Raw genomic sequence first — 57,671 nt, forward strand, 5'->3', positions numbered from 1 at the left:
CGCAACCGGGTGCATCTGGCCAAGCTCCTGCGCTCAGGCGGCAATCTGTTGCTGCTGGACGAGCCGACGAACGACCTCGATGTCAACACCATGCGAGTGCTGGAAGAGGCGCTTATTGAATTTCCGGGCTGCGCGATGGTCATCAGCCACGATCGCTTTTTCCTCAACCGCATTTGCACCCATCTGCTGATTTTCACTGGCGATGGCAAGCTCAGCTGGTTCGAGGGCAACTTCGAGTCCTACGAGGAACGCGTGTTGGCGCAAGATGGCGAACGGCTGTTGCATCGCCGCAGCCGCTACCGGGCATTGCCGCTCTAATGGCGGGGACGGGCGCCGTCGTTTGAGTACAAAGCCGCGCGTTGGCATGACGAGCATGCCGCGCGCGGCTTTGTCGTTGTTCAGTCTTCCGCGGGGCGGTTGTGGCGGCTGATGATTTGGTAGGCGAGGATGGCTAGGAAGGTGATGGCCAGGAGGATGGTGGACAGGGCATTGATCAGCGGCATGGACCCGCGCTTGATCATGCTGTAGATGTGGATGGGCAGGGTGGTGGAACCCGGGCCGGCGACGAAGAAGGAGATGACGAAGTCGTCAATGGACAGGGTGAAGGCCAGCAGCGCGCCGGCCATGATGCCTGGGAAGATCACGGGGATGAGGATGCTCCAGGTCGTGGTCCAGGAATTGGCGCCCAGATCGCGGGCGGCTTCGATGATGGTGACGTCGAAATCTTGCAGGCGCGATAGCACGGCCATGGCTACATAGCTGATGCAGAAGGTGATGTGCGCCAGGATGACGGTGGTCAGGCCGAGATTGACCTTCAAGGCGACGAAAAAGAGCAGCATGCTGATGCCTAGCAGGATCTCTGGGACGACCAGCGGCGTGTAGACCAAGAAGTAATGGGCGTTCTGGAGGCGGCCGCGGTAGCGGTGGAGGGCGATGGCGGCGGTCGTGCCGATAATTGTCGAGGCCGCCGTGGCAATGACGGCGACGACGAGGGTGTTGCGCAGGGCGTGCCAGATCTCACGGGCGCTGAAGAGCTGCTCGTACCACTTGAGGGTGAAGCCGCCCCAGGAGCCGCCGGTGCGCGACGCATTGAAGGAGTTGATCACCAGCAGGATGATCGGCAGATAAAAGAACAGCAGGGTGCCCAAGGTCAGCAGGCCCGGCAGTTTGCTTTGCTTGATCATCAGACGACCTCCTTGGCGGGGGTGGGGCCGCTGTCGGCGCTTTTTTTGATGCGGAGGAAGTAAATGAGGGGGATGATCATGACCAGGGTGAGCACCGCCGCCAGCGCGCTGGCGGCCGGTAGATTGCGGTCCACGAAGGTCCGCTGGGCAATGACGTTGCCGATCATCTGTGAGCCGATGCCACCGACGACGTCGGGAATGACATAGCTGCCGATGCTGGGAATGAGCACCATCAGGCAGGCCGAGAGGAGGCCGTTGTAGATGCCGGGGATGAAGACGCTGAAGAAGGCGCGTAGGCGGCCGGCGCCGAGGTCCATGGCGGCTTCGATCAGCGAGAAGTCGAATTTTTCGGCGGCGGCGTAGAGGGGCAGGATGGCGAAGGGTAGTTCGGTGTAAACCATCACCAGCAGGACGGCCTCGGGGCGGTAGAGCAGCAGGGTGCCTGGCGAGGCCAGGTGGCAGAAGACCAGGATGCTCTTGAGGATGCCGTCGGGATGCAGCACGGCCTTCCAGGCGAAGATGCGGATGAGGAAGCTGGTCCAGAAGGGAATGATGGTGAGGAAGAGCACAAGATCGCGCTTCCAGGGTTTGCAGCGCGCGATGTAATAGGCGATGGGAATGGCTACAGCCAGGGTGATGGTGGTCGTGACCGCGCTGAGCCAGACCGTGCGGAAGATGATCTCCGGGTAGTTGGGATTGCGCAGACTGAACAGGGTGTGCCAGGTCCAGCCATCGGCGATGCCGCCGCTGGGGTCGGCCGGCTTGAGGGCGATCGCCAGGATGATCAAGGTGGGCAGCAGAAAAAAGACCAGCAACCACAGCATGGACGGCGCGGTCAAACTGCATTCGCCCCAAAAACGACGGCGGGTAGGTGTCATGTGGGATCCTCAACCACGAATTAACTCAATGTAGAACCACGAATGGGCACGAATAAGAGAGAACCACGAATGGGCACGAATGGATACGAATAAGAGAGTTTTGAAAAAGGGTGGACACCAATGGGGGGAGGATGACCAAAGTGCTTGTCCGTTGTCGGCTCGCTTCTGGAAGGTGACGATGCCTCGTTGATGTTCGGCTCGCTTCAGGGTCGGGATGAGGCTTGTCCTTATATGGGTTCGCCAGTAGTGTCGTTGGTGTCGACCTGGGCGGAGTCGGTGGACTCGTCATCCTTGTCGCTGTCGTCATTTTCGCCGACGCTTTGGGGCGGCATTTCGAGCAGTTCTTCGTCTTTTTCACTGTAGCGTTCGAGCATGAAGCCGTCATCGGCAAACCACGAGATGAAGACCTGGTCGCGCCATTGGATGGGCTTTTCGTCCAGCATGAAGCGGGTATGCTGGCGGGAGATGGATATGCGCCAGTCGTCGCCGATCGACACCCAGTAGCGCGTGTGGTCGCCCTGGTAAATCACGTCCTCGACCACGCCGGGCAACACATTGTACTTCGGATTCGCCGCCGGCTGCTCCAGCGCTATTTGAAATTTTTCTGGTCTGATACTGAGGTGGACGAGGTCGCCCTTGGCGAGTTTTTTATCGTTGAAGCAGAGCATGCGCGGGAGTCCTGGCACATCGATGCGGCAATATTCGGCGTCGACGACGTCGCTGATGCGCCCGTCGAAAAAGTTCGTATCGCCGATGAACGCGGCGACGAAGCTGCTTTTTGGCGCCTCGTAGATTTCGGCGGGGGTGCCGATTTGTTCGACGCGGCCGTTGTTCATGACGGCGATGCGGTCGCTGATGCTCATGGCCTCGCCCTGGTCGTGGGTGACGTAGATGAAAGTGATGCCGACTTCATCGTGGATGAGGCTGAGTTCGAGGAGCATACGCTGGCGGAGCTTGAGGTCGAGAGCGGCGAGGGGCTCGTCCAGCAACAGCACGCTGGGTTTGAGGATGAGTGCGCGGGCGATGGCCGTGCGCTGTTTCTGGCCGCCGCTGATTTGCGCGGGCTTTTTGTCCGCATGGTCCTGCATTTGGATCAGGGTGAGCATGCGGTCGACCTCGTCGCGAATTTCGGCTTTGGGGCGTTTGGCGACTTTGAGGCCGAAAGCGATGTTTTCACGCACGGTCATGTGCGGGAACAGCGCGTAGTTCTGGAAGACCGTGTTGACCTTGCGCATGTTGGGGGGCAAGTCGGTGATGTCGCTATTGTCCAGGATGATACGGCCTGAGTCCGGCGCTTCAAAGCCCGCCAGCATGCGCAGTAGCGTGGTCTTGCCGCAACCGCTGGGACCGAGGATGGAGAAGATCTCGCCGCGCTGGATGGCCAGGGAGACGTTGTCGACCGCGCGCGTCGTTGCAAAAGTCTTCGATATCTCCTTAAACCAGAGAAAATCCTCCAATTTACGGTCCCCCTATGCCAATCGCAGAGTGGCGGTTTGTGGTCAGCTTGCAGTGCAGGGAGGCGGGAAGGTGGGGAACCCGCATCCACATAAAAAAAGAATCATTTCAGGCGACGCTCTCACGCCCTGAAATGACGGCGAGAAATATAATCCCCCTGCCGCGTTCCCGCCACCGCCGCAAGAAGGAGGCGATGGATTTGCCGCAATCGGTCAGTGTACACCCCGGCGCTTCGCTGGGACAATTTGCAGGAAACCCACGGCCAGTCGCCACCCAGCCATTACACATAGGTGGCTAACCAGGCAGCGGATTTCATAGGAGCAATGCTCTTCACATAGCATGCGGCAATCGCCGGCCATGAGTTGATTGGTAACCATGCACAAGATCATTCGCCGAGGTTTTGAGCACCGAAGGTGCTTCTGCCGCTTCGCGGCGGAAATGCACGACGAGAAAAGGCTGCTTGGTTGAAACAACAAGTGCCATGGATACCGTTAAATGCAGAGCATCGGTTTCATAGGAGTGATTGAGAAATAGCCGGCTGCCAGTGTCGCCTCTTGACTGGCGGGACACTGGGCGTTTTCATGGACACCATGGACGCTATGGACACCATGGACGCTATGGACACCATGGACGCTATGGACACCATGGACGCTATGGACACCATGGACGCTATGGACACCATGGACACCATGGACGCTATGGACACCATGGACGCTATGGACACCATGGACGCTATGGACACCATGGACACCATGGACACCATGGACACCATGGACGCTATGGACACCATGGACGCCATGGACACCATGGACGCTATGGACACCATGGACACCATGGACGCTATGGATACCATGCACGCTATGGACACCATGGACGCTATGGATACCATGGACGCTATGGATACCATGCACGCTATGGACACCATGGACACCATGGACGCTATGGATACCGCCGGTCAGTCCCCGGCGTCCAAGCAGTCCACAACCGGTCCTCTGAGTCCAAGGCGTCCTTCCCCATGGTCCAGAAAGTCCCCACGGTCCAATTCATGGGACCATGCCTCATGAGTCCGTGAGTCCTCGTCCCAGTGCGCGCAGTCGCCAAGTCGTCCCCATGGTCCCAGTTGTCCTCTGAGATCGGCCATTCTCAATCACTCACTGATTACGGTAAGCAGTAGTTTGGGTGGTGCTGTTGTTTGCTTTGCGGCGATTAGCCTTTATATTCTGACGCTTTATTTACGGGCGCAAGCATCACCTGAAGCCACCATGAATAAGATAGCCGGGAGTCACTGAGCATGATGTCGACCATTTTGAATGTATTGCTGAGCATTGTATCCATTGTTAGCGCCTTTTTGCTGATAGGTATCATTTTGATTCAGCAGAGCAAGAGTGGCGGCGGTCTTGGCGCGGTTAGCGGCGGCATGACTGAGTCAATGTTCGGGGCTTCTGCCGGCAATGTCCTTACCAAGGCTACGACGTGGATTGCGGCGATATTCCTAGTGTCAACGCTGTTTCTGGCAACGGTGATCGGCCGTCTGCGCGATGACACCAGCGCCGCCGAACTCATTCCGCAGGCAGCGACGATTGACACGACCAGCGTGCCCGCTGCCGCCGCTGCCGAAAAGGTAGACGCCGCTGCCGAAAAGGTAGACGCCGCTGCCGAGAAGACGGAAACCGCTGCTCCTGCTCCTGCTGCTCCTGCTGCTCCTGCTGCTCCTGCTGCTCCTGCTGCTCCGGCTGCTCCGGCTGAGTAAAACAGCGTTATCATTTTCGGCTGCCTTGTCGGTTTCTTTGGTTGCCGGGATGTTTTAGCTATAAAAAACAAGGCGATCCGCGTGGGTCGCCTTGTTTTTTTTTATTCCGGTGACACCTTTAGACCGGCGACGTCTTTCAAGCCATCACTGGCCCCAGTTCGGTACGTGGAGAAATCATGCGATGATATGCAAAAAGACGACGATCCAGAATGCCTACGGGATTCATTGTCGGCCTTCTGGGATCATATCACAAGCAGTCAGGGGATATCAGGGCAGGATAATTGTGCGGGGGCCGGATGGTAGTGAAGCGTCTCCTGAAAGTGTTTTATCCTTGCTGAGTTTGGCATTGGCCAATGGTGACGACGTTGAGATAGCCGTTGAAGGACCTGACGAAGAGCAGAAGTGCGACGAACTGCTGGCGTTGTTCAGCAAGAACTACGACTTCCGGTGATGGCCTGTCTTGCCAGCGGGTGGTCATGAATGCAGCGGGTTGTTTTTTGGCAAGGAGGAACTATGCCCCAGAGTCAGATACTTCCGGAACAAATCAGCGGGAAGTGGATATGGCTGAATGGGCCTGAGCAGGCCGGCGGTGCGCATGTCTTCTTCCGGCGTAATCTGCCTTTGTACGAAACCCCTGGTCTGGCCGAACTGTGGGTGGCCGCCCATGCGTATTACCAGGTTTTTGTGAACGGTCGTTTCTGTGCTAGCGGGCCGACGCCGCATCCGCGCGCGGAACGGGCGGCCTATGCCAAGCACGTGGATATCAGCCACTTGCTGGAAGTGGGTACCAACCACATCGCCGTGCATGTCTTCAATCCGCACCTGCCACTGGCGGGAATGTGCCAGGCGCCGGACGGGCTGTGGCTGCAACTGGATATTGATGGCGAGCCGACGCTGTGGACGGATGAGAAGTGGCTCTGTCACCGGGCCATCTGCTTCCCGGATACGGGCTTGCGGGTATCATCGGTCGATGTCTTTTGCGAGCACTTGGACTTTCGGCTTTATCCCTTCGATTGGTCAACGCGGGAAAAGTGGGGCCCGACCAGTCAGGACGGGCAGGGCACCGTTCAGGGCATGGATCCCGCAAGCAATCTGAACCGCACGGCCTGGCAGACACCGAACATCATGTACGCGCCAGACTTCCAGTTCGGCGCCCTGGATTCGGACAACAGTGTGCAGCGGATTTTGGATTCCAATCCGTACACCGCCATTGCGGACATTGGCACCTACCAGCAGCGCAAGGAGGCCCTGTGGATCAGTTATGGCGCGGCGCCTGGACGGCAGCGGGCGGGCGTCTATGCCGCTGAAACTTACGTGTATTGCCCGCCGGGTGACCAGCAGGTCGGCTATTGCATCTGCGATGAGCCCTACCGGCTTTATATCAACGACGTTCTGATCAGCGAGCAGGCGGTGCCGCCGCCGCCCATTCGTTGCAGCAGCCGCCGCGTGGCCATTGAGCCCCTGCGGCCGCAGGATCTCGTCAACCAGGAATTCGAGGCCGTGCTCAAGCCCGGCTGGAACCACATCGTTATTGCGCAGGAAACCCTCACCGAAAACAGCGGTGTTCTCATTTTGTGGCCGGATCTGCCCGTGGGCGCCCTGGCGGTCTTCCAGAAGCCGGACTTCAGTTCCACGCCGGGCTGGAGCGTCACCGGGCCGCTGCGCACGCCGTTGAGTCTCTTCCACCCCGGCTTTCCCTTCGACCAGCTCACCAAAACGAATTTCAACCCGGGGGAAACGTGGCCGCAGGACATCAGCGCCTTCTACTTGAGTTGCGTGTACGAACCATCGCCGGGGAAACCGGCCAGCGCGCTCAATCTGCCTTACAAGATGAAGGAAAAAGACTACCTCATTTTTGATTTTGGGCAGACCATCCTAGCTTATCCCTGCTTGAAGGCCATCGGCAATGACGGGGACATTCTTGACGTCATCTGCGGCGAACATTACTTGAACGACGAAGTGATCGCCTATGAAAACCGCCAGCGCCGGAATACCAGCACCCTGACCTTTGCCACCGGCTATCCCTGTGAGTGGATATCCAGTGTACCCAAAGGCTTCCGTTACATCATGGTGGTGGCCAGGCGGGTCAAACAGCGCATCACGCTGGTGCAACTTGGGTCGTGGATGCCGGCCATTGAACCGCTCTCACAGGGCTCTTTTGACTCGCCGGACAAGACTCTCAACGCGATTTGGCAAGTCGGCTGCAACACCCTGGCGACGACTATCCAAGGAGTGTACATCGATTCCCCCACCAAGGACCAGACGCAGTGCATACCGGATGCGATGATCCAGTCATGGGCGGGCTACTACGCCTATGGCATTGCCGATCAAGCCGCGCAGGCTCTCGAGTCTTTTGCCCATACGCAGCTGGAAACGGGCGAATTCAACGCTCTGAGCCCTTCCGGGCTTTTCCAGGCCGTGCCAGATTACTCGCTGCTTTGGCCGGTGTGGCTGTACCGCCATATCATGTACACCGGCGACACGGCTTTTCTCAAGAAGATGATGCCGGTGTTGGCCAATCTCTTGGCGTATTATGACCGGATGGCCGAGTATCCTGATGGCCCGCTGGGCGACATGCACGACTATCTTGGCACCTACTGTTTCCTTGACCACGGCGTCATTGACCGCGAGGGCATCTGCACTGGCCTCAACGCGATCTACTGCCGGGCGCTGTTCTGCGCGTCATGGCTGGCGGCGCAGGCCGAACTGCCGGATCAGGCGCAGATTTACAAACACCGCGTCGCCAAGGTATCCCAGGAGATTCATGAGCTGACTTGGGTGCCTGATGACGGCCTCTACGCCGATGGCTTCCATGACGGCGCCGTATCGCCGTACAAGTCCTGGCAGAGCAACGTTCTGGCCATCTACGGCGGCATTGCCCAGCCGGAACAGTACGAGACCATCTGGCAGCATTTTTTCAGCGACGACGAGCCCTATGAGCTTTTCAGCGCCGGCGAAGCGAATAACCCCTATTTCAAGCATTTTCTGCTGGAAGCGGCCTTTGCTTTGGGCAAGAACGCATGGGCGATGCGCCTGATCAAGCATTATTGGGGCAAGATGGTCGAAGCTGGCGCCACGACCTGGTGGGAGCTCTTTGATCCTGACAACCCGGCGTCAAAACTGCGCATGTGCAGTAAATGCCATGGCTATGGTGTGTCGCCGAATGTTTTTCTGATCTCGGAGCTGGTGGGCATTCGGCCGGCGGCACCGGGCATGCGCATGGTCTTTTTCAATCCCATGCCGCTAGCAGTGCCGTGGGTCAAGGCGGGCATACCGACGCCGCACGGCCACATCAATGTCGAGTGGCAGATGCGGGCGGACGGCGTTTTCGAGGCCGCCATTTCGGCGACCTACCCGCTGGAAGTCATTCCCATCCTCAATCCGAAAATCGCCGAGACGGCCATCCTTTCGGTGAGCGAAAAAGTGGCCATCCTGGCTCAGGACGAAAGCTGACCGCTCGTCCCCCACTGGGGGGCAACAGAGGAAACAACATGACGGGCCGTGGCGCGAGCCACGGCCCCGTTTTTTTTGGGGGGGAGGCGTGGTGTTGTTGTCGTGCAACTGCCGCGGCAGTCCTTGGCCGCTGCACTGTCGGGTAGGTCAGTAATGGTGTTTGGCGCGGTCGCGGAGGGGGTGGATCAGCCCGAGCTCGAGGGCCAGGCCAATGGCGATGATGATCAATGTCCAGGCGAAAAGTCCGGCCATGTCCATCAATCGGAATGCGCGCTGGATTTGTGCGCCGATGCCCGTGGCGGCGCCGAAGAATTCGGCGGTGGCGGTGACCTTCCAGGTGATGCCGAGGGCGAAGGTGAAAGCCGCCAGACTCGACTGAGCGATGCCTGGCAGGATCAGTTGGCTGAGAAAGCGGCGGCGGGGCACGCGGTAGAATCGCGCCATGGCGAAGAGATTGCGGTCCAAGTGTGCCGTGCCTTGGGCGATATTGATGAACAGCACCGGGAAGACCGAGGCGAAGACGACGATGATGGGCACCGTTGAGCCCGTGCTGACCCAGACCAGGACGAGGGAAATCCAGACGATGGGCGGGCAGCTTTGCGCGGCGGTCACCAGGGGCGAGAAGAATTCCAGCAGGCGCGGGTCGAGGCCGCAGGGAATGCCCAGCACATAGGCGGCAACGGCGGCCAGGGCAAGCCCGCCAAGTCCGCGCAGCAGGGTCGCCGCCACGTGACTCCAGGTCGCCTGGCTGGCAAGAAGCGCCAGCAGCTTCAGCGCGGTTGTGCCGGGGGCGGGTACCAGTGCCGGGCCGCAAAGCATGCTGGCCAGAGCCCAGCACAGGAGTAGGATGACAAAGGGCGAGGCTTTGCGGATGATGGTCAGTGGCGACATGGTTGTTCAGGGCCTCCACAACAAGGCCGGGTCGTAAGGCAAGTCGGGATTGACGATGGCCAGGAATGTCTTGATTTCCTCCTCGACATCGCAGGCCCGCTCGACCAGGATGAGTTCGCGCGGCAGCGCGGTCAGCAGCATATCCCGGGGGACAAAATCGCAGAGTTCGTCTGGCCAGACGGCGGCGATCTGCTCGGGCGGCAGCGTCGCCAGGCGCGCGGCGGCGGCGGTGAGGACCGCGACGAGTTTGGCGGGCAGGTCGGGTTGGGAGCGGATCAAGTCCTCGTGGATGGCGAAGCCGGCCCAGGGCACGCGCTGCTGGCCGCCATGGCGTTTGCTGTAGAGGTCTTCGAGGCTGGCAACGATGCTCAGCGACGGGTCTTTGGCGAGCATGGTGCTGACCATGGGCTCGGGGAGCAGCGCCATGTTCACGCGACCGCTCAGCAGCTTGAGCATCAGCTGTTTGGGTTCATTGGGCTCTGCGCGCAGGACGATGCCGTCTGCCGCCAGAAGATGTTCAAGCAGCATTTCGCCGGGGCTGGCCGGCGGTGCCGCCGGGAGTGCAAATGGCTGGCTGCTGCGCAGCAATTCGGGCCAGGCCAGGCCTTTGCTGCGCGCGATGACCGACCACTTGCGCCAGCCGCTGATGGCGAGGATGCGGATGGGCGCGCCGGCATTGCGCGCACGGGCAAAGCCCTCGCAGTGTCCCAGCCACACATCGCCCTTGCCCGACAGGAGCGAACTCAGCAGTTGTTGCTGATTCTGCCAGTCCTGCCGTTCGTGGGTAGTGATGGCGCCGAGACTGCCGTCGGCAACCGCCGCCAGCCAGGGCAGCTGCGGCGATGTCGCCGCGGGACTGGACGAAAAAATGAGCAGCGGACGCGTCGGCCTGGAAGTCGCCGCGGGGTCTTCACCCACTGGTGCCTCCCGGCGGCAGGAGACGACCATGGCCAACAGCAGGAGAAGAGTCAACGCCTGCTGGCAGAGGTTGCGGTGGCTGGTCTGCTGGAGATTGCGTGGCGACCGTAAAGATTGCATGCATGTCATGAGTGAACAACGCTCCTGCGTGGCGTGACTGCCGCCGGACGACGGCGATGAACGGAAAAACTACTATAGCACCGACCGTGCAGGCAGGAGGTCGCCAGCACACGTTTTCGCCCGAATGTCCAAACATGACATTGGTCAGTAACCACCCCGGGGGGGAAACACCGGGGACAATTTGCAGAAAACCCACGGCCAATCGCCGCCCAACCATTCGACCTTGATTCCCGCTGACCTTTGCGGCTGCGGGTTTCATAGGATTAATGCTCTTCACGTAGTGTACTGGCAATGGTTGGCGAGGAGTTGATTTGTGACCATGCACAAGATCATTCGCCGAGGTTTTGAGCACCGAAGGTGCGCCCTAAGATAGCCCAGGGCAAGCGCCCGCAGGGCGCGTCGCCCTGGGTAAGGTGCCCCATCCCAAAAGAGCCCTGAAGGGGCGGCCAAAAAGACCTGCGACGATGGGTCACAGCACAAAATTGCCGCCGCAATCAATGAGTTCCATTGCCTCTTTGGCCCCAGTCAGCTGCGCCGACTGGGGCCAAAGAGGCTGAGGAACACGGACCAATATGGCGCGCTACCCAGGGCGGCGCGCGCCTTCGGCGTCGCTTGCCCTGGGCTACGATGACAGCGCCCTTCCAGGGCGCTTGCCGCTTCGCGGCCAGGGGTGCCGGGCGCGCGAATGGACGCTTGCTGGCCTCTTGCGACGGCGCGGGCTGAAAGCCCGCACCACGGCTGGGAGACGGGCGCGCGAATGGACGCTTGCTGGCCTCTTGCGACGGCGCGGGCTGAAAGCCCGCACCACGGCTGGGAGACGGGCGCGCGAATGGACGCTTGCTGGCCTCTTGCGACGGCGCGGGCTGAAAGCCCGCACCATGGCTGGAAGACGGGCGCGCGAGACCTCGGCTGGGAGACGGGCGCGCGGGACTACGGCTGGGAGACGGGCGCGCGTGACTACGGTTGGGAGACGGACGCGCCTGGGGCATCCTGATGCGCTCCGTCTGGTATCAATGGCCGACCGATTACCCAAACATGTCATCCTGCTGACAAAATAAGTTGTTATTGTGCCCTACAGCGCTATATTGTTATGCACGACGCAGACGGATCACGGAGCGGGGTAGTCCCGTTGGTGACATGGCCGTAGTGGGCTATGACAGGACAATTTTGCAATCACGGTCACTTCCCTCGTGTGTAAGAATGCGTGGGAAGTTTTTTGTATCGGCAGAAATGCTTCAGCGAATGAGGCACAACGCGGGCAATTGTGCCAGGGGTGGTAGTTATGAATAATGATTTTTTAGTCAATTTAGAGTCTTTGGAGCGCGAGCGCGGTATTGATCACGAGACTCTTATCGCCCTGGTGGAAGAGTCCTTGGAGTCCGCCGCCCGCAAGGCAGTGTGCGCCACCCGGGATTTGCACGTGCAGATTGATCGCAAAACGGGCGCGATTCAGTGCTTGGCGAAGCTTTTTGTGGTGGACATTGTTGAGCACCCCGAAGAGGAAATTGCCATCAGCGAGGCGCGGGTGAAGTATCCCGAAGTGCGTTGCGGTGACGAAATTGAGTGGGAAGTCACGCCGGAGAATTTTGGTCGCATTGCGGCTCAGACTGCGAAGCAGGTGATCATGCAGCGGTTGCGGCAGGTCGAGAAGCGCAACATTTGCGATGTGTTCAAGGATCAGCTCATGCAGTTGGTCAATGGTGAAGTGCGGCGCGTGGAACGCGGCGAAGTGATTATCAGCATCGGCACTGCCGAGGGCATGATGCGGCACAGCGATCGCATACCTGGTGAGGACTACGAGCCCGGCGACCTGATCACTGCCTTGCTGGTCGAGATCAATGCTGACAAACCTGGCCCGAGCCTCTACGTGTCGCGCTCCCACCCGGAATTTGTGGCGCGGCTCTTTGAGCGGGAAGTGTCGGAAATCAGCGAAGGCCTGGTGCAGATCAAAGCGGTTTCCCGCGAAGCAGGTTATCGCAGCAAGATCGCGGTGTCGTCCAAGGAGCCGCGAGTGGACCCCGTTGGCGCCTGTGTGGGCCTGCGTGGGACCCGGGTGAAGACCATCGTTCGCGAGCTGGGTGGTGAAAAAGTGGACATTTTGCAGTGGGATTCAGACGTCCGGGTTTTCGTGACCAACGCTCTGAAGCCGGCGAAGATTGCCCGCATGGAGGTCAATACCGAGCGCAAGTCCATTCGCATTGAAGTTCAGGAAGACCAGTTGTCGCTGGCTATCGGCAAGAAGGGCCAGAATGCCCGTTTGGCCTCCAAGCTGACCGGCTGGCGCATTGATATCCAGCGGGCGGCGGAACTGGCCGACAACAAGGTGGACGACTTTGAGGAGCGGGTGCGCCGTGCGATTGACAGCTTGGCGAAGGTTGCTGGGATTGGTCCGGAAGCCGCTGCCGTTTTGGTGGCCAATGGTTTTGCCAGTCTGGAAGGCATTGTTGCCGGTGAAGAGACCGACATTGCTGAACTGCCCGGTCTCAATGCCGATCGGGCGACGGAAATTATGAAAGCTGCTCAAGATGCACTCGGCGTGTAATCGGCCGGCGGCGTGGCCGCGGCTGACGCTCGCTTCCGGTTCTGAAGATACCGGGACACAATGATCTGGTGACAGGGCGTTGGCGGGGCCGTGAAGACGATGATTGCTTTTGCGTAAACATAGAAGTGGAGGCCCAAAGCCAATGAGTGACCGTGTGAGAGTATATGAACTGGCCCGCGAACTCGGCCTGACCAACAAGGAGCTCATGGCCCTGCTGGAAAATGAAGGCTGTGCCGTCCGGAGCCATTCGAGCACCCTCGAGGCCGATACTGCGGACTTAATTCGCGATTTGGTCATCGCCGAACGGCAAAAAGAGCAGCAGAAAAAGGCCGACAACAAGCCGCCGGCACCGCCGGCACCGCCGGTTCCGGTGGCGAAAACCGGCGCCGATAAGCCTGTGGCCAAGCCCGCGGCTAAGCCTGTTGAGAAGGCTGTGATTGACAAAGATGCGGCAGGTAAAAAAGCCCATGTTGCCGTTCCCCCGAGAAAAGTTGACGCGGACGCCACGGATGAGTCTGGGGACGACGAGGAGGCCGCCGCTGTCGTCGAGGAAGCCGGCGCCAAGGAATTGCATTTGAAGGCGCCGATTACGGTGCGTGATCTTGCCGAAGGCCTGGGGAAGAAGCCCAACGAGCTCATTGGTCTGTTGATGACCATGAACATCTTTGCGGCTATCAACCAGGTGCTTGATGTCGAGCTCGTGGAGAAGATTTGTGAGCGTCATGGTGTTGTCTTTGTGCGTGAGCGGCGGGAGAAGGGTCGCGATCGCGACAGGGGCGGCCAGCCTGGCCAGGAAAATCGGATTCCTCTGTCGGTGCGGCCGCACCGCAAAGTTGGCCGGCCGCCGGTGGTGGTTTTCATGGGCCACGTCGACCACGGCAAAACATCGTTGCAGGACTACATCCGCCATAGCCATGTGACGTCTGGCGAAGCTGGCGGCATTACACAGCACATTGGTGCGAGTGTGGCGACGGTTGGTGATCAGACCATCACCTTCCTTGATACGCCCGGCCATGAGGCTTTCACGGCCATGCGTGCGCGTGGCGCCAATGCGACGGATATCGCCGTGCTGGTGGTGGCCGCTGACGACGGCGTCATGCCTCAGACCGTCGAAGCCATCAACCACGCCAAGGCCGCCAATTTGCCGATTGTCGTGGCTATGAACAAAATGGACTTGCCGGCAGCCAATCCGGACAAAGTTTTGCTGGGGCTACAGCAGCACGGCATTACCCCGCGTGATTGGGGTGGTGAAACGGAAGTGCTACCGGTGTCGGCGCATACCGGTGTGGGCATCAACGAGCTGCTTGAACAGATTTTGCTTGAAGCGGAAATGCTGGAGCTCAATGCCGATCCCGACGCGCCGTTTGAAGGCTTGGTCATCGAAGCCCAGATGGAAACCGGCATGGGGCCGACGGCGCACGTCCTGGTGCGCAATGGCACGTTGAAACTCAATGACGCGGTTATCTGTGGTCAGTGCTATGGCCGGGTGCGCGCGCTAATAGACTCGCAGGGGCGGCGTGTGCAGAAGGCATCGCCCTCGATGCCGGTGAAAGTCATGGGCTTGTCTAGCGTGCCCAATGCTGGGGACAAGATACTTGCCTGCGCCAACGAGCGCGAAGCCCGGGTGCTGGCGGAAGAGGCTATGCAGGCCGCTCGCCAGGGCAATCTCAGTGTCGAACGCATGGTTACGCTTGACGACATGTTCAGCTTGTTGGCCAAGGAAGAGAAGCCCGAACTGCCGATCATCCTCAAAACCGATGTGCGTGGCAGTCTAGAGGCCATAACGGACTGCATTGCCAAGCTCAAATCTGACCGCATCAGTGCCCACATCCTCCACAGCGGCGTCGGCGAAATCAGTGAAAACGACGTGGTGTTGGCTGCGGCGTCGAAGGCGGTCATTCTTGGTTTCCATGTGCGCGTGATGCCTGGCGTGAACCGTTTTGCCAAACAGAAAGGCGTGGACGTTCGCCTGTATTCGATCATCTACGAGCTGCTCCAGGAAGTGGAGAAGGCCATGCGTGGCCGTCTGCAGCCCGATATCAAGGAAACGCCGTTGGGCGAGGCCGAGATCATTCAGGTCTTCGAGGTCAGCAAGGCCGGCAAGATCTGCGGTTCCCGCGTCAATTCCGGCGTGATGCGCGTGAATGCGAAGGCGAAAGTGTATCGCGACAAGGAACTGATCTACCACGGTCAGGTGCAGTCGTTGAAGCGCTACAAGGATGACGTGCGCGAGGTGCACGCCGGTTTGGAATGTGGTATTCGTTTGGACAATTTTGAGGACTTCGAGGTCGGCGACAAGATTGAGCTGTTCGAGGTTGTTGAAATCGCTCCTGAGTTATAAGATTGCTGTGAACACAGGGGTGTTGTAGTGGCTGTAGATCGGTTAAAGCGAGTGAATGAGTTGTTGCGTCGGGAATTGGGCCAGGTCTTCGAGGTGCTGGTCAGTCCTGAGATCAAGACCTTGGTGACAGTCACCGACGTGCGGATTGCGCCGGACCTGCGGGAGGCGCTGGTCTTTGTCAGCGTGTACGGTGACGAGCACGCTGGCAAGGCCGTGTTGACCTTTCTGGCCAAGAAGCGTGCGCACATCCAGCACGATTTGTCGCGCAAAGTGATCCTCAAGTACACACCGCGGTTGCATTTCAAACTGGACCAGACTGCCGCCAAGGCGGACCGGGTGATGTCCATCCTGGATACGCTGCAGGTCGACGAGAGTAAAGGCCCAGACCAAGAGTCCGAGGCGGCGGCTGACGAAACGCAGGCCTAAGGGATTGCCGCGCCGCGGTGTTTTTTCTCGCCGGTCGCCGCCGCCCATTACCGCCACTGCGGGGCGGGACGGTAGCCTGCGGCCATTTACTCACGTTGAGCCTCTTTGGAGGGCAAGGACTTCATGCCACGAAGGACCATGAACGAGATCGACGGCCTGTTGCTGGTCGACAAGCCGATGGACTGGACCAGCCACGACGTGGTGAATTGCATCCGGTCGCGTTTCAATTTGAGCAAGACGGGCCACTGTGGCACGCTTGATCCCATCGCCACTGGACTGCTGGTGCTTTTGCTGGGTCATGCGACCAAGCTCCAGGACCGCTTGATGAGCGAGGACAAGGTTTACACTGGCACGATGCGTCTTGGCGTGGAGACCGACTCCGAAGATCGCACTGGCGTGGTCACGGCCACGGCTGATGCCAGTGGCGTGACCCCGGAGCAGGTCCGGACCATCGCCGCGCGCTTCCTTGGCCCGCAGCAGCAGACCCCGCCCATGGTGTCAGCTATTAAAAAGGACGGCAAGCCGCTCTACAAGCTGGCGCGGAAGGGTGAGGTCATCGAACGCGAAAGCCGGCCCATTGTCATTCACGCGCTGGAGTTGTCGCGCATTGCCTTGCCTGACGTGGATTTTTGCGTCCATTGCAGCAAAGGCACTTATATTCGCACGCTTTGCGCCGATATGGGGCGCGCACTGGGCTGTGGTGCGCACATGCTGGAGCTGCGGCGCGAGAGCAGCGGTAGTTTCCAGGTGGCCGACGCCGTGAACATGGACGCCATCAAAAGCTGGGAGCTGCCCGAATTCGTGCAACATGTACAGCCGCTGGGTGATGTGATCGCCAAGTTGCTCGCTGACAAGGAGCACGCGTAGCGGTCGTCGCGCCACCGAGAGAAATCCAGTTCATCAGCCATGAATGACACGACCTGCAGAATAGTATCCTATCCCAGTGAGCTGGCGGCGGCCTGCCCGCGTATCGCGGTGGCCATTGGCGTTTTTGACGGTGTGCACATCGGCCATCAAGCCATTTTGGGCGAACTGCGGCGATTGGCTGTGGACAGCGCCGCCGTGCCGGTGGTGCTCTTTTTTGATCCCCATCCCCGCGCGGTACTGACGCCTGAGCAGGCGCCGCCGCGGCTCAGCTCGTTGGACACGAAGGTCCGTCTGCTTCAGGATCTTGGCCTGCGGCACTTGGTGTGTTTTCCGTTTACGCGCGAGCTTGCCGAGTTGTCGCCGGCGGAGTTTCTTGAGCGTTATTTTTTCATCCCGGGTCTGACGGTGACGGCTTTTTGTGTGGGTCAGAACTGGCGTTTTGGTAAAGGTAACAGCGGCAACGGCGCGTTGCTGGCGGAGTTGGGGCGGGCGCGTGACGTGGCCACCAGCGTGGTGCCGTCGGTGCGCTATGGCAGCGACGTGGTCAGCAGTACGCGCATCCGCCAGGCCGTCGCCGCCGGCGAGCTGGATTTGGCCCGGGCCATGCTGGGGCGGCCATACAGCATCAATGGCGTGGTTAGCCATGGCCGTGGCGTTGGTGGCAAGGTGCTCAAATGTCCGACGGCCAACATAGTCGATCATGGCCTGCTGTTGCCGCCCTTCGGCATCTACGCGGCGCGTGGGCGCGTCGGCCAGCGGCTGCTGGACGGCGTGGTCTATATTGGCGATGCTCCGACCATCCGGCACGACGGCAACCCCGAAGTGATCGTCGAACTGCACCTGTTTTCCTTCGCCGCGGATTTGTATGGCAAGCAAATCGAGGTACTGTTTTATCGTTTTCTGCGGCCGAGTATGATCTTTGCGGACACGGAATCGCTGTCGGCACAGATCCAACGGGACATCAAGGCCGCGCGCCTAGCCCTGCTCGACGAGTGAGCGCGATGGACTGCGGCGCAGTGAGCAAGGTTTCGCGGTATACGGCGTTGGGTAAAGCCACGGCGTTACGACGAAAGGCCTGGTCATGGATAGCGTCCTGAAACGATCTGGGATTGTCGGTGGGCGGCAGCGTCGCGGTTTTCGCGGGTGTCTTTTCTGGGGTTGCGCTGGCGTTTGTCTGCTCGTGGGGGTGATTATGGGCTTGCTGCTACTGGCGACACTGGCGTTGCCCACTGCGAGTGGCGGCAAAGACGACTCGCAGCTTCGTGCTGTCGTTGACTTGGCGGGGGCGTTGCGGCCCTGGTCGGGCGTTACCGGTGATAGCTCATCTGAGGCTTTGGCGGCCTATCGTGCCGCCTATGGCATACAGATTCCGGCGGCGTGCGTACATCGCGCGGGTCTGTGTGACATTGGCTCTTGGCGCATTGCGGTGCAGCGTTTCACGCCGCCCCGGCCGCGCGCGCGGGTGCTGCTGATCCATGGCTACTTGGACCACGCGGCAGTCTGGCGCTACGTGGTCGCGGCGCTGCTGGCGAAAGACTGCGAGGTTGTCCTCTGTGACTTGCCTGGGCACGGCCTGTCCTCCGGCCAGCGCGCCGCCATTGATGACTTCGTCGAGTACCGCCGGGTTATCCGCGCGGTGCTGGAGTTCTGCCAGGACGAGTGTGAGCCGCCCTTGCCGCTGAGCGCTGTCGGCCACAGCACGGGCGCTGGTGTGCTGGCGGACCTCCTCCTGGGCGGGCCGGGCGCGCCGGCCCTGCCGGAGCTCGCGCATGTGGTCCTGCTGGCGCCCCTGTGCCGTTCGGCGCACTGGGAGCTCGGGCAATGGGGGGCGAAAGTGGCGGGGCGCTTCGTCGACAGCTTGCCGCGGCGCTATGTGGACAATTCGTCCCTGTCGGGCTACGCCGAGTGGGTGCGCCGCGATCCGCTGCAGTACGGCCAGCTGCCCTTGTGCTGGCCATTGGCCATGGGGCGATGGTATGACGATCTGCACCAGCGCGACCCAGCACCCGCCAGCCTGCACCCGCTGCTTATCCAGGGCGATGCCGACAGCGTGGTGGACTGGGAATACAACCTGCCGTTCTTCATGGGAAAATTCCCTGGTCTGGAGACACGCATGGTGTCGGGCGCCAAACACCAGCTGATGAATGAGCAGGACGCATTGCGCGCAGACGTCATCGCGGCCCTGTTGGCGCAACTGGCGCGGTGAAGAAGGCTACGGCATGGGCTGGCTGGTTAGCGGCAGCACTTGACGGTGCCAATACGTCTTGTTCAGGTCACTGCCGTTGCCGGTTCAAGGCAGCGAATGCGTGACAGTTCAACGCTGAGTTCATCTCGCGCGGCAGCCAGGTCGTAGCTTTGCTGCAGATTCATCCAGAAGTCCGGTGAGGTTCCGAAGAAACGCGCCAGTCGCAAAGCCGTGTCGGCGCTGATGCCTCGTCGACCACGAACTATTTCGTTGATGCGGTGGCATGGCACCCGTAATTCCATGGCCAGTCTGTTCTGACTTATAGCGAGCGGTTTGAGAAATTCCTCCAGTAGGATCTCTCCTGGGTGCGGATTGATGATGCTTATTATGTTCATGGCTTTCGCTCCTGGGTTTTAGTGGTAGTCGACGACCTCAACGTCTCTTGCCCCCTCTGGCGTCCAGACGAAACAAACTCGGTACTGATCATTGATGCGAATGGAACATTGGCCATGTCGTCGCCCAGTCAGCGCCTCAAGCCGGTTTCCCGGTGGTGAGTGTAGATCAGCAAGCGTGACCGCCGCATCAAGCATGCGGAGTTTCCGCATCGCGCAACGGGCAATGCATGCAAAGGGGCCAGGTTGCCTGCCGTCGCTCATCCAGAATATTTCACTGGCCTTATTCCGGAAACTCAGTATCACGCGCGCCCTCCTGATTCCAAGACCATCATCTATAAGATTTGACCATATTGGTTAAATTCAAGTTGTCATGCTCTGCGGGAGTGAAAAAAAAGTCTTTTTTCGGTAATGTGCGAAATCTTGTGATAGAATGAGAGACTTGACACAGTAGTTCCGAACCCTTTGTCTGCGCCGTGGGCGCTATCCCTGGGCTTGGTATGCGTCGCGCGCCCGTCTCCCGGCCGTGGTGCGGGCGTCCCGCCCGCACCGTCGCCTGGGATCATGACCTTACCCGACCTCCAAACAGCCACACGCAAACGTGCCCGCCGCAGCAATCAATGAGTTCCATTGCCTCTTTGGCCCCAGTCAGCTGCGCCGACTGGGGCCAAAGAGGCCGAGGAACACGGACCAATATGGCGCGCCACCCAGGGCGGCGCGCGCCTTCGGCGCCGCTTGCCCTGGGCTGGTATGCGTCGCGCTTTCAGCGCTTCAGCCGCTTCGCGGCGGAAATGCGCGACGAGAAAAGGCTGCTTGGCTGAACAAGTGCCATGGATACCGTAAAGTGAAGAGCATCGGTTTCATGGGAGCAGGTTGGTGTAAAAAGTTTTCTCCATAAGAAGTGAATAGTTCTTATTTACACCTGGAGTCATTGGTTGGCAACTACAAGTGTTCATCACAAGATTAAGCACATTAACCATTTTTCCATGCATTTGCCAGGTCGTAGGGATTCACAAAAAAGGGCGCCCCGCGCTGCGGTCCGTTGGTGGGGCGGCAGCGCGGGGCTGGTGGGTTGCTGGCGTTACTAGCGCCGTAGTGTTTTAGGCGTAGATAGGACCGAGGAAGGCGCAGGCGCGGTAGTCATCGCCGGCGAAGCGGTCCCACATGGTTGGGCGGAAAATATCGTTGGCGGGCACGTTGTGCATATCGACGGGGATGCGCAGCATAGCGTTGAAGGTGATGAAGTCGGCGCCGATGAGGCCGAAGCTGTTGGCGTCGTGATTCGGGCCGATTTTGGACATGTACTCGTATGAGGTCATGTCGCGCGGGGCCCAGTAGGTTTCCGGCCAGGTGGCGTCAGTGACCTTGCTGATGTGGTTGGAGACCTTAGCGGGGAGATTGACGGTTTCGCCTTCGACGACCGAGCAGGTGAGCAGATCGCCGACCATGTTGTAGCGGTAGGCGGTCATGGGTACGTTGCCGGGGGTGGTGAAATGGCTGGAGAGGCCGTCGCCGGGGAAGTAGGTCAGGGCGGCATTCATGTAGGTTGTGCCGGCAATGGCCTTCTTGATCAGTTCCTTCTGGAGTTTTGGTGAGGCGCAGATGGCCTTCCAGGCGTCCTGGACGCTGGCTTTGGCGGGGTCGAGGCCGGCAATGGCGAAGATGTCCAGCGCGTAATCGAGGGCGCCGGCGCCGGAGTTGCGTTTGTCGATGATGCCGCGGGGGCAGACCTTGTCGACGTTGACGCCCGTGGCCTTTTTGATGGACGCTGGCGTCCAGTTGGTGCGGATGTCGGCGAAGAGCTGGGGCACGCCGCCGGTGAGGAGATTGGCGATGAGCATACCGACGCCGTTTTTGGAGTCATTTTCGGTGGCGACGACGCGTGAGCCGGTGAAGCCGTTCCAGTCGAAGGAGCTGTTGAGGAGCGACTCGGTGACGTCGAAGTTCGGGTTGTAATCGGTCCACTGGCGCTGGCCCTGGGTGCCGGCGGCGATGGCGTTGGTGCCCTGGGCGTATTCGACGTCGGCGGTGAAGCCGTATTTCTTGCCGTAGGCGGCGTCAGCCAGTTTGGGATTGCCGATCATGAGATCGCGGACAATGGTGGTCATCTTGATGCAGGTTTCGATGAGCTCGTCGTCGGACAGGCCGTTGCGGCGTTGTGCGGGCTTGTTGGTCATGGCCATTTTGAACTGCTTGAGGAATTTGACGCCTTTGGCGACTTCCTCGTGGTCGTAGAATTTCGACTGCATGCGGCCGGTGAGGATGCTCATATCGACGGACACCGTGCCCATGCCGAGGTAGTTCATCATGGTGTTGCGGCGGACATCGGAGCCGATGATGCCCATGGAAACGCCACCGACGGACAGGTAATTCTTGCCGCGCATGAAGGCGACGGCGGCGGCGCAGCGCGAGAAGCGCATGAGTTTGCCGGCGACAAAATCAGAGAGCGGGCCGTCTTCGTCTTCGAGGTCGGGCGAGTAGACGCAGAAGATGGGGTGTTTCTTTTCGTCCATGGCGGCGGTGAAGGCTTTGAGCCAGACGGCGCCGGGGCGGTCGGTCTGGTTGAGGCCGTAGGCGCACTGCTGCCATTCGCTGGAGCCGACGCCCATCATGGCGCCCATGAGCTCATCGGAGTAGGACCAGCTGCGGCCGATCCAGATATTGGCGCTGACGCCCTGGGTGGCGTAGTAGGCCTGGGCGCGCGCGGCACTGCGGGCGCCGTAGACGATTTCGGGGGCGACGACCACGCGGATGGGCTTGCCGTCGGGCTGGAAGACATTGTTGGTGAGCAGGTCATAGACCTTCTCGACCATGCCCCAAGTCTTGACAGTGTTGTCTTCGTAGGCGCCGCGGCGGCCGTCGGAGACGGGCGTCAGAGCGATGGTCGGGATTTGGCCGATGATGGTCTGGTCGGCGTCCTGGAAGGAACGGATGCTTTTGGCCAGGGCGCTGAAGTTCGGGCGGTCACTGCTGCGTGCCATGTCTTTTACCTCCAAATGAGTTGATGGGGTGGATCGGAATAGCTTTTTGGGGACGAAACGACAACATGGGTTTAACCATAGTGTCTGTTGTGCTTAAGGCAATGCCCAAACGGGCAAAAAACATCAGCATTGAGACCGGAGGGACGCCGGGGACCGAGGGTGCCGGTTGGCGGCTGCGCTGGGGCGAGGACTCACGACTCATAAGGCATGGTCCCATGGATTGGACCATTGGGACGCTTGGGACTGTGGGGAATGGTGTCTTGGACGCTAGGGACTGATTAGCCGACGCCGGTTATCCTGCGAGCGCCGCCGGCGCAGTCGGTAGATCAAAAAGAACATTTTTCAGAGTCCTTGGCGAAAGCCAGGCAAAGTTGTGCCTCTACGAGGCACGGATTCCGGGAGGGAGCCATTTCCCCAGGCTAAAGCCTGGGGTTAAGCATGGTTAAGCGCCTACGGCGCAATGTCGAGTTTTGCCAAACTCCAGGCCGCCGTCCCGGCGGCATTGAACCTGTGAGCGCCGCCGTCCCGGCGGCATTTTGCCACCGTTGTTGCTGTTGTCATGGCTCATGTGGCAGACTGGCATTTTTTTACGCGGAAAAGCATTTTTGTCCTGCGTCATTTTGGTCGTGTCGGGTATAGTATCACTTTCGTGGCGAGGACTGATGGGGCGGGGCAGACTTTTCAGGTACAACCCAAGGTCGTAACGATGAAGCGCATAGGTTTGATGGGCTGTGGCACCGTGGCGGATTACGGGCACATCCCGGTGATACTCAATACGCCAGGTCTGACCCTCCACGCAGTGTTTGATCCTGATCCCCAACGCCTCAGGTTTGTCCAGGAAAAATTTGGCCTGGCGAATACGTATCAGGACGAGGCGTCTTTTTTTGCCAGCGGGATCGACGCTGTGACGGTGACGTCGCCGGCGCCCTGCCATCTGGCGAACATTCGCGCGGCGAGTCGCGCGGGCAAGCATGTGCTTTGCGAGAAGCCTCTGGGCATGACGGAGGACGAGTGCCGGGAGATGATCGACTGCACGGCGCGGGCTGGGGTGATGCTGTTCACGGGTTTCGACTATCGCTTCAGCCCAGCCGCGTTGCAGATCCGCCAATGGCTGCGAGACGGCGCGATTGGTGACCTGCGTTCGCTACGTCTGATTTACATCTGGAATTGCCACGGCAAACGCCAGCGCAATGACCAGGGCCTGCTGGTGGAAAATGCCCGCCGGCAGGGACGGATGGACGAAGGCGGCCCGATGGTGGACTGCGGCGTGCATCAGATCGATCTGGCGCGATTTTGGACGGGCAGCGAGGTCCAGTCCTGGACGGCTGCCGGTGCCTGGGTGGACGAATATGACGCTCCGGATCATATGTATCTGCACATGCAGCACGACAGCGGCGCGCATAGCATGGTGGAGATCAGCTACTCCTACTGCCATACCTGCCAGCAGCCGGTGAATGTCTTTACCTACGACCTCATCGGCACGAAAGGCCTGATCCGTTACGACCGTAATGCGAAGATTCTGGACATGCGCAACCAGGACGGCGTGTTCACCATGCCTTTTGCGCCCGAAAAGAATTTTGCGGCGTTGTACGAGCATTTCCGGGATGCGTTGGCGCAGGGCGGTTCAGATGTCCTGCCCACGGGGCTGGATGGGCTGATGGCCGCCAAGATATCCCGCGAAGCCACGGATGCGCTGGTGGCGCAATGCCCTCGCGGCAGCAAGTGATGCTCACTCCGGTAGCGCTGGCAGCGCCGGCGAGGCGTGCTGGTGCCGCGCTGCGCAATTGGCTGGTCTGTGATGGCCTTTATCAAGTCGCCCTTGAACCGCATGGTGGTATGCGATGACAATTCAGGCATCCTCAATAGTGAAAAGTCGCCGCTGCGGCAATGGTTGTGGCTGCCGATGGCTGATTCTGTTAATGCTGGCTCTCGTCAGTCGCGGTGACGATGCTACCCAGGGCAGGCGCGAGCTTACGACCTTGCTGCTCAATAGCTACCATTACACCTATCTGTGGACGAAAGAGTTCATGGATGGCTTTCTCAGTCATCCCGGCACCTCGCCCGCGAATGCCCAGGTCGATCCGGTGTCGATGGATTATTTGCGGGCTCCCGATGGCGTGCAGCAGATTCGCGAGCGGGTGCTGACGGCCATCGGCAATGACCAGTACGACATTGTCGTTGGCATCAACACGCCGGCGCTGGACACGTTGGCTCAGCACGCCGACGAACTGCCGGCGCATGTCCAGTACATCTTTGGCGGTTTTTACGCTGACAGCGAGGCCTTGCGAGCGAAGCTGCCGCGCTCCACGGCGCTCTGGTTGGAGTTCCCGGTGGAGGAGAACATCGCCCTGGGCCTAAAGATGTACCCAAAAACAAAAAAGGTCGCCGTGATTACGCACAGTAATCGGACGGGCAAGCAGATACATCGGCGACTGCTGGCGGAGTTGCCTAGTGACGGCCCGGTGGAGTACGTCTTGTTGAACGGCGCCGACACGTCCACCGACGAAATGCTCGCCGTGCTCTACGGTATGCCCCAGCAGTCTTTCGTGGTGATTGCGGCCTGGCATGGCAGTAGCGATGGTGATTATGGCTACTACAGGAATGTCTATGAGCTGATGGTGCGAGTCAGCCAGGGGCCGGTATTTTCTTGTTCGTATATTGGCTGTGGACTCCTGGGCGGCGTGCAGGTGCCAGCGGCGGAATTCGGCAAGCGCATGGCGCAGCTGCTGGACAAGGTCCGGCTGGGCACTCTTGCCGAGCAGATCGTGCCGGAGCTCATGCCCTGCACCGTGCGTTTTGATTACGACGTGCTGCAGCGTTTTCCGCCGGCGCCAGGGAGTATTCCTGAAAGCGCCGAGATCGTCAATCGCCCCAAACGCTTTTTTGAGGAGTATCCGCATCTGGTGTTGGTGACTGTTCTGGCACTGGTCGCCCTGTCGGCATTTTTTCTGATGGTCGGCCTGTTCTTCATCAGCTACCTGCGTTTGCGGCAGTTGAAGCAGAGCATGTCGGCGCTGGCCAACAACCTCCGGACCACCCTGGAGTCCATTGGTGAGGCCGTGATTGTGACCGATCCGCATGGACGTATTACCATCTTCAACCGCAAGGCCGAGTCGCTCACCGGCTTTTCCCGTGACGAGGCTGTTGGGGCCATGCAGGGGCAAATCTACAAAACGACTGCGGAAAGCAGGTCGGTTGCCGAGGACGAGGGCGGCCAGGACCTCGGCCGGCATTACGTGCGGCTGCAGCAGAAGGACGGTAGCCCCCGGCATATTGCGGAGAACATCGCCATCATTCGTGACAAGGAATGGCATTTTCTGGGTAAGATCGTGGTATTTCGGGACATGACGCGCGAGTACCGCTACGAAGAACGGCTGCGGCTCAGTCACTCGTTGATGCGCAAGGCCGCGGAAATGGCCGGCCTGGGCTATTGCAGCGTCGATCTGGCCAGTGAGACGATCATCAAAGCGTCGGCGGAGCTGCCCTGCTGCTGGCCGGAGGAGGCCGGCCGGCCGGTGCCCGCGAAGCGCTGGCTGTCGGCGGCGGACTATCAGCATTTTCATCAGGCGATCGCCAGGATGCGCGAGGGGCGGCAGCACGACTGCAACTTGCCTTTCAGCTCCGACTATGGCGGTGCGCGGCGGCATTACCTCTTTGTGGCGCGAGAAGTCAGTGAGGACAACGGCAATGGCCATGACGGTCGTACGGCCTTCGCAGTCATCCAGGACGTCACGCAGCTGCGTTCGGCAGACGAAGAGAAGCGCAAGACGAATTTGATTCTGGACGTGATACTGGAGAACCTGCCGGCGTTGGTCTTTATCCGCGATGTGCATGACGATTACCGCAACATCCGGGTCAACAAGATGTACTGCGAGTTGCACCAGGCGTCGGAAGAACAGCTTCTGGGCAAGAACGTGTTTGAGCAGTATCCGCCAGAGGTTGCGCGGCGGCAGCGCGAGATGGACGAGTCGTGCCGGCGGGCGCCTGGGCGGGTCCAGCAGTGCATTGAGGAGCTGAAATTCCATGGCCGCGACTACGTCTTCAATACCCAGAAGATTGTGGTGAGCAGCGGCGAGCGAGAACTGCTAATCGGCATCAGCTTTGACATCACTGAACAGGAGCAGAACCGCCGTGACCTGTTGGAGACCAGCATGATGTTGCAGACGCTGCTGGACGAGATTCCGGTAGGCGTGGTGGTGAAGGACCCGGCCAATGATTTCCGTTACACCAGGTGGAATCGGCGCGCCGAGATGGACCTGGGACTCTCTGCGAGCGAGGCGGTTGGTCGTCGTTGCGACGAGGTGCCGTCGCTGCAGAGCGTGGCCAAGGCCTTGCGGGAGGAAGACGAACTGGTTTTTAGGGACAATATCAACCTGACCTCCCAGCACAGCGGCGAGTTCAACGACCAGAAACGTCATTTCACCATCTTCAAGAAGATGGTTCACCTTGCCGAGGGCAAGCGCGCGTTGCTATGTGTGTTTGTGGACGTGACGCAGCAGAAGGAAGATGAACAGGCTCTGCGGATGGCGATGGTCGCCGCCCAGAGCGCCGAACGCGCCAAGAGTTATTTCCTGGCGACCATGAGCCATGAGATCCGTACGCCGCTGAACACCATCATTGGCTTCTCGGAACTGCTGCAGGACAAGGATCTCGGTGCACAGGAGCGACAGGACTACGTCTGCTCCGTGAATCAGGCCGGTTGCGTCTTGCTCAATCTCATCAATGACATTCTAGACCTGTCGAAGATTGAGGCCGAACAGCTCGCATTGACGCCACAGCGTACTGATTTGCGCGCGCTATGCACGGAAATCCTGTCGGTTTTTCGGGCGCAAGCAGAGGCCAAGGAACTGGCGTTGACTCTGGCATATCACCCTGCCGCCGATTACTACCTGCTTGACCAGACCCATTTGCGGCAAATCCTCTTCAATCTGCTGGGCAATGCCTTGAAGTTCACCACGCGCGGCGGCATCACGCTCGACGTTGATTACGTGGCCGGAGCCAGGGATCTAGGCGAGTTGCGCCTGCAGGTCATTGACAGCGGCTGTGGCATACCCGAAGACAGCCAGGATAAGATCTTCCGGCCCTTTGTCCAGCTCATTCATCGCCTGGCGAAGGAGGCGACGCCGAATCGCCAGCACGGCACGGGCTTGGGCCTGGCCATCTCCCAACGGCTGGTGGAAAAGATGGGCGGCGCGCTGTCTCTGAGCAGTGTTGTAGATGAAGGCAGCACCTTCACAGTAACGCTGCGCGACGTCCGACGTCTGGAGGCACCCGCCACCGCTGACGGCGCCAACGCTGTTACCGACAAGCCAGCGGTAGCCGCACCGACGCACAACACGGCGCCGGCGCCCCGGGAGCTCAACCTGTTGCTGGTGGACGACGTGCCCATGAATCTGCAGGTGCTCAAGTCGATGTTGGGGCGGCTGGGCGTAAAGTGCCAGACCGCCGCGTCCGGCGCAGAAGCCCTCAGCGTCTTGTCTGAAGATCATTTTGACGGCGTGCTGACGGACCTGTGGATGCCGGAAATGAGCGGCGCGGACCTGTCGGCGCGCATCCGCCAGAATCCGGCCTTCAAGCAGCCGCTGATCATCGCCGTCACTGCCGATGTCGAGGCCGAACACAATTTTTACCTGGAATATTTTGATGACATCCTGCACAAGCCGGTGACACTGGCGAAATTGCGGGAATTGCTCGGGCGTCTTGGCGACTATCATCCGGGGGTGCCGTCAGAGTAAGAAGCATGAGGGCGTGGGTGGCGCCCTCAGTCAAATCAATGGTGGGTCATAGCATGCGCATTCTCTTCATGTCCGATGTCCACGGTTCGACGGATAGTCTTGAGCAGCTGCGGGGTCATGCCGAGCGGCTGCAGCCGGATTATTTCGTATTGCTTGGCGACGCCCTGTATCATGGTCCGCGCAACCCGCTGAGGACGGATTACAGTCCGCCGGCGGCCGTGGAGCTGCTCAATGCCTGGCAGGAGCGCATGATCGCCATTCGCGGTAACTGCGACAGCGAGGTGGATCAGATGCTGTTGAACTTTCCCATGATGGGCGACTACGCGCATTTGCTGGTGGGCGGCCAGCGCTTTTTCCTCACCCACGGCCATCTCTGGCAGCCGGAGCAACCGCCGCCGCTGAGTGCCGGCACCGTCTTCGCCTACGGCCATACGCATCTGCCGCACCTGGAGCGGCTGTCGTCGCGCCTGGTGGCCTTTAATCCCGGCTCGATATCCTTGCCCAAGGGCGGCAACCCGCCCAGCTTCGGTTTCTATGACCACGGCCGGCTCAGCATTCTCAATCTGCTCAGCGGCGACAGCATGGCCGATATGACGCTGGAGTGAAGACCGCGACTCCCGAGCTAGAGACGCAGGGGACGCAGGGGACGTATGGGCAGGGGACGCAGGGGACGTATGGGCAGGGGACGCAGGGGACGCAGGGGACGGAGGGGACGTGCCAATCAATAAATCCGCGTTAATCGGCGAAATCTGCGGATAAAAAAGGCCACGCCGCGCAGTTTGTGGCTGCGCGGCGTGGCGTTTCGGGTGAGTGTTACTCGTCCCCGGCAGGCTGTGGTTCCGGCCGACCGGGGCGTTCTTCCGGTGCTCTTAACCAAGCATTTCGCCGAATTTCTTGTAGAATTCGAGGCGGTTCTTGGCGTCTTCTTCGCACTGCTTGAAGAGGTCGTCCGCTTCGGCGCCGGCGGCGGTGTTCCGCAAGGAGCTGTAGCGGCGTTGGCCGGCGAGGAAGTCCTGGAAGCTGCCATCGGCTTCTTTGCTGTCCCAGCTGAAGCGTTTTTCGGCGGCAGCGGGGTTGAAGCGGTAGAGGGGCAGGTAGCCGCTTTCGACAGCCTTCTTCTGCTCATTCTGGTGGAACATCATGTTGATGCCGTGGTTGATGCAGGGCGAGTAGGCCATGATCAGCGACGGTCCCTTGTAGGTCTCGGCTTCGAGGAAGGCATTGATGGTCTGCTGGCGGTTGGCGCCCATGGACACACTGGCGGTGTAGACGTAGCCGTAGCTCATGGCCATGATGCCGAGGTTCTTTTTGCCGAAGCGCTTGCCGTTGGCGGCAAACTGGGCGACGGCGCCGATCTGGGTGGCCTTCGATGCCTGACCGCCGGTGTTGGAGTACACTTCGGTATCCAGCACCAGGATGTTGACATTGCGGCCGGAGGCGATCACGTGGTCAAGACCGCCAAAGCCGATGTCGTAGGCCCAGCCGTCACCACCGATGATCCACACCGACTTGTCAACAAAGTAGTCCGACAATTCGGCGGCTTTGGCGACGATCGGGCAGCTGCAGGAAGCGGCGGCGGCTTTGAGGACCGCAGCGGCTTTTTCCTGAGCGGCGAAGGCTTCGGGCGTGGCCTCGTTCCACAGTTCCAGGCATTTGCCGACGGCGTCCTTCATGTCGGCCGGGGCCTTGTCGGATTCCATGAGCAGCTTGGCGTTCATCATGAGCTGCTCGCGGTTGGTGTCGATGGCCATGCGCATGCCAAGACCGAATTCGGCGTTGTCTTCGAAGAGGCTGTTGGCCCAGGCGGGGCCGCGGCCGTTCTTGGCCTTGGTGTAGGGAATGGTCGGGAATGTGCCGCCGTAGATGGACGAGCAGCCCGTGGCGTTGGCCACGATCATGCGCTCGCCGAAGAGCTGGGTGACAAGCTTGACGTAGGGCGTCTCGCCGCAGCCGGCGCAGGCGCCAGAGAACTCAAACAGCGGTTTTCGGAACTGGCTGCCCTTGATGGAGTTAAGCTTGTTGTTGCCGAGAATGTTGTCCGTCGTGCTCTCAAAGAACGTGACGTTGTCGTTTTCGCCGGCTTCCCGGGCGGCCTCGAGGGTTGTCCAGGTCAGGGCCTTCTTGTCGTCTTCCTTGTTGGCCAGCGGGCAGGAGCTGACGCAGACGCCGCAGCCCTGGCAGTCTTCAGTGAAGACCTGTACCTTGAACTTCAGGGCCGGGTCAGCTTTGGGGCGGACATCAACGGCGTTGAAGCTCTTGGGCGCATTGGCCATTTCTGCGGTCGGGACCAGCTTGGCGCGAATGGCGGCGTGCGGGCAGACCATGCTGCAGATGTTGCACTGGATGCAGTTTTCGGCGTGCCACTTGGGAATGCGCGGAGCAATGCCGCGTTTCTCCAGACAGGCCGTGCCGGAGGGCAGCGTGCCGTCGTAGGACATCTTGGAGACGGGAATGCTGTCGCCCTGCTGATGCATGGTCGGGAGGATGACGGACTTGGCAAAGTCGTCGGCGTCCTTGTCCAGCAGCGGTGCGGGCACGTAGCAGTCGACGCCGTCGAGGGAGGCGGGGACTTTGACTTCTTCAAGGGCGGCTGCCGTGTTGTCCACGCAGACCCAGTTCTGCTTGACGATGTCCTCGCCCTTCTTCTTGAAGCGTTTTTCGATGGACTTCTTGATCATCTTGACGGCTTCGTCCTTGTCGATGACGCCGGAGATGATGAAGAAGGCGGTCTGCATGACGGAGTTGATGCGCTTGCCGAGGCCGGCCGCATTGGAGATCTTCATCGCGTCAATGTTATAGAAGCGGATTTTCTTCTTGAGGATCAGCTCCTGCATGTCCCGGGTGAGCTTGCTGAACACTTCGTCGTTGGCAAACTCGGAGTTTAGGAGGAACACACCGCCTTCTTTGAGGCCGGAGATCATGTCATAACGGCCAATGTAGGCTGGGTTGTGGCAGGCGACAAAATTCGGGTGAGTGATCAGGTAGGGCGAGGTGATGGGCTTCTTGCCAAAGCGCAGGTGGGACACGGTGACGCCGCCGGACTTCTTGGAGTCGTAGGAGAAATAGCCCTGGGCATACATGTCGGTGTTGTCACCGATGAGCTTGATGGAGTCTTTGTTGGCGCCGACGGTGCCGTCCGAGCCCAGGCCCCAGAAGGTGCAGCTGATGGTGCCCTTGGGTTCGCAGTCGAAGGCGGGGCCGACGGGGAGGGACTGATGCGTCACGTCGTCATTGATGCCGACGGTGAAGCTGTGGAAGGCCTTGCCGGAGAGGTGGTCAAAGACCGCCTTGGCCATCGGCGGGGTGAATTCCTTGGAGGACAGACCATAGCGGCCGCCAATGACTTTGATATCGCAGCGGTCGGCGTCCTTGATGGCGTTGACCACGTTGAGATAGAGGGGTTCGCCAGCCGAACCCGGCTCTTTGATGCGGTCGAGAACCGCAATCTGCTTGGTCGTTTTGGGCAGGGCCTTCAAGAAGGCCTCGTTGCAGAAGGGAAGGAAGAAGCGGACAACGATCATGCCGACCTTTTCGCCGTGGGCGTTCAGATAGTCCACCGCCAGGGACACGGTTTCGGCACCGGAACCCATGACGACGACGACCTTCTCGGCGTCGGGGGCGCCGACGTAGTCAAAGAGGTGATACTGACGGCCGGTGACGGCGGCCAGCTTGTCCATGTACTTCTGGACGAGCGCGGGCAGGGCGGCGTAGTGGGCGTTGGTGGTTTCGCGGCCCTGGAAATACACGTCGGGGTTCTGGGCAGCCACGTGGATCATCGGCTTTTCGGGGCGGAGGGAGCGGGCCCGGAAGCGCTCGACTAACTTCATGTCCACCAGGGACTTGAGAGTCTCGGTGTCGAGATTTTCGACTTTCTGGACTTCGTGGGACGTGCGGAAGCCGTCGAAGAAGTGTAGGAAGGGAATCTCGGCTTCGAGGGTGCTGAGGTGAGCCACGGCGGCCATGTCCAGGCATTCCTGGACGGAGCTGGCGGCGAGCATGGCGAAGCCGGTGCCGCGGCAGGCCATGACGTCCGAATGGTCACCAAAAATGGACAGGGACTGGGCGGCGAGGGTACGGGCCGAAACATGGAAGACGGTCGGCAGCATTTCGCCGGCGATCTTGTACATGTTGGGGATCATCAGCAGCAGGCCCTGGGAGGCCGTGTAGGTCGTGGTCATGGCCCCGGCAACCAGTGAGCCGTGAACAGCGCCAGCGGCGCCCGCTTCGGACTCCATTTCGACGATGTTCATCGGGCGGCCAAACATGTTCTTGACGCCCATGGCCGACCAGCTGTCGGCGAGTTCGCCCATGACGGATGAGGGGGTAATCGGGTAGATGGCGGCGACTTCGCTGAACGCGTAGGCGACCTGGGAGGCCGCGGTGTTGCCGTCGATGGTGACCATTTTAGCCATTTGTCATTCTCCTTGCTTCTACACTCTAACACACTGGAACCGAGACAAATCCGTCATGAAAAAAAACGACGCGTGCGCAGCGGCGACAGGGGCGCCATGGGCTCGCGGAAATTAGGAAAAAAGCAGGACGTAATGTAATTCCTATACCTATGTTTAGCAAGGACATTCCAGCGTAACCGCAATTACTTTGCAGCCCTGCAGACGGCGTGGACAGCGTGGACAGCGTGGACAGCGTGGACAGCGTGGACAGCGTGGACAGCGTGGACAGCGTGGACAGCAATCATCCTGGGAGCGCCGCCGTCCCGGCGGCTCTTTCTTTCGCCCGCCCGTTTCGCGGTCGTGGTGCGGGCGTCTCGCCCGCACCGGCGAGACGGCTCATTACACCGTCCTCGCCATCCCCGCCGAGTGGTAGTGCGCCCGTATCTCGATGGTTTTATTGGCGGCTGGTGTTATGTTAACGCGTTTTTTTCGCGGCCGTGAGTGCCGCTAAGTACTGTGTTTTTCAACATGTGTTAGTATCCAGGCCGTCCCCGCGTTGGGACCAGAAAGGACCAGCAGCAATGAAGAAGACGAAAGTCGGTATTGTCGGTTGCGGAATGATCAGCGACACGTATTTCAAGGCGTCGCAGAAGTTTAATATGATCGAAGTGGTCGCCTGTGCGGACATCATTCCTGCGCGCGCCGAGAAGAAGACCGAGCTTTATGGCGTGCCGAACATGACGAACGACGCGTTGTTTGCCATGCCCGAGATTGAGATCGTGATTAATCTGACGCCGCCGCAGGTGCATTCGAAGATTGCGACCGACACCTTGAATGCCGGCAAGCACGCCTACTCCGAGAAGCCCTTCGGCGTGGATTCTGACGACGCGGCGAAAGTGATTGCCTTGGGCAAGGCCAAGAATCTGCGCGTTGGTTGTGCGCCGGACACCTTCTTGGGCGCCGGTCAGCAGACGGCCCGCAAGATTCTGGACGACGGCTGGATCGGCAAGCCTTTGTGCGGCACGGCGATAGTGATGGGCCGCGGCCCGGAGAAATGGCCGCAGGCGCCGTTCTTCTACGACTACGGTGCGGGCCCGATGCTCGACCTCGGCCCCTACTACATGACCGCGCTGGTGAATCTCCTTGGCCCGGCCAAGAGCGTGACGGCGGTGACGACGAAGGGCTTTGACTTCCGGACCTATGGTCCCGAAGTTGCCGAGCAGTATCAGGACAAGTACAAGCCCTTTGACAAGTACCCCGTGACAGTGACGACGCATCTGACCGGCGTGGTCGAATTCGTCTGCGGCGCAGTGATCACGGTCGTCGCCAGCTTTGACGTCTACAAGCACGGCCATCGGCCGATCGAGATCTACGGCACCGAGGGCTCCATGCAGGTACCGGATCCCAACACCTTCGGCGGCCCGGTGACGGTATGCCGCAAGGGCCAGAAAGAATGGCAGGAAGTGCCGCTGAGCCATGTCTATGCGGATAACAGCCGCAGCATCGGCGCGGCCGACATGGCTATCGCCCTGCGCAACAACCGCCCGCATCGCGTCAATGGCGATCTGGCCAATCACGTCCTGGACATCATGCTGTCCTTTGACAAATCCAGCAAGGCCGGCCAGAAGATCGAACTGGGCACGACCTGCCAGCGCCCGAAAGCGCTGCCCCTGGGCCTGGAAGTCGGCGAACTCGACGACTAAGCTGCAGTAAGCGAATCGCCTCGGCGATGATAAATCAACACCTCCGGTTGGGCATGAGCCCGGTCGGGGGTGTTTGCGTAGAGGGGAACGACGGCCGTTGGGTGGCGGTGTTCAGAGAAAGACGTTCATCGTTCGTCTGGAGCCATTGTCGTTCAGTTCAGAACGGCTGTTCCTTGGCGCCGGCGGCGGGTTGGGCAAGGGCGTTGTCGAGATTGTCGAAGACGAGTTTGATGATGGGCACTTCGTCCTGCAAAGCTGTTGCGGGTATGTCGCTGAGGTGCAGCCATGGCGGTGACTGATACCAGGAGGGCACGACTTCGACGGCGCAGCGGACGGGCTGGTCGTTGTTGAGCAGGGTGGCTTCTTTGGGCATCACGCGCAGCGGGTTGAGGACCACGCCGCTGCTGTTGAGGCCCTTGGGGAAATGGACGTAGATAGTGTTGCCGCGGCGGGTGAGCATGCAGTCCGGATTGGCGCATAGTTGCGTCGCGGGCTGGCTGTCCTGGAAGGCCTCCTTGACGCGGTGGTACCAGCGGCCGATGCGGCGAAGGATGTCATGCGCGGCGGGGGGCAGGGCGCCGTCGGCCTGTGGGCCGACATTGAGCAGGTAGTTGCCGCCCATGCAGAGAATTTTGTCCATGGAGCGCATCAGAAAGAGCGGGGTGAAATAGTCCTCATTTTCGCGGAAGCCCCAGCTTTGGGCGCCGATGGACTGGCAGGCCTCGGTGGGGTTGGCGAATGCCTGGCCGTCGGGGACATGGCGTTCGGGGGTGCTGTAGTCGCCCGGGCCGAAGCCGCGATTGTTGATGACGATGCCGGGCTGCAAGCGGCGGAGCAGGGCGTTGAGATCGGGTATGATGATTTTCGGCGGAATGTCCCAAAAGAAGCCGGCGATTTTGCCGTAGTTGCTGCACAGTTCGGTGATTTGGGAGCGGACGTAGGCGACGTATTGGAGGAGGTCCGGCTGGTCGCCGGGATTGGGCTGTGGCAGCTGGTGGTCGCCGCCGAAATTGATGGCGTTGGGGTGGTGCCAGTCGGGGCAGGAGTAGTAGAGTTCGAGGGGAATGTGCCGGCGGTGGCACGCGTCGGCGAGCTTGGCGAGGACGTCCTGCCCGTAGGGGGTGTTCGTGATCTTGTAGTCGCTGTGGCGGGTGTCCCACATGCAGAAGCCGTCGTGGTGTTTGGTGGTGAAGCAGAGGTATTCCATGCCGGCTTCGGTGGCTAGGTCAAGCCAGGCGTCGGGATCGAAACCGACGGGGTTGAAGCGCCCGGCGCGCTCGACGTACTGCGCTTTGGGGATGCCCTTTCGCCACTGAATTTGCTCATGCCAGCCATCCAGGGCATAAATGCCCCAATGAATGAAGAGCCCGAAGCGTTTGTCGAAAAACCAGTCGCGGTCGTCATTGAAATGCGCTATCATCGGCGTGCTCCTGAGGTGATTATGAAAAAAAGTTGCGAATTGACGCGGCGGTCTTGAAAAGAAATGTGATTTTGTCTATACTTGCTCAAGTCGAGATTACTCGACCAGTGTTGTGCGATTCACAATAAAAAGGATGCGTCATATCATGAGACAAGACAAGCGCTTTACCCTGATTGAGTTGTTGGTCGTGATTGCGATCATCGCCATTCTGGCGGCCATGCTGTTGCCGGCGTTGGCGAAAGCGCGGGACAAGGCGCGGACCATCAGCTGCGTCAACAATATGAAGCAGATGGGGCTGGGCGGCAACATGTACACCCAGGATTATGACGGCTTTGTGCATTTTTCCTACAACTACCCGGGCTACATGCATTTTGCCGCGATTCTCAACACCTACTACGTCAACGACAAGAAGACCTTCGTTTGCCCGGCGGATACGGATGTGCGCATCGACACCGGCAATGGCTGGACGGGAAACGGCCGGAGCTACCTGACCAATTACAGCGTCCATCGGCCTGGCGATGCCTATGGCACGCCCAACCCGGGCGTGCTTGTTGGCGATGTCCAAGCACCCAGCGAGGCCTTTTCTATCCTGCCCAATTTTGACGAGAGTATCCGCAGCGCGAGTTTTACCGCCGGCGACGACACGGCCCAAGGCGCGAACCATGGCTTGCGCATGCGCCGGGTGGGCTACTTGCGGCACAAGCTGGGCTTCAATGTGCTCTACGTCGATGGCCATGTGCAGTTTATTGGCACTGGCCCCTACTTGGCTCTGCCATCGAACTCCAATCAGTGGAAGACGTGGTACTGACGTGGGCGCGCTGAGTTCTCCTTGGCGTCGCACGCCAAGTGCGGGTCAATCACGCCCGTCGCCGAGAAATTTTCTGGCGACGGGCGTGGCGTTTTTGAGCGGGGATTGTAGCGGTAGTGTGCGTGGGGCCTGCTGCATCGCGACGTGCACCGCGGCCGCTTATTGCTGGGTGCGGCGCCGTTTGCGCGTCAGCCGGCAGGTTGATAGTGGCAGGCGTAGGCGCTGAGGAAGCCTGGAAAGGCCTCCTGCAAGGCGTCGCGGATGGCCGGCGCGGCGGTAGGTTCGCAGAGTCCGTAGAGGGTCGGGCCGCTGCCGCTGACGTGGACGCCGGCGCAGCCCAGGCCGGCCATCTTCGCCGCGATGATGCCCAGCACGGGAAATTTGTCCAGCACGGCGTGTTCGAGGTCGTTGCCGCAGAGTGCGGCGACGGCGCGCCAGTCGTCACCCTGCAACGCGGCGATGAGCTCGTCAATTGGCGGGGCGGGCGGCGCCGCGACCTGTCGCCAGTGGCTGTAGGCCCAGGACGCCGGCACGGGAAAGCCCGGATTGGCCAAGATAATGCCCAGCGGCGTGCGGACGCTGATCCCGCGCAGTCTTTCGCCAATGCCCTCGGCAACGGCTGGCTGCGGGTCGAGGAAGAAGGGCACGTCGGCGCCAAGGCGGCAGGCCAGCTTCTGCAGGACGGCGTCAGGGGTGGCCGGTGCGAGCTGGCGCCGGAGTTCGAGCAGCACCGCTGCCGCGTCCGAACTGCCGCCGCCAAGACCAGCGGAAATTGGAATGCGCTTCTCCAGACTGATTGCCAGACTGGGCTCAATGCCGGCCTGCTTACAGAAGAGCTCGGCGGCCTTGACGCAGAGGTTGGCCTGGTTCGTCGGCAGCGACGGCTGCGAACAGCGCATGGCCAGGCCAGGCGTGTCACTGGGGGCGACGCAGACCTCGTCGCTGAGGTCGTGCAGCGGCAAAAACAGCGTCTGGATGTCGTGATAGCCATCCGCGCGTTTGCCGACGATTTTGAGGTACAGGTTGATTTTGGCGCAACAGAGCATGGCGTGTTCGGAGTTGTAGGGTGAGGGAACCGCTCGGCGCGTAATATAGTCCAAGGACCGCGTCGTGCCGGCTTCCTTGGCAGCCCTTGGCTGTGGCGGTAGATTAGGCCGCCGCGCGATTCTGACCACGGTGCTGTGAAAGTCCCGCCGCCGCAGGCACGCCGGTCATGCCCCGTGGCTTTGGTGTTTTGGATAATGAATTGGAGATACGATGAACATTTTTCTTTGGCTTATGGCGTTATTCGTTTTCTTTCCGGCTTTGGAGCTGGCGATATTTGTGCGTCTGGGCAATGCCCTCGGGGTCTTGCCGACGCTGCTGATTATCTTGGGTACGGGCATGCTTGGCGCCTATGTCGCTCGTCTGCAGGGTTTGCTGGCCTGGCGCGGCGTGCATGAGGCGCTGGTCCGCGGCGAAAATCCCTCTCTGCAAGTGCTGGATGGCCTGGGCATTCTGCTGGCGGGCATTGCGCTGATCATTCCGGGCTTCTTCTCCGACTGCGTCGGTCTGCTGTTGCTGTTGCGGCCAGTGCGGCTGCTATTCATGTCCTTTCTGCTGGGCCATGTCGTTACCCGACCGGGGCACGCGGGCCACTGGCAGCGGCGCGGCGCGCGGCCGGGCGCGCGCCGGGCCCCAGGTGCCGGTGGCGCAGGCGCGGCTGCCGACCCCATCGGCACTGCCCAGGGCGACCACGTCCCACCCGCCAGTGAAATGATTATCGACGTGACGCCCAAGGACAGCCGCCGTGAACCGTGAAGCACAGGACCATGTGGCCGCACCGCCGCTGCCTCCCGCTGCAGTCGACGAGCATTTCTTCGCGTGGAATGGCGTGGGCTTTCTCCTCCCCGTGAGCTGGGAACTGTCCTTCTGTGATCTGCAGCGCGGTGTGACCAGCGTCGCCCATGAGGACGACTGCGACCGGCGCCTGGAAGCCGAATGGCTCGTGCCCGATAGTGTGCCCGCGCAGGATAAGGTCCAGCAGCGCTTCCAGCAGCAGGCGCGGGCTATTGCCGAAAAAGCCACCGCCGTGCTGCCCATCGCTGGCATCGATGACGCCTGGACAGCCCACGAGTACCACCTCGGCGATGCAGCCGCCCAGCAGCCCCCCCGTGGCGCCGCCGCCGCCCAGCAGCCCCTCCGTGGCGGTGCAGCGGCCCAGCAGCCCCCCCGTGCTGGCGCCGCCGCAGCGGACCCGCAGCCCCTCCGTGGCGGCGGTGTAGCGGCAGTGTTGGTGATTGCTTACCGGCTGCCGCAAGGGCCTGGCGAGCCCATGGCGCTTTTCCGCCTGCATTTTCCGGCTGGCAGCCGCGAAGTGCCGGCGGTGGTCATGCGTTTGCTGTGCCGGTCGTTTCGTTGGTGGTCGGCGGGCGAGGCGCCCTGGCAGTTCTACGACGTGGCCTTCGCGTTGCGGCGCGATTTTCGCCTGGCGGCGACAGCCCTGCAGGCCGGCCGCAAGCTCCTGCAGTTTGAGTGGCGCCTGCGGCGCCTCTACGTCTGGCATTTTTCCCTGGCAGAACTGATGCTTGCCAAACAGAGCGTCGAGGCCTTCTGCGCTGATTTTCTGCGGCAGAGCAAGCTTCTGCCCGTGCCGCGTTGGACGCCAATGCCGGACGGCGGACTGACCTACCGCCGGCGGCGCCTGCATTTTTTCGGCCAGTTTGAGGAAATTGGCCGCTGCTGTTTCAAGTATTACGCGTGGTGCCATCACGACCCCGCCCGCAACCAGATCGCCCTGTGGGTCATGCATTACCGCTGCGCTGCCGACCTGCAGCAGCTCCCCGCCGCCATCCGCCCCGGATCGGGCCATTTCGCACCATAGGGGGATGCCCCACTGGCAAACGCCCATTTGCGATGTTTTTGCGGGAAATAGTCCCGCTCAGTATGGGCTCCTGTGTTATCCAGATTCATCGCTTTTGCCTGGCAAAGCCATCAGCCATAATCCTTGCGCAAATCCATGGCTGGTGCACCGCGTCATCGCTGTTGTCTCTATGCTTCTGGAGTAAATATCTCTGCTAAATTTTTCGCTTCGCAGGCGTAATTATGTAGCGAAGCTTCTTGCTATGGCAACGGAAGACATGTATCCTTTTCATGACACAGGCATCTCGTGCAATTACTTTTGTGCCGAAGTGGTGTGGTATGTGTGTGGGGAGTTTTTCCCTTCCCGTAAGGCGAATTTCTAAGGCTCTTTTTGTTTTTCAGAAAATACCGTTATTTGCGGCGTATTAATTTCCAAACTCAGTGAGGAGGCAAAGCATGGCTGAACAGGCGATTCCAGATGTGGTGTGGCACAAAGCGCAAATTGATGCCTACACGGCTATCAAGCCAATCTACGACAAGTATGCGGCCGCACTAGAACGCGTCTTTACGGTGGCCAAGTCGGTGTCAATTCCGGAGTGCATCGTGCAGGTGCGCGCCAAGGCCATGCCCAGTTTTGCGGAAAAATGTCTGCGCAAGTACGAGAAACACAAGGACCCCGTCAATGAGTTGAACGATCTTTGCGGGGCGCGGGTCATTGTGCATACCCTCGAACAGGTCAAAGCCGTGCGTGCCTTCGTGAGATGTAATTTTCTGATTCGTGAAGAAGATGAGAAGGGCCTGATTTTGGGTGAGGATAAGTTCGGCTATCGCGATTTGCATTTTTTAATCCTGCTTGACCCAGCACGCGCGGCGGCGATAGGCTTCACTGCTGACGAGATCAAGGTGATTGGCAGTCGGGTGGCAGAACTGCAAGTGCGCACAGTCGTGCAACATGCCTGGGCGGACATCTTGCACGACCGCATGTACAAGACCAAGCTCGTCTATCCACCGACTTTCAAACGGAAGGGATCGCTCCTCGCAGCAATTATGGAAGACGGCGATCGTCAATTCGATAGTCTTGCTGGCGATATTGACGGTATGCAGACCAATTTCACCGTGTATGCCAGCTGTCAAGAAGTCGACAAAGAGATCAAGATTCTCGAAGTCATTTACGAAAATGCCAATCAGGATAAGAAGTCGAGCGCGGCTTTGAATCTGGCAAAAGCGGCTTTGAATCTGGCAAAGGCGGCTTTGAATCTGGCAAAATTATACTCTGCCAAAGACCGCTATGAGGACGTCTGCACGACACTCAAGCCCCACCAGAATATTGAGGGTTCTTTGCGCTTCGAAATTCTTCTGGAACTGGGCTACGCGCTGTGTAAACAACATGCCGCACAACCGGCATCGCCAGACTACCAAGCGGGCCAAGACGCTCTGCTGGAGGTGATCGACGAGTGCCGTTGCGAGGTCTATGACAGTATTCCAAATTTGCGCAAACGCCAGAGTATGCTGGCCCGGGCACTGACCCGTTTGGGGTGGTCGTACCAGAACTGCCCGAACAACGCCGCCAAGGCACGCAGCTGCTATTGCCAAGCCCTTTGCGTGGAGCCAGGCAATCCGTACTACTTGGCCGAAGTGCTTGCCTATGAGATATTTTGCTCCGGCAAAGCCGACATGATCTCCACGATGGAGGCGACTATCCGCGAAGCCATCGCGACGTGCCGACAGCATGCCGCAAATGGCGTTGAGTTGCCATATGCTTACTTCACAGCCGGACGCCTGCAGCTTTTGCTCGGTTGCGATAAAGAAGGGCCCGAACGCGAGAAAGTGGCTTTGGATCATGACAAAGCGGCCGTGGTGGATTACGCGCATGGCTTGCGTCTCCTCAAAACGGGCGATATCTGCGTTCCCTCAGATCTGCTTGAGCAAGAGAAGGCCTGGATTCATCGCGTCGCGCACTCAAATACTCCCACACATGGGAAAAAGTGGGTGCTTGATCTGATTGATCTCTATGCTCGCAATGGTACCGCCGCAAAAAAGACTGCCGGCGAGACAAAACTAGCTGCTCCCGTCATGATTGTTGCGGGCAGTGCCGGGATTGGCATAACTTCCACTGACATCGAGCGGCTGACTGCGATTCTGGCCGATGCCGTTGCTGGCTGCCGGGGGTGCATACTCTCCGGTGGCACTTCGGTGGGAGTCCCCGGGGCTATCTCGCAAGCTGTTATGGAAGCATCCAGCAAAGGGCAAGTACCCGAGCTGGTCAGCTATCTGCCGCGCAGTCTGCCAACCGACCTCGAAGCCGATAAAAGGTATCGCATGGTGATCTGCGGTGAAAATGATTTCTCGCCGGCACAGCCGCTGCAATATTGGCGTGATATTCTCGCTAACGGAGTGGCCGCCAAAGAGGTCGTGGTCTTTGGTTATGGCGGTGGTATGATTGCCGCCGCCGAATATGCCATTGCCTTGATGCTGGGCGCAGAGGTCTATCTGGTGCGCGGGTCCGGTCGCGCTGCCGATGGCTTCTTGCAGATGGAGGCATTGATACCCAACCTCAAGGGCTTGCCAAATGACAAGAAGAGCATCCTGTTCTTGTTCCGCAGCGCTTCTCCAGCACCGGCTACTTTCACGTCCGAAGAGCTGGATAGAATGGCCCGCCAGATTCACGCGAATTACGTTGAGAAGAACGCAAAAAAAATACCTGAAAGCTTACGCCATTGGGATAGGCTGGACGATAACTACCGCCAGGCCAATATCGGACAGGCCCAAGAGATGGCCGAGATACTTCACAGACACAACTTTGCGGTGGTGCCCCAGTCATCTCCCGGAGTGGCATTGACGACCGATGACATGAAACAAAAAGACCTAAAAGAATTTGTCGAAAAAATGGCTGAACTTGAGCATGGACGCTGGAATGTCGATCGACTCAAGAAAGGCTGGCGACATGGAGAACGGGATAACGAACACAAAGTGCATGATTGCCTTGTGCCTTGGGATGTTTTGCCTGACCAGATACGCGAGTACGATCGTGAGGCGATTCGGAACTATCCAGGCATTCTCGCTAATGTCGGCATGAAGATTGTTAAATTAGGTGACTAGAAGACTGTGAAAGCATGAGGCTGCAGGCCAATGTCGCCGCACGGCAACCAGGAGCATGACAAGTATGGCTGCGGACTGCGTGCGAGACGCCCACCGAAACGGGTGTCATATGAGCCATACGGGGCCGCATGCAGCAGACAAAGAAATGAGGGAGCAATGGACCACGCCGATCCTTCTCAATCGGCATGGCTGGGAATGGCTGTGCGGGTAATCATCTGTGATGACCAGGGCCGGATGCTGCTGCTGAAACGGCCGCATGGCGGGCATTTTCCCGACCAGTGGGAATTCCCGGGCGGCAAAAGCGATCCCGGAGAAACGCCAGACATTTCTTGCGTGCGGGAAACACTCGAAGAAACAGGCTTGCAGATTCGACTTGACCGGCTGATTGGTGCCGTTGAGGGCCGCGTAAAAGGTCTGCGGACGATCAATCTTGCCATGGCCGGCAGTATCGTCGGTGGCGAGTGCAAGCTGAGCAGCGAACATGTCGACGCCTCCTGGTGTGAGCTCGACGAGGTCCGACGGCGTGATATTACCGATGTCACCCGGGACATACTTCGCCTCAGTGAACCCGTCAAGAAAGCAACCGAAGATGATTAACATCGAATCAAAGAAGGGCCTTTTGCAGCGATGGTTGGGTCTGCCATTGCTTGCTATCTTGGCGCTGCTGGCGACTGGAATGGGCATGTACGGTTTTGCCGAGTATTATGCCGACCGAAAGGAGGCGGTGACTGTTTCCAGTCTGCTCTATCAGAGCCTGCAGCTCTTTTCATTGGAGTCTGGAATGGTCGAAGGAATTGTCCCCTGGGAATTGCAATTTGCTCGTTTCTTTGCCCCCACCTTGACGTTTGTGACACTTGCCAAGGCCTTGCTGGTTTTTTTTCGGGAGGAAGTGCGCGATTACCGCCTGTCCCGGAGCAAGGAGCATATCGTCATCTGCGGAGCGGGCGAGAAAGCGGCCGCACTGATCCACGATTTTCTGGCAGCTCAGCGCCGGGTCGTGACGGTTGATTTGGCTGGTAAACCCTTAACCGGTGAACGCGGCGGCAGCGACGAGCTTTTCCAGCTTCACGGTGATGCTTCCTGCTTGGGCGTTCTCAAGCAGGCGCGGCTTGAATGGGCGGAGAGGGTATTTGTCACCACCGGCAACGATAGCACCAACATTGAGATTGCCGCGGGGATCTGCCATCTGCTCTCTCGCTCGGTCAAAGCCATGAAACGTCTCACCTGCCATATCCACCTGGTGGATCGCCAGACTGCCGAACTGTTCCGAAATCACTGCATCTTCAGTAACGCCAATGATTTTGTTGATATGCACATATTCAACCTCTATGACAACACGGCAAGGCTGTTTTGGCGCGAGCACCTGCTCGCCCGTGGGCCTATTGCTCCTGCTGACGGTCGTCGCCTGCGGCTGGTGATTTGCGGCCTCGGGCAGATGGGCGAGGCCGTGCTGTTGCGCGTGTTGCGTAGCGCTCACTATGCCAATGGCTCAATACCGGCAGTGACGATCGTCGATCGGGATGCTGGCCTCTGCCGCGAACGCCTGCTTGAACGCTATCCGGCGCTACTGGACCTGTGTGACCTGGATTTCGTCACCGCCGACCTGGGGCATCCCGAAACCGCGCGCAAACTGGCTTCGGTGTTGACGCGATCAAACGAAATTGCCTCTGCCGTATTCTGCCTTGATGACGACTACGCCAATTTTGCTGCCGCACTGCAGCTGTCGGCGCGTCTTGAGTCGACGGCTGCGCGCATCTATATCCGCCTGGCGCGGGCCGCTGGTCTGTGTGATTTGCTCCGGGCGGAGCAGTCCAATGCCACCCCCGCTAAAATCATTGATGGCTTCGGGCTTATCGACAACTGTAGTAGTAGTGATCTGGTGCTGACAGACGCCTTGAGCCGTGTCGCTCGTCTTCTTCATGAGGACTATGTGGCCAATCAGCGCCGCAGCAATCCCGGGGCGTCGACCCCTCCAATGAACCCATGGGAAAGCTTGGACGAATCCTTGCGCGACTCCAACCGCGAACAGGCCGAGCATGTCGAACTCAAATTACGCACGTTGGGCTATTCCAGTGTCGGGTCTGACGCCCGTCTGCCAGTATCGTTCACGGATGAGGAAGTTGAGCTGTTGGGGCGGATGGAGCATGCTCGCTGGTGCGCCGAACGCGAGCTGGCGGGCTGGACCTATGCGCCAGGAGAGAAGGATGTCGCCCACCGCACGTCACCCCACCTAGTGCCATGGGAACAGCTGCCAAACGCCATTCGGGACTACGACTTCAACTTTGTGAAATCCCTGCCACGTATTCTCTCCCAACAGCACGGCACCTGATGGGGCTTCCAGACGCCTAGGCGCCCTGCCACACCAACCTTGTCACGGACATATGGCATATCTTGAGGGGAGTTCGCGTGCCGCGTTGCGGGAGGATGAGTTTTGTCTTATTGCGCAACGACTTCAAAACTCCTCCGCGCAGCTGGGCAGGACCACCCGGACATGAAGAGGATTGAGGCGCTGCTAGAACCGGCGGAGTGACCATCTGCTTGCTGAGCCTGGACCGCCAGCGGCGTGAGGGCGCCGGTGCCGAAAGATGAATGCCGGAGAGTACATGTCGTGTAACTGAATCTGGGCGCCGGCGGAGTGATTGTCGGGCAACAGAATTGGTTGAAGGGGGCGGCGGTTCGCTGAGCCGCGGTCGCTCCAGGGTAATAACCTAGAGCGGGCTAAGCGTGTCGGTGACACGTGGCTGAGTCCGGGGAAAGAGGAAGTCCATGTTACAATGCCTGAAATGTCAACAGCGCCTCAGTGGCAAGCTCAAGACCTGTCCCCAGTGCGGGAGCGCTCTCCAGCTGCCATCGCGCGTGGGAAACTATGAGATAAGCGAATGCGTGGCGGACAGCCGGACGGCGTCCATCTTTCGTGCTTGCCGGGAAGGTACGGTGGAAGTCGTCTGTCTGCGTTTGTACGACGACGATGTCACGTTCACCCCGGAGCAGGCGCAAAGCCTGCGTGAGCGCATCGCCGCCCTGGGTGAATTGCCCGCCGACCGCTTCGTGCACACCATTGATTTTGGCTGTGACCAGACGACGGGCCGCTGGTTTCGCGTGACCCCCTGGCTGCCAAACGTCATGGCCTGGGGTGATCTCAAGAGCGAGGCCCTTTACCGGAACGACGAGCGCAAACGGCAATGGCTGAAACTGGCGCTCGACCTGGCTGAGTCCTTCGCTGAACTGCATCGCTTGGGAAGGGTAATCCCCGATTTCACCCTCGATGATTGCCTCCTCTATCGCAGCGATGAAGACCGCCTGCGCGTCCGCCTCGACGCCACCCTCGCGTCCTGCCTGGGCCCCGGCTCAGGGCGCGAAAAAGTGCGCGAACAGCATCCCGATTTCGCCCCCGGGCGGTCACTCTCCGAGCAGAGCGATATCTGGACCCTGGGCAGCATCCTGGTGGCCATGCTCAAGGGAACCTCGGCTATTGACGATTATGCCCGGGCGATGGACGAGATCAACGCCGAACGCCGGCCCGTTGCCGTCCATCCCGAACTCGGCGCCTTATTGCGCCAGATGGTGGATGTCGAGCCCGCCGAGCGGCCCCAAAGCATGGAACAGGTCGCCGAGTGCCTGCGCGGTTTGGGGCCGCACACTATCAGTGAATGGTGCGAGCTGGATCATCAGCGCAGGGGGCTCGGACGACGTATCTGGCTGGCCGCCGCCGTCGTCGTTCTTGTTGCGGTTGGCCTGACCACCTACCAGATCAGAAAAGTCCGCCGCGATACGGCAAATTGGCTTCAAGACGGCAAGTACTACGTCGACACGAACAGGGCGGAAACGGTCAAGCAGGTGCAGCTGGAAATCCAACGCGCCGATCCTGATCAGCGTGCCCAAGCCGTTCTGGAACGCTACGGTCGTTCCGTCGCTTTTGTCCTAGTCGAAGCATGGCTGGAACTCAATGGCCAAAAGAGAACTGTGCGCACCAGCATGGGAACGGCGTTTTTGGTCCACAGCGATGGGTATCTGCTGACGAATCGCCATGTCGTTGCTCCGTGGGTCAATAGTAAATTTGGAGAAGAACTGAACGAGGGGTTCGCCTTCGCGCGCCAAAAGGGTCTGAAATTCCGCTTCGGCGTCAATTACTGGCTATGGTTCAACGGCGATGAGGCTTTCCGGAATATCTCGGTTGCCGAGGGAGGCAATACGCAGCTCGCCGACCAGTTTCGCCTTGATACCGCATCCCGCAGTGCAGGAGAGAATCCGACATTGCGATTGGTCGGTGTTATGATCCCTCCAGATGAGATACCCGTGGCTATGAATTCCTTACACCAGAACGACGTGACCGTGCTGAAAGTCGATAAGCCGCCCATGGACGCCACTCCAATCCCGCTCAGCCTCGTGGTCCCTTCCCAGGGAAGCAGTCTGCTGGTATTGGGGTATTCGCAGGGACGTGATGCTATTCCCGGTACTCGCGCAGTTGCCCGGGCTTCGCGCGGCTCGGCTTCCGGCATCTTCGGGGACGCCATCGCCACTGATGCCGACATGCAGCCCGGAAACAGCGGCGGGCCGGTGTTCAATCTTGATGGCTTTGCAGTGGGTATTGCCTCTTCAGTGTTTGCTGAACAGGGGCATGCCGAAACCAGCATGGGACGCGTTTTGCCAATGGCCGTCGCCATGCCGTTTCTTGATGACATGCGAGCCGGCCGCCCAGCTTGGAACGGGCTGCCGCCTGAGGCATTTGAACCTGAACGGGCCGAAGCCCGCAAAGCCGCCGAAAATGGGCAGTGGGATAGAGCCCGCCGCCTCGCTTCCGTTGATGGCATAATGGGCAGCGACGTCGTCGCTTTGGAGGCGGCCATATACTGCATGGATCATGCGGGCTTTACTGCAGAAGGCCGGACAGCCCTTGAACACGCAGTGAGCATTTACCCGAACAATCCTTTCCCACAACTGCTCCTCTATTGGGATGCCTGGCGGCGCGGGCTGCCCGAAGCGCAGCGCCCTTGTCGCCAGCAACTGCTGGGCGCCGAATGGTGCTCACCCTTTGCACCCTATGGATTAGCAGCCCGCTCGCTGGACAATCCGGAAAACGCTGATCAGCAACTGCTGCTGGCGGAATCACCATCGGAGCTGGTTCTGCTGGCTTGGGCATGCGGCGCGGCAGCTGCCCGCAACGGCGACCGCGAACAGGCCGCCAGGCTCTTTGCCAAGGCGCTGGCGCATGTGTCAGACGAAGAGCAGGAGGCCCGGACGCTGATCACCGCCAGTCTCTGGTTCGAGTGCGGAAAACGCCCCGCAGACATCAGCAATTTTCCCGAATCGACTCCTCAACTTCAGCAATTCCAGGCCATTCAGGATGTCTTTGCAGAATTACTGAAAGGTAACTGGCTTGCTGCCGCAAAGGCCAGCGAAGAGTATTTCAAGGCAGCGCACCGCGAAAACGCCAACAGTCTGGGCGTCGGGCTTTTCCGCTGCCAATTGCATGGTCTCACCGGCAATGCCCTGGCCGAGAAACAAGCACTGGAGCAATTCCGTGACAGAATTAGCAATGACTGGTACAAACAGATTGCTGAAGTTCTTCTCGGCAACGCCGACAAACAGGCTGCCTTGGCGGCCGCCGCCGGCAAAGGCCCCGAGACAGTCACCCTGACGCTCGCTCTCGGCCTGCAAGCAGAGGCTCGCCAGGATAACGCCGCCGCCCTCGACTACTATCGCATAGCCCTCGAGACACCACTGATCACCTGGCTCGAATTCCAACTCGCCAAGACACGACAAAATGCACTGAATGAAAAAGAATAGAAACCTATAGTGGACCCCAAAAATTGGCCAAGGCCATACACGATGAAGACATTAACCGTTGTCCACCCCCAGGAGGTCCCCCAGATGAACAAGAAGAAGCGCCCTTTCACGCCCGAGTTCAAAGCCAAAGTAGCCTTGGCTATACTCAAATCCGCCCCCTGCGGGGTGGCTTCAATGTAGGGCTGCTCAGCCGCTCTGCTGCGGGATGCGGCCTGCGGCTTCGCAGGAGTGCAACAGCCCAGGGATAGCAATGCCACTATATCGGCAACGACCGTGCCGGCGGGTAAGACCGCCGGTGTCTTGAGCTTAGCGGTTGGTGTCGGATAGTGCCATGCCTAAAAAAACTCCGGGGTTTGGGGCAGAGCCCCAATCAAAGTCCGCATAGTCTATAAAAAACGAAGCCCAGAATTTCGTATTCACAGTAACCAGCACAATGTCGCGAAAGGTCGACGAGATGAAAACGCGAATAGTGCGATCTGGCATCATGGGGGGGGGACCCTTTCTTGCACCGTGTGCTCATGCCTTGTTAGAGGTAATTTTCGCGGACGATAATCTGGTTATGAGCATTTCAAGATGTTTTATTGCGTCTGAACGCGAAGCCGTTCCGGCTTCGCGTTTGATATCGTCAAAGTCTTGGTCGAATAATTTCACTGCCTTGATCACGGAAGGGCCGTGTCGGGTAAATACCGTTTTCTGGTAGTTTTGGCCGTAGAGAGGCACTACGGCATCCGCCAAAAACCAGTCTCCAACAATCACCAAACCAGTCTGTATCTCGCCTTTTGCGAAGACCACTTCAACATGGTCATCGGGCATCGATGAAAGCACATCTATAAGCGTCTTGATGCGGGTAATCGTGGCGTCTGCGCCGTGCGATTTCACTGCTTCCGGATCAATAATCAGGCGGCAACCGGCAGATCGTGCATGTCTTTCCATGATTTGGCGTTCATCCCGCAGCGATTGCCGCTCCTCCAGGGAACGTTCGTGCCCGTCTTCCCGGTCTTTCCAAACGGATGCACCAGGCCTTTTGTCAGGAATGCTGAAGGAGCCAAAGGCGCTTCGCTGTCTAATCATGCCGTACTGATTGAGTTTTTCAACATCACTGGCATACTCCACAAGTAGTCTGGTACGATCACTCAGGCTTTGTGCACACTGAAAGACGGAGTCGCCCGGTGAGGTTTTGGATGCTGCACGATATTCGATGTATTCGGGAGTCAGTTTGTCTTCTATTTCAGCGACAGTTTCTAATGTCAATGCTTGAAGTTGTGTAGCCAAACCATCTGGGAGGGAACCAAAAGCCAATGGGAAAATTGGTATGGAAAGGCCCATCGCATACCCGATCTCCTGGTGAACCCAAGGTCGGGATGCGGCCTCTTTTGTCAGTATGGGCATGAAGACATGCGCGTGGGCAATAAAACGCCGGATCTCATCAGAAAACTTGTCGCCCGGCTTTAAGTTCTGGTCAAAAAGAGGACTTGCGCCGATAGCGTGAAGACGATTGACTACAGCATCCATAAGCAACTGATCTTCAGCTGTATGCGTATAACTTACAAAGACTCGGTATTGATGGAGCATGTTATAACTATCCTTACCCCTGAAAACCGGGAAATCAGTAGAGCCACTTCATACTATCGCTACGGGAGAAAGGTAATACCTAGTCGTGAAATGTTAAAACGCCATTTTGTTGATATGTGGAGCAGTAAAGAGGCCCCCAAGTCAAGGGCAAACAGTCACGAATTATCACTTGCTCATGGATTCACGGGGGCATTGAACTGCGAAGCCACAGGCCGCATCTCCGCAGGAGAGTGGCTGAGCAGTCCTAAATAGAAGTCCGCCCTGCGGCGGAGTGGGTACACTCGTAGTCAAGATCCCTCATTGGTCAGTGGCCTTCACTTGGCATTTGCAAGGCGCGGCAGATTTGTCCGATCAGGGAGTGGTTGTGCAGGACATTGAGGTGATGTTCCACAAAGCGGCGGAGCATACGGTATTGCCGTCTGCCGATATCAGGGCAGTTCTTTTGCATGGTCAGCCGTTCATCGAAGCGGATGGCTTCTATGACTGCTCTGGACACGCCTGCTTCGTCGCCGATATCAGCCAGGGTGATGGCCTTGTACCATTGTAGATAGGAGACTTCGCACGGATCATGGTTGTCCTTGGGGCGCAAGCGCAGAACCTCATCGCGGTGCTTTTCGACATCCGGCCGATCTGGCGAGGCATCGCGAAGCCGCAACAGCAGGAGCAGTCGCAAATGCAGTTGCGCTACCCTGCCGATCCGGTAATTGGCATCCGTTTTGACGACCGTTGGAATATAGGCCTCGATTTTGCGCAAGGTATCTATGGTCTTGTCGAGATCGGCATCGTTGTGCGTTAGCAGCCATTTCCAAAGTTGCAAGCCGGACAACGCTTGGTAGGCTTTGAAGACCTGACATGCTTCTACCCCGGCGGGCGTTTTATCGGTGTCCTGAGCGGGGACTATGTCGCATGCCCGTTGCGTCATGGCTTGTCCCTTTTTGACGCCATCGATAGCGGGCACCATGTTGCATGCCCGTTGCGTCATGGCCAGTCCCCTTTCGGCGCCATCGATACTGGAATGTCACTCAGAAAGAGCTGATCCGTAGTTGAGAAGGTCCTCAAATCCCAGGCGGGATACTTTGTCCAGCCCGTCATAGATATCACAAGCCAGAGCGTATTGTTCGAAATCAAAGAGACGCCGCGCGATGCGGGCTGCTTCAGGAGGCAGTGACTTTGCGCGCAGACACAGGTGCCCGAGGGTGCGTGCGCCAAAGGCGCAATTCTCGTGTTCCGGGATGAGTTGCTCCAGAGGCCTACCTCCTGCTGCCAAATGCTCGGCCACCGTCAGCTGGTATGAATCAAGATCGGCAAGGGAATCTTGCTTGTGCAGTTCCGTGCCGGCATGAACCCCATCGTTGTACGACGGCTGGGGCGTAAATACGTTCTCAAGCAGCGCATGGACTGGACTGTCAGGAGTTCCGCGCTTGGCCCCTTCAAGTGCCGTTTGCAGTTTTGGAACAACATCTTCAACGGTTTCCCAATCCAACTCGTGCCCATCGTACTTGTAGAAGATGACCCGTGACAGCTTGATGTCAAAGGGCAAATCCGAGCCCTCCCGGCAGATCAGGACCGTGCCTTTCGGCGCGAGCACATGTCGGATGCCAAGTTCATAATAGACATTCGGGTTTTCGGAAGAGAGATCCGCCAACACGACGGCGCGGTCGCGTAATTCCTTGAACATGTCGGAGTGGATGATATGCGCGCCGGTCTGTTCATCGGCCCGGATGGGCTCCATGCCCGCCTGGCGGATAGCCCGCTTGATGATGACGCGATAGACCTTATCGAAATCGTAATTTCCGTGATTGCCATCCCTGATCGGCTTTATCCCGAATGGCATGATGACAAAACATTTGTCGCGTTCCTGCTCCTTCATGGGTACAGCTCTTCCTTCCTCAGTTTCTGCTGTTGTTATCTTCGGCTCATTACTACCGACACTACGCAATGACATGGCAGTCAAGCCGCTGCTGGCTGGCTTTGAGATAGGCAATTGATGACCTTAGTGCAAATACGTTAGGAGGCAAAAGACACGGCTAGCTTTCATGCTGGTGGTTTTCAGTTCAGGTGGTCTGCCGCGACGGTGGCGCGGGCGTAGTCGGCGCCGGAGCGACGAAGAAAATCCATGGCGTTTAGGTTGTCAATGTCCAGGAGGTTGCCAAATTGAGGATCGATGATTTCCTCCTGTTTGAAAAGCCGGTTGTAGCGCAGGTAGGTGAATAGCTTGTCAGGGATCAGTGAGCTTTGCTTGAGGTCGCCGATTTCGGAGTCGATGTGGTTACCGACGAGGCAGCGGCCCCAGAGGCGGCAGAGCAGGTCTTCGTGCGCGGTCACTGAGTCGAGGATCAGATTGAAGGCGAATTTGGCCTGTTCAAGCAGGTGCATGTCTTCCACGCTGGTGGGCATGGGGTACTTGCGGGTCATGCCGGTGCCGACCGAAACCAGCAGGAGTTGCTCCTCCCCGGCGGGAAAGTTCAGCCGGTATTCAGGCATGGTCGCAAAAAGGAAAGCAATCAGCGCCGGATTGCTGTAGGGCGAAACACAGCCGTCGATAAAATGGAAGTCCTGTTGCCCCAGGGCGAGTTTTACGGGTTCGAAGAAGGTCGGTGCGGCGGTGCTTGCCCGGACGATCTGCCACAGGGGCAGATTGAGATTGCAGTCGGGCAGTGCACGGTCGTTGTATTTGGTGGCGGGGTTGTTGCAGATTGGCCAGGAAGACCCCGTTGTGGCATTGCGCATGACGACCAGCAGCAGCGTTTTCAGGCGGGAGGTGCCGAGGGTGGCCGGGCAGCCATCGGCTTCGACGAGGGTGTTACGCAGGAAGGCGTCGAAAAGATCGCTGCGGAAACGGCTTTTATGGCGGCGGTGCCATTGGTTTGGCATGAAGATGTCCTTGGCCCGTTCTCGGTAGAGGGTGGCGATTTGGTCAATGGTCATTCCCCAGGAGATGCAGGTAGCAATGATTGCGCCGGTGCTGGTGCCAGCGATCAGATCGAAGTACTCGTGCAGGGGGACGCCGTGCTTCTTGGTGACTACGGTTTCGATTTCCCGGAGGATTTCGATGGCCAGCACACCGCGGATGCCCCCGCTGTCGATCGCCAGTATCCGCTTCATGGATTGTTCTTCCTCAATGAGTTGTCTGCTTTTGATCCGGCTCGCCTATCGCAAAGGGATGGTGTACTGCGGTTTTCCGCCGTCACCGGTGTCCGATATGGCATTGTAGAGAATGGTCAGCAGTGACAGAGTCGTCTTGGAGCGCATGTCGTCATTGTCAATCCAGTACCATTGTCCGCGGTAACGAGTGGCGCAGTAAGCATCGTTGGTCTGGGTACCGCAGTGAATTTTGAGGAAACGGCAGGACTTTGGGTTGGGAGCATCGCCCTGCATGGCGTTGTTATCATGCGCTGGGACTGCAGTGGAAAGATCATAGAGGGTTCCCAGCAGTGAGCGATAGATCAGGACGGTGTGGTCATCGGCGAGGTAGTGGTCACGGAAACGTTGGATAACGGCAGCGTCATGCTGGGTTGCAAAGCGGGTCAAGACAATGCCAGCCATGACCAGGGCATTTTGGCTGCGCTTTTCCTCGCTGTCCAATCCAATGATGGTGGGAGCACGCCTGGCTTTAAATGGGTCGCGATAATCAAAATCAGAAATGTCACCGATTTGCATCATGAGTGCGGCAAAGCGTTTACAGTCCATTTCGTCGGGGAAGGGCGCTGCGGCCAGCGGCCGGGAAGGGGAGGGCGTGCCCACAGGCAGACGTTCGGTGAACAGCTCCCAGATGTCGAAGAAGTCAAAGCCGGAGATGCCCAGGGTCATCATGGTTTCGAGCGGTATTGGCCGAGTCAGGTGCTGGGAGAACTCGATGCCCTGCAAGGGGCGGTAACTGATGGTGGGTTGCTGAGAATAGCCGAGTTGCGCGCCCGTCGAGCCTTGGCGGTTGCGCACGTCGGTTGGGGTGGCTCGGGTGAAGTTGAAGCTGGCGGAGGCTCCGCTCGAAAGGTTCTCGCTGGCGGCGATATTGACGACGGACATGAACGCTGGCGAGGCGCGGAAGCGCAAGCGCACAATATTGTTCAGCAGTTGCTGGTCGGTCGCCTGAGCGACGGCTTCGTTGAAGCCCGGTAGATCCCGTTCTATGCTTTTCGTGCCGATGTGTGTACAGCCTGTCGCGATTAACAGTCCTGCCAGCAAAGCCAGTATGCATCCCTTCATTGCCCAACTCCCTGTTGATTGCTGTCGTGAGAAAGATCACCTGTTTTGAACGCGAAGCTGCACTTCGGCGCCCGGCTTGAAGAGCGGGGTGAAGCCCACCCCGATACTCAATATGCAACCGATTGATGCTGAAACGCTATCGGCCTGTTGCAGCCGTTGCCGACGGTAGCCGCAAACTTTACTGTGTCCAGATGCCGCCGTCAAGGCCTCTATTTCCACGGCGCTTATCCTTGGCAATCGGTCAGTGATTGATTCTTGTTGTCCCTGCAAGCTGGGGAGCCAAGCACGCCCTCGGCATCCCTGGCCGCAAATCGGCAGAAGCGCTGATAGCGCGACCGACGATAGCCATGGGTGGCGCGCCAAGGTTGTGGTCCCGGCTACTGTTGCGTCTCTACGAGGCGCTGACTCTAGGTGACCTTCCTTCCCCAGGCTGAAGCATGGGGTTAAGCATGGTTAAGCGCCTACGGCGCAAAAACATCGCCAGCGAATGACGGCGGTTTTCGGCTCGGATCGGACGAATCACGTCGTCAGATCGGCCAAGTTCGGCCCAGAGGGCCGCACCATGCGTAACCCCGGGTGAGGCGCCCAGAGGGCGACGCAACCCGGGGGAGGACGACAACGTAGGATTGCGCTTGGAGGGCGCTACATTGGCCTGGTCTGGCACGTCGAGTCACACCGCGCCGGAGAGTGAAATTACTGGCAGTCAGTATCAATCACTGACCGATTGCTATCCTTGGGGCGTCACGCCTAACTCTGATTCACTGTGATGCCCGGGGGGCGCTCGCTAGTCCAGACCAGACGAGCTCAGCAAGTATCCAAGCCTCACTCTGGCGAGACGGGCGGGGACGTGCTATGCAAATGTGGCGCCCACCGCGCGCTGTTGTTTGTGTTGTCGATCCCCTGGGGTGCAGCGCCCAGCCGGGTACCGAACCCGCCCATGGTTATGCATGGAACGGCCCACATCGTGGACAAACGCCGTGCCAGCGGCCATCATCTTGGGCGCTGCCGTCCCAGGGCGCGTCCAAGAGTCCCCGGAGTCAGCCAACCGGTCCTCGAAGCCCAAGAGGTACCCAATCAGTCCAAGGCGTTCCATGCGTCATTCCCCACGGTCCCAGGCGTCTCCAGAAACCGGTGGGTATCAATGAGTGAGGGATTACTCTGATAGGCCCCGCTTGCTGCCTTCACCATCGGGCCTTACTCTTTTCCCGGAGCATTGCCTCAATTCTCTTCATATCCGGGTGGTCGTGGCCGGCATCACGAAGGAGCATGAAGTCGCTGCGCGCCTCGTCGTTCCACTCACGCCCGTCAAGAAAGGAGGTCCTGGCGTACTTCTCGTAGATGGCCTTGGCCTTCTCGAACTGGCCGTTGAACAAGTATGCGTGGGCGAGATTCAGGCGGGCCGGGCAAGCTTTGTCGTGGCCGAGAAGGGCGACGGCTTGCTCGCCATCAGGTAAGGCTGCAGCGAAGCGTCCCGCCAGTAGCCTATACCAAGTAAGTCGGGGCAGCACATCATCGGCAAGAAGCTGAATGTGACCAGGGCGGTCAGTCAACTGCCTATTGACAAGGGCGACAAGCTGCGCAGACCATCCAGCAGCCGCAGGGTAATCCTTGCCACGAAACGAGAGTTCTGACAATTGAGAAAGGATTAGCAACCTCCAGCGGCCCCCGTCTAGTGTGGTGTCGGACACGGCGACCAGTGCCTCCATATACAGAGTCCGCGCATCTGCTTGGTAGTCGTTTCGAGCGGCCTGAGCGGCAGCGCAGCAGAGGGCATGGACCAGTTCGATCCGAGAGCGTTTGCCGGCGGCGACTTCAGTGCGAATCGCAGCCAAGTCAAAGACGGGTTGCTTCCATATTAGCGCCAGCATCGCGTTATGTCCCCTGTCCGCGGCCAACCAAGCTGCTGTCCGACCGGCGATATCCGGGGTGTCCGCAGGCACGCCTACCTCGATGGCCAAGGCGACCTCGGACAAATCGCCCTGCCGGGCGGCTTCGATCATTCTATCTGGATGCGCTAGAAGATACTCACGCACGGTCTGGTCGTGAAAGGGGGAGATTGGGCGGTCCAGGGGGGCGTTGACAACCCAGCGGACCAATCCTCCCATCACTGGGTTGTCGGTATGATGTAAAAGCTCATTCCTTAACCGCACCCGTTCCTCTCCAGGCACTGCCTGCAACAGGCCGGTGTCAGAATCTAGGCGAAAGCCTGCGACGAGGGCAGCCAACTGGCCGATGAGTTTCACTTCATCCGGCCCCAGCTTCAGGGGGATAGGGGGAAACGGCCATAGCTTCGCGGAGCCCTCGTCCGATACCGTAAGCAACCAGTGCCCGTCCGGGCTGAATTCGGCACTCCGGACTGCATCTTGATGTTGCATGGGGTTGCTGACGGGCTTGCCGGTCGCCGCATCCCAGACCTGCGCAGAAAGGTCGCTCGACCAAGTCAGAACCCAATTGCTATCGGCACTGAAGCTTGCACCGTAGATGTCACCATCATGTTGCATGGGCGCGCTAACCGGCTTGCCGGTCCTCGCCTCCCAGACTTGTGCCGTTTGATCGCTCGAACTGGTGAGGATTAGCTTGCCATCAGCAGTGAATCCCCCGATATTGCAACCGCCCTCGTGACGCATGAGTTCACTGACCGGCCTGCCCGTTGTTGCGTCCCAGACCCGTGCCGTCCAGTCCTCCGACGCTGTGGCGACCAGGCTGCCATCCGGGCTGAAAATGGCCTCGCAGATGAAATCATTGTGGCGCATCGGTTCGCAGACCGACTTGCCAGTCGCGGCATCCCATACCCGTGCTTCCCCATATTCCATCATTCCCTGCTTGGTAAGTACCCGGATACTGTCAGGGCTGAAGGCCGCAAAGCACATATTATGCTCTGGCCCAATCTCCTCGCCAACTGGCTTTCGGGTTGCCGCATCCCAAACTTGAACCTTGAGATTACCAAACTCGCCTGACTCCGTAACCACCCAGCGCTTGTCTGGACTGAAGGCTACCCCGTACACCTCACCCCTGTGTCGCATTGGTTCACCCACTGGGATGCCGGTCGCCGCATCCCACACTTGGGCCTCGCCCTCGCCGATGAGGTCCATTTCGCCCGACTCTGTAGCCCCCCAATTCGATGTTCCGGACGCTGTCACGACCCAGCGACTGTCTTGGTTGAATTGCGCGGAGTTAACGGTTGCCTTGTGAGATAGCGGTTGGCCTGCCGGTTTGCCTGTCGCCGCTTCCCAGACCTGAACTGTGTTGTCGTTCAACGCGGTGAGAACCCAGCGACCGTCGGGGCTGAAGACTGTGCGGAATAGGAATATCTCGGGCTTGTGTTGCATAGGCCGGCAGATGGGGCTTTCCGTCGCGACATCCCAAATCTGCACCGTGCTAACGTTCGATGTGACAAGCACCCGGCGGCCATCCGGACTGAAAGTCGCACGTTCAACACTCTCACCGGGAAATACCGGTCGGCTGACCGGCATCCCCGACCTTACTTCCCACACCCACACGCTGCCACCCGACGAAGTGGCTGCGCGACGGCCATCCGGACTGAAACTCGCGTCCCAGACGGCGCGATCATGCCGCATCGGTTCGCCAATGGGTTTGCCTGTGGCTGCCTCCCACACCTGTGCGCTCTTGTCATAACCGGCGGTGACGATCCAGTATCCGTCGGGAGTGAAGGCCGCTGAGCTGACCATCGCCTCGTGCCACATCGCCTCACCACTGAATGGCGCG

The 57,671-nt window shown here is 59.2% G+C and carries 43 protein-coding genes (2 of these 43 cut by a window edge); 24 read left to right on the plus strand and 19 right to left on the minus strand.

The features are described from left to right. Positions 1-318, plus strand: partial view of an energy-dependent translational throttle protein EttA gene (gene ettA / locus J3R75_RS12555; protein ID WP_307262030.1) — the end only. It extends 1,353 nt beyond the left edge of the window; only the last 318 of its 1,671 coding nucleotides appear in the window; its start codon lies off the left edge, out of view; its stop codon occupies positions 316-318. A gap of 80 nt (positions 319-398) precedes the next feature. Here ettA and J3R75_RS12560 read toward each other — a convergent pair whose 3' ends face one another. From J3R75_RS12560 to J3R75_RS12575, 4 genes are all read right to left on the minus strand, one after another. Beyond that, on the minus strand, positions 399-1,181 hold the full coding sequence (locus tag J3R75_RS12560; protein ID WP_370882400.1) for an ABC transporter permease: 783 nt from the start codon (positions 1,179-1,181) through the stop codon (positions 399-401). 2 nt (positions 1,182-1,183) lie between these two features. Then, a complete protein-coding gene (locus J3R75_RS12565; protein ID WP_307262033.1) occupies positions 1,184-2,062 on the minus strand; it encodes an ABC transporter permease in 879 nt (292 codons plus the stop codon). A 227-nt stretch (positions 2,063-2,289) separates the two neighbouring features. Further along, on the minus strand, positions 2,290-3,519 hold the full coding sequence (locus J3R75_RS12570; protein ID WP_307262034.1) for an ABC transporter ATP-binding protein: 1,230 nt from the start codon (positions 3,517-3,519) through the stop codon (positions 2,290-2,292). A 210-nt stretch (positions 3,520-3,729) separates the two neighbouring features. Continuing rightward, a complete protein-coding gene (locus tag J3R75_RS12575; RefSeq protein ID WP_307262036.1) occupies positions 3,730-3,894 on the minus strand; it encodes a hypothetical protein in 165 nt (54 codons plus the stop codon). Positions 3,895-4,098: 204 nt separating this feature from the next. On the opposite strand from J3R75_RS12575, the gene J3R75_RS12580 reads away from it, so the two are divergent. The 4 genes from J3R75_RS12580 to J3R75_RS12595 all read left to right on the plus strand — a co-directional run bounded on the left by J3R75_RS12580 (position 4,099) and on the right by J3R75_RS12595 (position 8,720). After that, the gene (locus tag J3R75_RS12580) at positions 4,099-4,581 is read left to right on the plus strand and encodes a hypothetical protein (RefSeq protein WP_307262038.1); all 483 of its coding nucleotides are present in this window, start codon (positions 4,099-4,101) and stop codon (positions 4,579-4,581) included. Positions 4,582-4,808: 227 nt separating this feature from the next. Next, positions 4,809-5,267, plus strand: a complete 459-nt coding sequence (gene secG, locus J3R75_RS12585; RefSeq protein WP_307262040.1) for a preprotein translocase subunit SecG — start codon at positions 4,809-4,811, stop codon at positions 5,265-5,267. 181 nt (positions 5,268-5,448) lie between these two features. Next, complete coding sequence (locus tag J3R75_RS12590; protein ID WP_307262042.1) at positions 5,449-5,718, plus strand: HPr family phosphocarrier protein; 270 nt, start codon at positions 5,449-5,451, stop codon at positions 5,716-5,718. A 62-nt stretch (positions 5,719-5,780) separates the two neighbouring features. Continuing rightward, positions 5,781-8,720, plus strand: coding sequence for a family 78 glycoside hydrolase catalytic domain (locus J3R75_RS12595; RefSeq protein ID WP_307262044.1), 2,940 nt, complete (start codon positions 5,781-5,783; stop codon positions 8,718-8,720). 147 nt (positions 8,721-8,867) lie between these two features. Here J3R75_RS12595 and J3R75_RS12600 read toward each other — a convergent pair whose 3' ends face one another. After that, positions 8,868-9,611 carry an ABC transporter permease gene (locus tag J3R75_RS12600; RefSeq protein WP_307262046.1) on the minus strand — a complete coding sequence of 248 codons (744 nt, stop codon included), beginning with the start codon at positions 9,609-9,611 and terminating at the stop codon, positions 8,868-8,870. A gap of 6 nt (positions 9,612-9,617) precedes the next feature. Continuing rightward, a complete protein-coding gene (locus J3R75_RS12605; protein WP_307262047.1) occupies positions 9,618-10,658 on the minus strand; it encodes a hypothetical protein in 1,041 nt (346 codons plus the stop codon). A 1,273-nt stretch (positions 10,659-11,931) separates the two neighbouring features. On the opposite strand from J3R75_RS12605, the gene nusA reads away from it, so the two are divergent. The 6 genes from nusA to J3R75_RS12635 all read left to right on the plus strand — a co-directional run bounded on the left by nusA (position 11,932) and on the right by J3R75_RS12635 (position 19,031). After that, positions 11,932-13,191: a transcription termination factor NusA gene (gene nusA, locus J3R75_RS12610; protein WP_307262049.1), complete on the plus strand. Its 1,260-nt coding sequence runs from the start codon at positions 11,932-11,934 to the stop codon at positions 13,189-13,191. A 142-nt stretch (positions 13,192-13,333) separates the two neighbouring features. Next, positions 13,334-15,532, plus strand: a complete 2,199-nt coding sequence (gene infB, locus J3R75_RS12615; RefSeq protein ID WP_307262051.1) for a translation initiation factor IF-2 — start codon at positions 13,334-13,336, stop codon at positions 15,530-15,532. Between the two features lie 27 nt (positions 15,533-15,559). Beyond that, positions 15,560-15,958, plus strand: a complete 399-nt coding sequence (gene rbfA / locus J3R75_RS12620) for a 30S ribosome-binding factor RbfA (protein WP_307262053.1) — start codon at positions 15,560-15,562, stop codon at positions 15,956-15,958. 123 nt (positions 15,959-16,081) lie between these two features. Continuing rightward, positions 16,082-16,825, plus strand: a complete 744-nt coding sequence (gene truB, locus J3R75_RS12625) for a tRNA pseudouridine(55) synthase TruB (protein WP_307262055.1) — start codon at positions 16,082-16,084, stop codon at positions 16,823-16,825. Between the two features lie 39 nt (positions 16,826-16,864). After that, a complete protein-coding gene (gene ribF, locus J3R75_RS12630) occupies positions 16,865-17,821 on the plus strand; it encodes a riboflavin biosynthesis protein RibF (protein ID WP_307262057.1) in 957 nt (318 codons plus the stop codon). Between the two features lie 196 nt (positions 17,822-18,017). Further along, positions 18,018-19,031 carry an alpha/beta hydrolase gene (locus J3R75_RS12635; protein ID WP_307262059.1) on the plus strand — a complete coding sequence of 338 codons (1,014 nt, stop codon included), beginning with the start codon at positions 18,018-18,020 and terminating at the stop codon, positions 19,029-19,031. 62 nt (positions 19,032-19,093) lie between these two features. Here the strand turns inward: J3R75_RS12635 and J3R75_RS12640 are convergent, their stop codons facing one another. Beyond that, on the minus strand, positions 19,094-19,405 hold the full coding sequence (locus tag J3R75_RS12640) for a HigA family addiction module antitoxin (RefSeq protein ID WP_307262061.1): 312 nt from the start codon (positions 19,403-19,405) through the stop codon (positions 19,094-19,096). A gap of 18 nt (positions 19,406-19,423) precedes the next feature. Then, positions 19,424-19,708, minus strand: coding sequence for a type II toxin-antitoxin system RelE/ParE family toxin (locus tag J3R75_RS19880; protein WP_370882369.1), 285 nt, complete (start codon positions 19,706-19,708; stop codon positions 19,424-19,426). 389 nt (positions 19,709-20,097) lie between these two features. Between J3R75_RS19880 and J3R75_RS12645 the strand changes: the two genes are divergently transcribed. Then, positions 20,098-20,223: a hypothetical protein gene (locus J3R75_RS12645; protein ID WP_307262063.1), complete on the plus strand. Its 126-nt coding sequence runs from the start codon at positions 20,098-20,100 to the stop codon at positions 20,221-20,223. Between the two features lie 279 nt (positions 20,224-20,502). Here the strand turns inward: J3R75_RS12645 and fucI are convergent, their stop codons facing one another. Then, on the minus strand, positions 20,503-22,383 hold the full coding sequence (gene fucI, locus J3R75_RS12650; protein ID WP_307262065.1) for a hypothetical protein: 1,881 nt from the start codon (positions 22,381-22,383) through the stop codon (positions 20,503-20,505). A 706-nt stretch (positions 22,384-23,089) separates the two neighbouring features. Here fucI and J3R75_RS12655 point away from each other — a divergent pair. The 3 genes from J3R75_RS12655 (at position 23,090) to yfcE (ending at position 28,723) form a co-directional block, all read left to right on the plus strand. Next, entirely contained in the window at positions 23,090-24,109 is a 1,020-nt protein-coding gene (locus tag J3R75_RS12655) for a Gfo/Idh/MocA family protein (protein WP_307262067.1), read from the plus strand. 115 nt (positions 24,110-24,224) lie between these two features. Continuing rightward, positions 24,225-28,118, plus strand: a complete 3,894-nt coding sequence (locus tag J3R75_RS12660; RefSeq protein ID WP_307262068.1) for a PAS domain S-box protein — start codon at positions 24,225-24,227, stop codon at positions 28,116-28,118. 53 nt (positions 28,119-28,171) lie between these two features. Then, positions 28,172-28,723: a phosphodiesterase gene (yfcE, locus tag J3R75_RS12665; protein WP_307262070.1), complete on the plus strand. Its 552-nt coding sequence runs from the start codon at positions 28,172-28,174 to the stop codon at positions 28,721-28,723. Positions 28,724-28,987: 264 nt separating this feature from the next. On the opposite strand, the gene nifJ is transcribed toward yfcE, so the two are convergent. Then, positions 28,988-32,530, minus strand: coding sequence for a pyruvate:ferredoxin (flavodoxin) oxidoreductase (gene nifJ, locus J3R75_RS12670; RefSeq protein WP_307262072.1), 3,543 nt, complete (start codon positions 32,528-32,530; stop codon positions 28,988-28,990). Between the two features lie 560 nt (positions 32,531-33,090). Between nifJ and J3R75_RS12675 the strand changes: the two genes are divergently transcribed. After that, on the plus strand, positions 33,091-34,212 hold the full coding sequence (locus J3R75_RS12675) for a Gfo/Idh/MocA family protein (protein ID WP_307262074.1): 1,122 nt from the start codon (positions 33,091-33,093) through the stop codon (positions 34,210-34,212). Positions 34,213-34,369: 157 nt separating this feature from the next. On the opposite strand, the gene J3R75_RS12680 is transcribed toward J3R75_RS12675, so the two are convergent. Further along, positions 34,370-35,632 carry an alpha-L-fucosidase gene (locus tag J3R75_RS12680; protein WP_307262077.1) on the minus strand — a complete coding sequence of 421 codons (1,263 nt, stop codon included), beginning with the start codon at positions 35,630-35,632 and terminating at the stop codon, positions 34,370-34,372. Between the two features lie 145 nt (positions 35,633-35,777). Here J3R75_RS12680 and J3R75_RS12685 point away from each other — a divergent pair, with 145 nt between their 5' ends. Next, complete coding sequence (locus tag J3R75_RS12685) at positions 35,778-36,440, plus strand: DUF1559 family PulG-like putative transporter (protein ID WP_307262079.1); 663 nt, start codon at positions 35,778-35,780, stop codon at positions 36,438-36,440. A 188-nt stretch (positions 36,441-36,628) separates the two neighbouring features. Here the strand turns inward: J3R75_RS12685 and ispE are convergent, their stop codons facing one another. Then, positions 36,629-37,540, minus strand: a complete 912-nt coding sequence (gene ispE / locus J3R75_RS12690) for a 4-(cytidine 5'-diphospho)-2-C-methyl-D-erythritol kinase (RefSeq protein ID WP_307262080.1) — start codon at positions 37,538-37,540, stop codon at positions 36,629-36,631. 157 nt (positions 37,541-37,697) lie between these two features. Between ispE and J3R75_RS12695 the strand changes: the two genes are divergently transcribed. The 5 genes from J3R75_RS12695 (at position 37,698) to J3R75_RS12715 (ending at position 44,709) form a co-directional block, all read left to right on the plus strand. Further along, positions 37,698-38,240, plus strand: coding sequence for an FxsA family protein (locus J3R75_RS12695; RefSeq protein WP_307262081.1), 543 nt, complete (start codon positions 37,698-37,700; stop codon positions 38,238-38,240). Beyond that, a complete protein-coding gene (locus J3R75_RS12700) occupies positions 38,230-39,303 on the plus strand; it encodes a hypothetical protein (protein WP_307262082.1) in 1,074 nt (357 codons plus the stop codon). Before J3R75_RS12695 ends, J3R75_RS12700 begins: the two co-directional genes overlap by 11 nt. Before the next feature lie 434 nt (positions 39,304-39,737). Beyond that, positions 39,738-42,380 carry a RyR domain-containing protein gene (locus tag J3R75_RS12705; protein WP_307262084.1) on the plus strand — a complete coding sequence of 881 codons (2,643 nt, stop codon included), beginning with the start codon at positions 39,738-39,740 and terminating at the stop codon, positions 42,378-42,380. Positions 42,381-42,536: 156 nt separating this feature from the next. Then, on the plus strand, positions 42,537-42,977 hold the full coding sequence (locus J3R75_RS12710) for an NUDIX hydrolase (RefSeq protein ID WP_307262085.1): 441 nt from the start codon (positions 42,537-42,539) through the stop codon (positions 42,975-42,977). After that, complete coding sequence (locus tag J3R75_RS12715) at positions 42,970-44,709, plus strand: NAD-binding protein (protein ID WP_307262086.1); 1,740 nt, start codon at positions 42,970-42,972, stop codon at positions 44,707-44,709. The genes J3R75_RS12710 and J3R75_RS12715 overlap by 8 nt, the downstream gene beginning before the upstream one ends. Before the next feature lie 440 nt (positions 44,710-45,149). On the opposite strand, the gene J3R75_RS12720 is transcribed toward J3R75_RS12715, so the two are convergent. After that, positions 45,150-45,611: a hypothetical protein gene (locus tag J3R75_RS12720; protein ID WP_307262088.1), complete on the minus strand. Its 462-nt coding sequence runs from the start codon at positions 45,609-45,611 to the stop codon at positions 45,150-45,152. Between the two features lie 132 nt (positions 45,612-45,743). On the opposite strand from J3R75_RS12720, the gene J3R75_RS12725 reads away from it, so the two are divergent. Both J3R75_RS12725 and J3R75_RS12730 read left to right on the plus strand, forming a co-directional pair. Next, positions 45,744-48,167 (plus strand): trypsin-like peptidase domain-containing protein, encoded by a 2,424-nt coding sequence (locus tag J3R75_RS12725; RefSeq protein ID WP_307262090.1) that lies wholly within the window; start codon positions 45,744-45,746, stop codon positions 48,165-48,167. A 42-nt stretch (positions 48,168-48,209) separates the two neighbouring features. Further along, complete coding sequence (locus tag J3R75_RS12730) at positions 48,210-48,347, plus strand: hypothetical protein (RefSeq protein ID WP_307262092.1); 138 nt, start codon at positions 48,210-48,212, stop codon at positions 48,345-48,347. Between the two features lie 336 nt (positions 48,348-48,683). Here the strand turns inward: J3R75_RS12730 and J3R75_RS12735 are convergent, their stop codons facing one another. From J3R75_RS12735 to J3R75_RS12760, 6 genes are all read right to left on the minus strand, one after another. Next, a complete protein-coding gene (locus J3R75_RS12735) occupies positions 48,684-49,739 on the minus strand; it encodes a toll/interleukin-1 receptor domain-containing protein (protein WP_307262093.1) in 1,056 nt (351 codons plus the stop codon). Between the two features lie 304 nt (positions 49,740-50,043). Next, complete coding sequence (locus J3R75_RS12740) at positions 50,044-50,721, minus strand: hypothetical protein (protein ID WP_307262095.1); 678 nt, start codon at positions 50,719-50,721, stop codon at positions 50,044-50,046. Positions 50,722-50,757: 36 nt separating this feature from the next. Beyond that, positions 50,758-51,609, minus strand: a complete 852-nt coding sequence (locus tag J3R75_RS12745; protein ID WP_307262096.1) for a hypothetical protein — start codon at positions 51,607-51,609, stop codon at positions 50,758-50,760. 179 nt (positions 51,610-51,788) lie between these two features. Next, positions 51,789-52,844, minus strand: a complete 1,056-nt coding sequence (locus J3R75_RS12750; protein ID WP_307262097.1) for a patatin-like phospholipase family protein — start codon at positions 52,842-52,844, stop codon at positions 51,789-51,791. Between the two features lie 45 nt (positions 52,845-52,889). Beyond that, entirely contained in the window at positions 52,890-53,945 is a 1,056-nt protein-coding gene (locus J3R75_RS12755) for a hypothetical protein (protein WP_307262098.1), read from the minus strand. 1,181 nt (positions 53,946-55,126) lie between these two features. Continuing rightward, positions 55,127-57,671, minus strand: the 3' portion of a protein-coding gene (locus J3R75_RS12760) for a TIR domain-containing protein (RefSeq protein ID WP_307262100.1). Its footprint extends 1,595 nt past the window's final position; 2,545 of the gene's 4,140 nt are visible here — the last part of the coding sequence; the start codon falls outside the window, past its right edge; it ends in the stop codon at positions 55,127-55,129.

Origin of the sequence: Oligosphaera ethanolica, assembly GCF_030814695.1 — a bacterium.
In the GTDB taxonomy this organism is placed as follows: domain Bacteria; phylum Verrucomicrobiota; class Lentisphaeria; order Oligosphaerales; family Oligosphaeraceae; genus Oligosphaera; species Oligosphaera ethanolica.

Bases quoted from the DNA above. Each gene is read 5' to 3' on its own strand.
- J3R75_RS12580 (WP_307262038.1), top strand. From the start codon at position 4,099: ATGGACACCATGGACGCTATGGACACCATGGACGCTATGGACACCATG.
- nusA (WP_307262049.1), top strand. From the start codon at position 11,932: ATGAATAATGATTTTTTAGTCAATTTAGAGTCTTTGGAGCGCGAGCGC.
- J3R75_RS12695 (WP_307262081.1), top strand. From the start codon at position 37,698: ATGAACATTTTTCTTTGGCTTATGGCGTTATTCGTTTTCTTTCCGGCT.
- J3R75_RS12740 (WP_307262095.1), bottom strand. From the start codon at position 50,721: ATGACGCAACGGGCATGCAACATGGTGCCCGCTATCGATGGCGTCAAA.
- J3R75_RS12680 (WP_307262077.1), bottom strand. From the start codon at position 35,632: ATGATAGCGCATTTCAATGACGACCGCGACTGGTTTTTCGACAAACGC.
- J3R75_RS12600 (WP_307262046.1), bottom strand. From the start codon at position 9,611: ATGTCGCCACTGACCATCATCCGCAAAGCCTCGCCCTTTGTCATCCTA.
- J3R75_RS12710 (WP_307262085.1), top strand. From the start codon at position 42,537: ATGGACCACGCCGATCCTTCTCAATCGGCATGGCTGGGAATGGCTGTG.
- J3R75_RS12715 (WP_307262086.1), top strand. From the start codon at position 42,970: ATGATTAACATCGAATCAAAGAAGGGCCTTTTGCAGCGATGGTTGGGT.
- J3R75_RS12640 (WP_307262061.1), bottom strand. From the start codon at position 19,405: ATGAACATAATAAGCATCATCAATCCGCACCCAGGAGAGATCCTACTG.
- fucI (WP_307262065.1), bottom strand. From the start codon at position 22,383: ATGGCACGCAGCAGTGACCGCCCGAACTTCAGCGCCCTGGCCAAAAGC.
- truB (WP_307262055.1), top strand. From the start codon at position 16,082: ATGCCACGAAGGACCATGAACGAGATCGACGGCCTGTTGCTGGTCGAC.
- infB (WP_307262051.1), top strand. From the start codon at position 13,334: ATGAGTGACCGTGTGAGAGTATATGAACTGGCCCGCGAACTCGGCCTG.
- yfcE (WP_307262070.1), top strand. From the start codon at position 28,172: ATGCGCATTCTCTTCATGTCCGATGTCCACGGTTCGACGGATAGTCTT.
- J3R75_RS12735 (WP_307262093.1), bottom strand. From the start codon at position 49,739: ATGCTCCATCAATACCGAGTCTTTGTAAGTTATACGCATACAGCTGAA.
- J3R75_RS12575 (WP_307262036.1), bottom strand. From the start codon at position 3,894: ATGGTTACCAATCAACTCATGGCCGGCGATTGCCGCATGCTATGTGAA.
- J3R75_RS12750 (WP_307262097.1), bottom strand. From the start codon at position 52,844: ATGAAGCGGATACTGGCGATCGACAGCGGGGGCATCCGCGGTGTGCTG.
- ribF (WP_307262057.1), top strand. From the start codon at position 16,865: ATGAATGACACGACCTGCAGAATAGTATCCTATCCCAGTGAGCTGGCG.
- J3R75_RS12660 (WP_307262068.1), top strand. From the start codon at position 24,225: ATGACAATTCAGGCATCCTCAATAGTGAAAAGTCGCCGCTGCGGCAAT.
- J3R75_RS12645 (WP_307262063.1), top strand. From the start codon at position 20,098: ATGGCGCGCCACCCAGGGCGGCGCGCGCCTTCGGCGCCGCTTGCCCTG.
- J3R75_RS12705 (WP_307262084.1), top strand. From the start codon at position 39,738: ATGGCTGAACAGGCGATTCCAGATGTGGTGTGGCACAAAGCGCAAATT.
- J3R75_RS12605 (WP_307262047.1), bottom strand. From the start codon at position 10,658: ATGACATGCATGCAATCTTTACGGTCGCCACGCAATCTCCAGCAGACC.
- J3R75_RS12655 (WP_307262067.1), top strand. From the start codon at position 23,090: ATGAAGCGCATAGGTTTGATGGGCTGTGGCACCGTGGCGGATTACGGG.
- J3R75_RS12565 (WP_307262033.1), bottom strand. From the start codon at position 2,062: ATGACACCTACCCGCCGTCGTTTTTGGGGCGAATGCAGTTTGACCGCG.
- J3R75_RS12590 (WP_307262042.1), top strand. From the start codon at position 5,449: ATGATATGCAAAAAGACGACGATCCAGAATGCCTACGGGATTCATTGT.
- J3R75_RS12635 (WP_307262059.1), top strand. From the start codon at position 18,018: ATGGGCTTGCTGCTACTGGCGACACTGGCGTTGCCCACTGCGAGTGGC.
- secG (WP_307262040.1), top strand. From the start codon at position 4,809: ATGATGTCGACCATTTTGAATGTATTGCTGAGCATTGTATCCATTGTT.
- J3R75_RS12595 (WP_307262044.1), top strand. From the start codon at position 5,781: ATGCCCCAGAGTCAGATACTTCCGGAACAAATCAGCGGGAAGTGGATA.
- J3R75_RS12720 (WP_307262088.1), bottom strand. From the start codon at position 45,611: ATGCAGTTCAGCGAAGGACTCAGCCAGGTCGAGCGCCAGTTTCAGCCA.
- J3R75_RS12685 (WP_307262079.1), top strand. From the start codon at position 35,778: ATGAGACAAGACAAGCGCTTTACCCTGATTGAGTTGTTGGTCGTGATT.
- J3R75_RS12730 (WP_307262092.1), top strand. From the start codon at position 48,210: ATGAAGACATTAACCGTTGTCCACCCCCAGGAGGTCCCCCAGATGAAC.
- J3R75_RS12745 (WP_307262096.1), bottom strand. From the start codon at position 51,609: ATGAAGGAGCAGGAACGCGACAAATGTTTTGTCATCATGCCATTCGGG.
- J3R75_RS12675 (WP_307262074.1), top strand. From the start codon at position 33,091: ATGAAGAAGACGAAAGTCGGTATTGTCGGTTGCGGAATGATCAGCGAC.
- J3R75_RS12755 (WP_307262098.1), bottom strand. From the start codon at position 53,945: ATGAAGGGATGCATACTGGCTTTGCTGGCAGGACTGTTAATCGCGACA.
- nifJ (WP_307262072.1), bottom strand. From the start codon at position 32,530: ATGGCTAAAATGGTCACCATCGACGGCAACACCGCGGCCTCCCAGGTC.